The 56104-nt window shown below is 73.7% G+C and carries 54 protein-coding genes and 3 tRNA genes (1 of these 57 only partly in view); 20 read left to right on the top strand and 37 right to left on the bottom strand.

Annotated elements, in window-relative coordinates; all coding sequences use genetic code 11:
* The 4 genes from ACGFI9_RS12590 to rsmD form a co-directional block, all read right to left on the bottom strand.
* Nucleotides 1-271 carry the start of a YceD family protein gene (locus tag ACGFI9_RS12590; RefSeq protein WP_393178078.1) on the bottom strand. 293 nt of this gene lie to the left of the window's left edge, so the window shows 271 of its 564 coding nt (coding positions 1-271); the start codon lies at nucleotides 269-271; the stop codon falls past the left edge of the window.
* Between the two features lie 132 nt (nucleotides 272-403).
* Nucleotides 404-901 (bottom strand): hypothetical protein, encoded by a 498-nt coding sequence (locus tag ACGFI9_RS12585; RefSeq protein WP_073832495.1) that lies wholly within the window; start codon nucleotides 899-901, stop codon nucleotides 404-406.
* A 263-nt stretch (nucleotides 902-1164) separates the two neighbouring features.
* Nucleotides 1165-1653, bottom strand: coding sequence for a pantetheine-phosphate adenylyltransferase (coaD, locus tag ACGFI9_RS12580; protein ID WP_393178077.1), 489 nt, complete (start codon nucleotides 1651-1653; stop codon nucleotides 1165-1167).
* Nucleotides 1650-2213 carry a 16S rRNA (guanine(966)-N(2))-methyltransferase RsmD gene (gene rsmD / locus ACGFI9_RS12575; RefSeq protein WP_393178461.1) on the bottom strand — a complete coding sequence of 188 codons (564 nt, stop codon included), beginning with the start codon at nucleotides 2211-2213 and terminating at the stop codon, nucleotides 1650-1652. Before rsmD ends, coaD begins: the two co-directional genes overlap by 4 nt.
* Nucleotides 2214-2470: 257 nt before the next feature.
* Between rsmD and ACGFI9_RS12570 the strand changes: the two genes are divergently transcribed.
* Entirely contained in the window at nucleotides 2471-3409 is a 939-nt protein-coding gene (locus ACGFI9_RS12570; RefSeq protein WP_393178076.1) for a cell wall anchor protein, read from the top strand.
* 199 nt (nucleotides 3410-3608) lie between these two features.
* Here ACGFI9_RS12570 and recG read toward each other — a convergent pair whose 3' ends face one another.
* Together recG and ACGFI9_RS12560 are read right to left on the bottom strand one after the other, a co-directional pair.
* A complete protein-coding gene (gene recG, locus ACGFI9_RS12565; RefSeq protein ID WP_393178075.1) occupies nucleotides 3609-5810 on the bottom strand; it encodes an ATP-dependent DNA helicase RecG in 2202 nt (733 codons plus the stop codon).
* The gene (locus ACGFI9_RS12560) at nucleotides 5807-7414 is read right to left on the bottom strand and encodes a DAK2 domain-containing protein (protein WP_393178074.1); all 1608 of its coding nucleotides are present in this window, start codon (nucleotides 7412-7414) and stop codon (nucleotides 5807-5809) included. The genes recG and ACGFI9_RS12560 overlap by 4 nt, the downstream gene beginning before the upstream one ends.
* 262 nt (nucleotides 7415-7676) lie before the next feature.
* Between ACGFI9_RS12560 and rpmB the strand changes: the two genes are divergently transcribed.
* On the top strand, nucleotides 7677-7868 hold the full coding sequence (rpmB, locus tag ACGFI9_RS12555; protein WP_013284551.1) for a 50S ribosomal protein L28: 192 nt from the start codon (nucleotides 7677-7679) through the stop codon (nucleotides 7866-7868).
* Nucleotides 7869-8117: 249 nt separating this feature from the next.
* On the opposite strand, the gene ACGFI9_RS12550 is transcribed toward rpmB, so the two are convergent.
* Nucleotides 8118-8585 carry a GNAT family N-acetyltransferase gene (locus ACGFI9_RS12550; protein ID WP_393178073.1) on the bottom strand — a complete coding sequence of 156 codons (468 nt, stop codon included), beginning with the start codon at nucleotides 8583-8585 and terminating at the stop codon, nucleotides 8118-8120.
* Nucleotides 8586-8648: 63 nt separating this feature from the next.
* Nucleotides 8649-9596 carry a thiamine-phosphate kinase gene (locus tag ACGFI9_RS12545; protein ID WP_393178072.1) on the bottom strand — a complete coding sequence of 316 codons (948 nt, stop codon included), beginning with the start codon at nucleotides 9594-9596 and terminating at the stop codon, nucleotides 8649-8651.
* A gap of 162 nt (nucleotides 9597-9758) precedes the next feature.
* On the opposite strand from ACGFI9_RS12545, the gene ACGFI9_RS12540 reads away from it, so the two are divergent.
* Nucleotides 9759-9992: an Lrp/AsnC ligand binding domain-containing protein gene (locus ACGFI9_RS12540; RefSeq protein WP_018786298.1), complete on the top strand. Its 234-nt coding sequence runs from the start codon at nucleotides 9759-9761 to the stop codon at nucleotides 9990-9992.
* Nucleotides 9993-10613, top strand: a complete 621-nt coding sequence (locus ACGFI9_RS12535) for a DUF3515 family protein (protein ID WP_393178071.1) — start codon at nucleotides 9993-9995, stop codon at nucleotides 10611-10613.
* A gap of 127 nt (nucleotides 10614-10740) precedes the next feature.
* On the opposite strand, the gene ACGFI9_RS12530 is transcribed toward ACGFI9_RS12535, so the two are convergent.
* Complete coding sequence (locus ACGFI9_RS12530) at nucleotides 10741-11835, bottom strand: D-alanine--D-alanine ligase family protein (protein ID WP_393178070.1); 1095 nt, start codon at nucleotides 11833-11835, stop codon at nucleotides 10741-10743.
* Between the two features lie 198 nt (nucleotides 11836-12033).
* Between ACGFI9_RS12530 and ACGFI9_RS12525 the strand changes: the two genes are divergently transcribed.
* A complete protein-coding gene (locus tag ACGFI9_RS12525; RefSeq protein ID WP_393178069.1) occupies nucleotides 12034-13338 on the top strand; it encodes an AAA family ATPase in 1305 nt (434 codons plus the stop codon).
* A gap of 78 nt (nucleotides 13339-13416) precedes the next feature.
* On the opposite strand, the gene ACGFI9_RS12520 is transcribed toward ACGFI9_RS12525, so the two are convergent.
* Nucleotides 13417-13647, bottom strand: a complete 231-nt coding sequence (locus ACGFI9_RS12520; RefSeq protein ID WP_393178068.1) for a hypothetical protein — start codon at nucleotides 13645-13647, stop codon at nucleotides 13417-13419.
* A gap of 291 nt (nucleotides 13648-13938) precedes the next feature.
* On the opposite strand from ACGFI9_RS12520, the gene ACGFI9_RS12515 reads away from it, so the two are divergent.
* Complete coding sequence (locus tag ACGFI9_RS12515; protein WP_393178067.1) at nucleotides 13939-14784, top strand: helix-turn-helix domain-containing protein; 846 nt, start codon at nucleotides 13939-13941, stop codon at nucleotides 14782-14784.
* Between the two features lie 5 nt (nucleotides 14785-14789).
* Complete coding sequence (locus ACGFI9_RS12510) at nucleotides 14790-14990, top strand: DUF397 domain-containing protein (RefSeq protein WP_393178066.1); 201 nt, start codon at nucleotides 14790-14792, stop codon at nucleotides 14988-14990.
* A 6-nt stretch (nucleotides 14991-14996) separates the two neighbouring features.
* On the opposite strand, the gene ACGFI9_RS12505 is transcribed toward ACGFI9_RS12510, so the two are convergent.
* From ACGFI9_RS12505 to ACGFI9_RS12485, 5 genes are all read right to left on the bottom strand, one after another.
* Nucleotides 14997-16049: an ROK family protein gene (locus tag ACGFI9_RS12505; protein ID WP_393178064.1), complete on the bottom strand. Its 1053-nt coding sequence runs from the start codon at nucleotides 16047-16049 to the stop codon at nucleotides 14997-14999.
* A gap of 132 nt (nucleotides 16050-16181) precedes the next feature.
* Nucleotides 16182-16967, bottom strand: coding sequence for a putative protein N(5)-glutamine methyltransferase (locus ACGFI9_RS12500; protein ID WP_393178062.1), 786 nt, complete (start codon nucleotides 16965-16967; stop codon nucleotides 16182-16184).
* Nucleotides 16968-17160: 193 nt separating this feature from the next.
* A complete protein-coding gene (locus ACGFI9_RS12495; protein WP_393178060.1) occupies nucleotides 17161-18276 on the bottom strand; it encodes a cystathionine gamma-lyase in 1116 nt (371 codons plus the stop codon).
* A gap of 87 nt (nucleotides 18277-18363) precedes the next feature.
* On the bottom strand, nucleotides 18364-19371 hold the full coding sequence (locus ACGFI9_RS12490) for an NAD(P)H-dependent glycerol-3-phosphate dehydrogenase (protein ID WP_393178058.1): 1008 nt from the start codon (nucleotides 19369-19371) through the stop codon (nucleotides 18364-18366).
* A gap of 76 nt (nucleotides 19372-19447) precedes the next feature.
* Entirely contained in the window at nucleotides 19448-20173 is a 726-nt protein-coding gene (locus tag ACGFI9_RS12485) for a lysophospholipid acyltransferase family protein (protein WP_393178056.1), read from the bottom strand.
* Nucleotides 20174-20288: 115 nt separating this feature from the next.
* On the opposite strand from ACGFI9_RS12485, the gene cofC reads away from it, so the two are divergent.
* Genes cofC through ACGFI9_RS12465 form a run of 4 tightly spaced genes read left to right on the top strand, consistent with a single transcriptional unit; the run spans nucleotide 20289 to nucleotide 24455 of the window.
* Complete coding sequence (gene cofC, locus ACGFI9_RS12480; RefSeq protein WP_393178054.1) at nucleotides 20289-20933, top strand: 2-phospho-L-lactate guanylyltransferase; 645 nt, start codon at nucleotides 20289-20291, stop codon at nucleotides 20931-20933.
* Nucleotides 20934-20986: 53 nt separating this feature from the next.
* Nucleotides 20987-21184 (top strand): cold-shock protein, encoded by a 198-nt coding sequence (locus tag ACGFI9_RS12475; RefSeq protein WP_393178052.1) that lies wholly within the window; start codon nucleotides 20987-20989, stop codon nucleotides 21182-21184.
* Nucleotides 21185-21238: 54 nt separating this feature from the next.
* On the top strand, nucleotides 21239-23533 hold the full coding sequence (locus ACGFI9_RS12470; protein WP_393178050.1) for an RNA degradosome polyphosphate kinase: 2295 nt from the start codon (nucleotides 21239-21241) through the stop codon (nucleotides 23531-23533).
* Between the two features lie 40 nt (nucleotides 23534-23573).
* Nucleotides 23574-24455: an NUDIX domain-containing protein gene (locus tag ACGFI9_RS12465; RefSeq protein WP_393178048.1), complete on the top strand. Its 882-nt coding sequence runs from the start codon at nucleotides 23574-23576 to the stop codon at nucleotides 24453-24455.
* Nucleotides 24456-24577: 122 nt separating this feature from the next.
* Here the strand turns inward: ACGFI9_RS12465 and ACGFI9_RS12460 are convergent, their stop codons facing one another.
* The 3 genes from ACGFI9_RS12460 to leuC all read right to left on the bottom strand — a co-directional run bounded on the left by ACGFI9_RS12460 (nucleotide 24578) and on the right by leuC (nucleotide 27401).
* Complete coding sequence (locus ACGFI9_RS12460) at nucleotides 24578-25195, bottom strand: HU family DNA-binding protein (RefSeq protein ID WP_393178046.1); 618 nt, start codon at nucleotides 25193-25195, stop codon at nucleotides 24578-24580.
* Nucleotides 25196-25355: 160 nt separating this feature from the next.
* Nucleotides 25356-25943 (bottom strand): 3-isopropylmalate dehydratase small subunit, encoded by a 588-nt coding sequence (leuD, locus tag ACGFI9_RS12455; protein ID WP_393178043.1) that lies wholly within the window; start codon nucleotides 25941-25943, stop codon nucleotides 25356-25358.
* A gap of 15 nt (nucleotides 25944-25958) precedes the next feature.
* Nucleotides 25959-27401 carry a 3-isopropylmalate dehydratase large subunit gene (leuC, locus tag ACGFI9_RS12450; protein ID WP_393178041.1) on the bottom strand — a complete coding sequence of 481 codons (1443 nt, stop codon included), beginning with the start codon at nucleotides 27399-27401 and terminating at the stop codon, nucleotides 25959-25961.
* A 49-nt stretch (nucleotides 27402-27450) separates the two neighbouring features.
* Here leuC and ACGFI9_RS12445 point away from each other — a divergent pair, with 49 nt between their 5' ends.
* Nucleotides 27451-28137 carry an IclR family transcriptional regulator gene (locus ACGFI9_RS12445; protein WP_148797851.1) on the top strand — a complete coding sequence of 229 codons (687 nt, stop codon included), beginning with the start codon at nucleotides 27451-27453 and terminating at the stop codon, nucleotides 28135-28137.
* A 280-nt stretch (nucleotides 28138-28417) separates the two neighbouring features.
* Here the strand turns inward: ACGFI9_RS12445 and ACGFI9_RS12440 are convergent.
* The 4 genes from ACGFI9_RS12440 to ACGFI9_RS12425 all read right to left on the bottom strand — a co-directional run bounded on the left by ACGFI9_RS12440 (nucleotide 28418) and on the right by ACGFI9_RS12425 (nucleotide 29877).
* Nucleotides 28418-28493: transfer RNA gene (locus ACGFI9_RS12440), tRNA-Glu, on the bottom strand.
* A gap of 191 nt (nucleotides 28494-28684) precedes the next feature.
* A tRNA-Glu gene (locus ACGFI9_RS12435) sits at nucleotides 28685-28757 on the bottom strand.
* A 138-nt stretch (nucleotides 28758-28895) separates the two neighbouring features.
* Nucleotides 28896-28967, bottom strand: a tRNA-Gln gene (locus ACGFI9_RS12430).
* Nucleotides 28968-29073: 106 nt separating this feature from the next.
* Nucleotides 29074-29877: a fumarylacetoacetate hydrolase family protein gene (locus tag ACGFI9_RS12425; protein WP_154225113.1), complete on the bottom strand. Its 804-nt coding sequence runs from the start codon at nucleotides 29875-29877 to the stop codon at nucleotides 29074-29076.
* Nucleotides 29878-30080: 203 nt separating this feature from the next.
* On the opposite strand from ACGFI9_RS12425, the gene ACGFI9_RS12420 reads away from it, so the two are divergent.
* Both ACGFI9_RS12420 and ACGFI9_RS12415 read left to right on the top strand, forming a co-directional pair.
* On the top strand, nucleotides 30081-31463 hold the full coding sequence (locus ACGFI9_RS12420) for a hypothetical protein (RefSeq protein ID WP_393178038.1): 1383 nt from the start codon (nucleotides 30081-30083) through the stop codon (nucleotides 31461-31463).
* A gap of 34 nt (nucleotides 31464-31497) precedes the next feature.
* A complete protein-coding gene (locus ACGFI9_RS12415; RefSeq protein ID WP_393178036.1) occupies nucleotides 31498-32391 on the top strand; it encodes a 3-methyladenine DNA glycosylase in 894 nt (297 codons plus the stop codon).
* A 207-nt stretch (nucleotides 32392-32598) separates the two neighbouring features.
* Here ACGFI9_RS12415 and ACGFI9_RS12410 read toward each other — a convergent pair whose 3' ends face one another.
* Both ACGFI9_RS12410 and ACGFI9_RS12405 read right to left on the bottom strand, forming a co-directional pair.
* Nucleotides 32599-32736, bottom strand: coding sequence for a cellulose binding domain-containing protein (locus ACGFI9_RS12410; RefSeq protein ID WP_393178034.1), 138 nt, complete (start codon nucleotides 32734-32736; stop codon nucleotides 32599-32601).
* A 69-nt stretch (nucleotides 32737-32805) separates the two neighbouring features.
* Nucleotides 32806-33381 (bottom strand): GNAT family N-acetyltransferase, encoded by a 576-nt coding sequence (locus tag ACGFI9_RS12405; RefSeq protein WP_393178032.1) that lies wholly within the window; start codon nucleotides 33379-33381, stop codon nucleotides 32806-32808.
* Nucleotides 33382-33505: 124 nt separating this feature from the next.
* Here ACGFI9_RS12405 and ACGFI9_RS12400 point away from each other — a divergent pair, with 124 nt between their 5' ends.
* Nucleotides 33506-35935 carry a low temperature requirement protein A gene (locus ACGFI9_RS12400; RefSeq protein ID WP_393178030.1) on the top strand — a complete coding sequence of 810 codons (2430 nt, stop codon included), beginning with the start codon at nucleotides 33506-33508 and terminating at the stop codon, nucleotides 35933-35935.
* Between the two features lie 9 nt (nucleotides 35936-35944).
* On the opposite strand, the gene arfB is transcribed toward ACGFI9_RS12400, so the two are convergent.
* The 7 genes from arfB to ACGFI9_RS12365 all read right to left on the bottom strand — a co-directional run bounded on the left by arfB (nucleotide 35945) and on the right by ACGFI9_RS12365 (nucleotide 41544).
* Nucleotides 35945-36370 (bottom strand): alternative ribosome rescue aminoacyl-tRNA hydrolase ArfB, encoded by a 426-nt coding sequence (gene arfB / locus ACGFI9_RS12395; protein WP_355340437.1) that lies wholly within the window; start codon nucleotides 36368-36370, stop codon nucleotides 35945-35947.
* A gap of 9 nt (nucleotides 36371-36379) precedes the next feature.
* Entirely contained in the window at nucleotides 36380-36688 is a 309-nt protein-coding gene (locus ACGFI9_RS12390; protein WP_393178027.1) for a hypothetical protein, read from the bottom strand.
* Between the two features lie 131 nt (nucleotides 36689-36819).
* Nucleotides 36820-37680: a S1C family serine protease gene (locus ACGFI9_RS12385; RefSeq protein WP_393178025.1), complete on the bottom strand. Its 861-nt coding sequence runs from the start codon at nucleotides 37678-37680 to the stop codon at nucleotides 36820-36822.
* Nucleotides 37681-37729: 49 nt separating this feature from the next.
* The gene (locus ACGFI9_RS12380; protein WP_393178023.1) at nucleotides 37730-38689 is read right to left on the bottom strand and encodes a VWA domain-containing protein; all 960 of its coding nucleotides are present in this window, start codon (nucleotides 38687-38689) and stop codon (nucleotides 37730-37732) included.
* On the bottom strand, nucleotides 38686-39738 hold the full coding sequence (locus ACGFI9_RS12375) for a DUF58 domain-containing protein (protein ID WP_393178021.1): 1053 nt from the start codon (nucleotides 39736-39738) through the stop codon (nucleotides 38686-38688). The genes ACGFI9_RS12380 and ACGFI9_RS12375 overlap by 4 nt, the downstream gene beginning before the upstream one ends.
* Nucleotides 39735-40784, bottom strand: coding sequence for an AAA family ATPase (locus ACGFI9_RS12370; protein ID WP_393178018.1), 1050 nt, complete (start codon nucleotides 40782-40784; stop codon nucleotides 39735-39737). Before ACGFI9_RS12370 ends, ACGFI9_RS12375 begins: the two co-directional genes overlap by 4 nt.
* Nucleotides 40785-40998: 214 nt before the next feature.
* Complete coding sequence (locus ACGFI9_RS12365) at nucleotides 40999-41544, bottom strand: hypothetical protein (RefSeq protein WP_393178016.1); 546 nt, start codon at nucleotides 41542-41544, stop codon at nucleotides 40999-41001.
* A 405-nt stretch (nucleotides 41545-41949) separates the two neighbouring features.
* Here ACGFI9_RS12365 and ACGFI9_RS12360 point away from each other — a divergent pair, with 405 nt between their 5' ends.
* Complete coding sequence (locus ACGFI9_RS12360; RefSeq protein ID WP_393178460.1) at nucleotides 41950-42897, top strand: endonuclease/exonuclease/phosphatase family protein; 948 nt, start codon at nucleotides 41950-41952, stop codon at nucleotides 42895-42897.
* Between the two features lie 27 nt (nucleotides 42898-42924).
* Here ACGFI9_RS12360 and cimA read toward each other — a convergent pair whose 3' ends face one another.
* Nucleotides 42925-44505, bottom strand: a complete 1581-nt coding sequence (gene cimA / locus ACGFI9_RS12355; protein ID WP_393178014.1) for a citramalate synthase — start codon at nucleotides 44503-44505, stop codon at nucleotides 42925-42927.
* A 360-nt stretch (nucleotides 44506-44865) separates the two neighbouring features.
* Between cimA and ACGFI9_RS12350 the strand changes: the two genes are divergently transcribed.
* From ACGFI9_RS12350 to ACGFI9_RS12335, 4 genes are all read left to right on the top strand, one after another.
* On the top strand, nucleotides 44866-45426 hold the full coding sequence (locus tag ACGFI9_RS12350) for a peroxiredoxin (protein WP_393178012.1): 561 nt from the start codon (nucleotides 44866-44868) through the stop codon (nucleotides 45424-45426).
* Nucleotides 45427-45428: 2 nt separating this feature from the next.
* Entirely contained in the window at nucleotides 45429-45959 is a 531-nt protein-coding gene (locus ACGFI9_RS12345; protein ID WP_393178010.1) for a carboxymuconolactone decarboxylase family protein, read from the top strand.
* 87 nt (nucleotides 45960-46046) lie between these two features.
* Nucleotides 46047-46505 (top strand): PRC-barrel domain-containing protein, encoded by a 459-nt coding sequence (locus tag ACGFI9_RS12340; RefSeq protein ID WP_393178008.1) that lies wholly within the window; start codon nucleotides 46047-46049, stop codon nucleotides 46503-46505.
* 65 nt (nucleotides 46506-46570) lie between these two features.
* Nucleotides 46571-47311, top strand: coding sequence for a tyrosine-protein phosphatase (locus ACGFI9_RS12335; protein WP_393178006.1), 741 nt, complete (start codon nucleotides 46571-46573; stop codon nucleotides 47309-47311).
* Nucleotides 47312-47350: 39 nt separating this feature from the next.
* Here ACGFI9_RS12335 and ACGFI9_RS12330 read toward each other — a convergent pair whose 3' ends face one another.
* The 5 genes from ACGFI9_RS12330 to ACGFI9_RS12310 form a co-directional block, all read right to left on the bottom strand.
* Nucleotides 47351-48193, bottom strand: coding sequence for an alpha/beta fold hydrolase (locus ACGFI9_RS12330; protein ID WP_393178004.1), 843 nt, complete (start codon nucleotides 48191-48193; stop codon nucleotides 47351-47353).
* A gap of 4 nt (nucleotides 48194-48197) precedes the next feature.
* Nucleotides 48198-48815: a dihydrofolate reductase family protein gene (locus ACGFI9_RS12325; RefSeq protein WP_393178002.1), complete on the bottom strand. Its 618-nt coding sequence runs from the start codon at nucleotides 48813-48815 to the stop codon at nucleotides 48198-48200.
* Between the two features lie 37 nt (nucleotides 48816-48852).
* Nucleotides 48853-50337 carry a hypothetical protein gene (locus ACGFI9_RS12320; protein ID WP_393178000.1) on the bottom strand — a complete coding sequence of 495 codons (1485 nt, stop codon included), beginning with the start codon at nucleotides 50335-50337 and terminating at the stop codon, nucleotides 48853-48855.
* A 4-nt stretch (nucleotides 50338-50341) separates the two neighbouring features.
* Nucleotides 50342-50785 (bottom strand): hypothetical protein, encoded by a 444-nt coding sequence (locus tag ACGFI9_RS12315; RefSeq protein WP_393177998.1) that lies wholly within the window; start codon nucleotides 50783-50785, stop codon nucleotides 50342-50344.
* A 61-nt stretch (nucleotides 50786-50846) separates the two neighbouring features.
* Nucleotides 50847-56081, bottom strand: a complete 5235-nt coding sequence (locus ACGFI9_RS12310) for an RHS repeat-associated core domain-containing protein (RefSeq protein ID WP_393177996.1) — start codon at nucleotides 56079-56081, stop codon at nucleotides 50847-50849.
* Nucleotides 56082-56104 lie beyond the last annotated feature (23 nt).

Genomic DNA, 56104 nt, shown 5'->3' with positions numbered 1-56104 from the left:
CGTCGATCTCGCGCAGGCAACGGCCGCACTCGCCCTTGACGGGACCGGTGACGGTCCCGGAGACGAGCACGCCCTCGGACACCGACTCCAACCTCAGGTCGAGGTCGAGGTCCGCGCCCTCCGGCACGCCGATCAACTCCACGCCGAGGTCCACCGGTGCCGGCACGACCCGTTTGACCGTACGCAACGCGCCAGGCCGACGCGGCAGGTCCCTCGTGTCGAGGACCAGCGGCGACCTGGGGTCGAGTGGGCTTGGCGAGTGTTTGGGCATAGTCAGACTCCGGCCGGTGAGAGGCCGACAAAAAAGGTTACCTGGGCGACCGGCGGACCGTCGAACCGGGGGCGTCGCCCCTGGCCCGGCGGCTGCCGACTGTCGGCTGTCGGCCGCCGGCCCGCCTGCCGCTCAGAAGGGTAGCGGGCGATCCGCCTCGTCCCCAGCGAACGTGCCGATCTCGCGCAGCGCGTGCATCTTGTCCCGGCCCCGCTCTATCGAGGCCAGCGCCCGGGTCAGGAACTGCTCGAAGTTGGCCAGGGCGGTGTCGACGTAGTCGTCCACCTCGTCGCGGAGGCGCTGCGCCTCGGCGCGGGCCTCGGCGATGATCCGGGCGCCCTCGTGCTCGGCGGAGACGGTGATCTCGTTCACCGAGACCAGGCGGGCGTGTTCCGCCTCACCCTCGCTGATGATCCGGTCGGCCTCGCGCTTGCCGGCCTCCATGATCTTGTCGCGCTCCTCCAGCAGCGCGGCGGCCCGGCGCAGGTCGGCCGGGAGCTCCGCGCGCAGCTCGTCGAGGGCGGCGATCATCTCGCCCCGGTCGACCATGCAGTTGTTCCGCGACATCGGCACGGAGCGGGCCTGCTCCACCATGGCGATCAGTTCGTCGATGCGATCGAGCGGGTCCACCGGTACCTCACTCCTGTCCTCGTCGGCCGACCTTCATGATGCGGCCTGCGCCCGGTTTCGGCGCTGCACCCATCATGTCGCGCCCCCTCCACCCGCGCCGCTCCACCCCTACCCGGCGCGTCGCCCGCCCCGGGACCGCTCCCCGGCTCGCCGATCTTGCACTTTCGGCCCCGGCATTCCGCCCGTATCCGGGTGAATCCCCAACCGCAAGTGCAAGATCGCGGCAGGGAGAGGGGCGGGGCGGGGGTGGGTGGGGGCCAGGGTCAGGGGCGGGGTTCGGGGTGGAGGCGGGCCACGAGCTGCTCGCGGACGACGTCGGGGACGTGGGCGGAGATGTCGCCACCCCACTTGGCCACGTCCTTGACCAGGCTGGAGGAGAGGAAGGAGTAGAGCGGGTTGGTCGGCATGAAGAGCGTCTCCACGCCGGCCAGCCCGATGTTCATCTGCGCCATCTGCAGCTCGTAGTCGAAGTCGCTGACCGCCCGCAGGCCCTTGATCAGCACGCTCGCCTGCTGGGCCCGGCAGAAGTCCACCAGCAGCCCCCGGAACGACTCGACCCGCACGTTGTCGTACGAGGCCGTCACCTCGCGGAGCATCTTGATCCGCTCCTCGACGGTGAACAGCCCCTGCTTCGACTGGTTGACCAGCACACCGACGATCACCTCGTCGAACAGCCGGCTGGCCCGGCCGATGATGTCGAGGTGTCCGTTGGTGACCGGGTCGAAGGAGCCCGGACAGACCGCACGTCTCATGATCGGCGACCGTACCAAAGGGTGGTCTCGCCGTAACGGCGACTGCGCTCCGCAGTGACGCCTTCCACCCAGGTGACCGGACCGGTACGGCTGGACCGCTCCACGACCACCAGGGCGGCCGGGGCCAGCCAGTCCCCGTCGACCAGCGCGGCCAGCAGCGCGGTGACCTCCTCGTCCGGCACCGCGTACGGCGGGTCGGCGAAGACCACGTCGTAGGGCCCGCCGTCGGGGCCGGCCGCCAGCACGGTGGCCACCTTGCCGGTGACCAGGCGGGCGGCCGGGGCGGCACGCAGCGCGGCGATGTTCTCCCGGATCACCCGGGCCGCCCGGGCGTCGGACTCGACGAGCAGGACGTGCGCCGCGCCCCGGGACAGCGCCTCCAGGCCGACCGCCCCGGAACCGGCGTAGAGGTCGGCGAAGCGGGCCCCGGCCAGGTCCAGTTCGGCCTGCACCGCACTGAACAGGGCCTCCCGCACCCGGTCGGAGGTGGGTCGGGTGCCGGCGCCGGGGGGCGCGGCGATCCGCCGCCCGCCGTACGCCCCGGCCACGATCCGGGTCACCGTCTGCTCCTGCACATGACCCAGACGCTACGCGACGACCCGAAGCCGCCCGGCTGACACCGTGCGCACCGGAACAGACATCGATTGATCACTTACGGTGCATCAATGATCTCGAATTCATAACATACCTGTTTCCGGGCACCGATCGGTGTAACGCATTCCGCATCGATCTCGCTAGGGTCTGCCCGGTTGTGAGCGGACGTGAGGCTCCGGTCCGTCCGCCGCACTCTCCGATCTTCCCCTCATCAGGAGTAGACGTGAACCGTCTCCACCTCCGGCGTGCCGCGGCCCTCACGGCCGGCGCGCTGATCGGCCTCGCCGGCATCGCCACCGTCGCCACCCCGGCCATGGCCCACCACCCCATCCCGTCGGGCACGTACTGCGCGGCCAAGGACGGCAAGGTCACCGTCAACTGGTCGGTCCTCAACAGCGAGACCGACATCACCGGCACCATCACCAAGCTCGAGTCCACCGTGCCCGGTGACATCACCGGCGGGCTGGCGCTGAACGCGACCCTGCCGAAGCAGGGCGACGGCCCGCTGACCGGCACCCAGACCCACACCTTCGAGGGCGCCCTGCCCGAGCTGAAGCTCACCGTCGAGGCACGGTGGGAGCGCGGCGACCGGATCATCACCGAGGAACGCAGCGTCGTCGCGCAGCCCACTCAGGACTGCGGCCCGGGCGAGTCCCCGTCGCCGTCGCCCACGTCGCCGTCGCCGAGCGCCACCCCGACGCCGACCAGGTCGCCGGAGACCAGCCCGTCGCCCTCCAGCCCGGCCAGCCCGTCCGCGACGCCGTCCGTCCCGGCCGAGCCGGAGGAGCCGGTGTTCCGGCTGGAGCAGACCTGCGACAAGATGACCTTCATCGTGGAGAACCCGGCGAAGGGCATCCCCTTCACCGCCACGCTCACCACCGAGAAGGGCGTCAGCAAGAAGCTGGTGTCCGAGCCGGGCAAGACCGCCTCGGTCAGCTTCGACGCGTACAAGGGCCTGAAGGTCACCGTCAAGTACGACGTGATCGAGGGCTCCGAGACCATCCCGTACACCCAGCCGAAGGACTGCTCGGGCGAGGGTGGCGGCCTGCCGGTCACCGGTCCGGCCGCCGGCGCGATCGCGGGTGGCGCGGCCGTGCTGCTCGCCGCCGGTGCGGTGCTGTTCGTGGTGGCCCGCCGTCGTCGGGTCCGCTTCACCGCCTGATCCCGCGCGGATCGCCCGAGGGCGCGTCGATCACCCGGTCGGCGCGCCCTCGGCGCGTCCAGAACAGATCGCGCATCCCGCACTGATCGACCGGCGCATTCCGCGCCGGTCGACTCGGCTTGCGGCAGGGCGTGCCCTCGACGCGCCGCGACGCCACGACACGCGGCATCCCGGGTCGATCACCGCGCCGGCAACGGCGTCAGCCCTTCTCCAGGTACTCCGCGCGTTCCTCGTCGACCAGGGCGGCGACCGAGGCGGCCAGGGCGGGGTGCCGGGTCAGCTCGGGGTCCTCCTCGACCAGCGTGATCGCCTCGGCGCGGGCGTCCCGGATCAGGTCGGTGTCCCGCAGCAGCGACAGCAGCCGCAGGTGCGAGCGGCGCCCGGACTGGGTGGCGCCCAGCACGTCGCCCTCCCGGCGCTGCTCCAGATCCAGCTCCGCGAGCTTGAACCCGTCAGTGGTGGAGGCGACCGCGTCGAGGCGTTCCCGGGCGGAGGAGCCCTCCATCGCCTCGGTGACCAGCAGGCAGAGACCCGCAGCGGAACCCCGGCCCACCCGGCCGCGCAGCTGGTGCAGCTGGGAGACGCCGAACCGGTCGGCGTCCAGCACGATCATCACGGTGGCGTTGGGCACGTTCACGCCCACCTCGACCACCGTGGTGGCCACCAGCACGTCCAGGTCGCCGGCGGCGAAGGAGCGCATCACCGCGTCCTTCTCGTCGGCCGGCAGCCGCCCGTGCAGCACCCCGATCCGCAGCCCGTGCAGCGGCCCCTCGGCGAGCAGCGGGGCCACCTCGGTCACCGCCAGCGGCGGCCGCCGGCCGCTGTCGTCCTCCCGGGGCGCCTCCTCGTCGCTCTGCGGGCCTTCTCCGATCCGCGGGCACACCACGTACGCCTGGTGGCCGGCGGCCACCTCCTCGCGCATCCGGCGCCAGGCCCGGTCGAGGAAGGCCGGCTTCTCGGCGGCCGGCACCACGTGCGAGGCGATCGGCGACCGGCCCTGCGGCAGCTGGGAGAGGGTGGAGACCTCCAGGTCGCCGTAGACGGTCATGGCGACCGTACGCGGGATCGGAGTGGCGGTCATCACCAGCACGTGCGGGGGCTGCTCGGCCTTGGCGCGCAGCGCGTCCCGCTGCTCCACGCCGAAGCGGTGCTGCTCGTCGACGACCACCAGGCCCAGGTCGCGGAAGTCGACCCCCTCGTAGAGCAGGGCGTGGGTGCCGAGCACGATGCCGGCCCGCCCCTCGGCCACCTCGGCGAGGGCTCGCCGCCGGGCCGCCGCGCCGAGCGAGCCGGTGACCAGCTCCACCCGGGTGGCGTCGTCGGCGGCGCCCAGCTCGCCGGCCTGGGCGAGCGGGCCGAGCAGGTCGAGGATGCCCCGGTAGTGCTGGGCGGCGAGCACCTCGGTGGGGGCGAGCAGCGCCGCCTGCCCACCGGCGTCGACCACCTGGAGCATGGCCCGCAGCGCCACCACCGTCTTGCCTGAGCCGACCTCGCCCTGGAGCAGCCGGTGCATCGGGTGGGCGGTGGCCAGGTCGGCGGCGATCTCCCGGCCCACGGTCTGCTGGCCGGGGGTCAGCTCGTACGGCAGCCGGGCGTCGAACGCGTCCAGCAGGCCCCCGGCGCGCGGCGGCCGGGCCTGCGCCGGCCAGGCGGCCGCCCGGTGCTTGCGCTGCACCAGGGTGAGCTGCACGGCGAACGCCTCGTCCCACTTGAGCCGGCGCCGGGCCCGGTAGAGCGCCTCCTTGCTGGACGGCCGGTGGATCTCGCGCAGCGCGGTGCCGATGTCGGCCAGGTTGCGGCTGGCCCGGACGGTGGCCGGCAGCGGGTCCTCCGGCGGGGTGAAGGTGTCCAGCACCACCCGGACGCAGCGGGCGATCACCCAGGTCGGCACCGCCGCCGCAGCCGGGTAGACCGGGATCAGCGCTCCGGCGAACTCCTCGACCTCCTCGTTGGCCGCCGCCTCGCCGTCGCCGCCCTCGCCGAGCAGCACGTACTCGGGGCCGTTGAGCTGCCGCTTGCCCCGGAACTCGGTGACCTTGCCGGCGAACAGCCCCCACCGGCCGGGCCGCAGGTCGCGCTCCCGCCAGGCCTGGTTGCCGAAGAAGGTGAGGGTGAGCACGCCGCCCGAGCCGTCGCCGACGGTCACCTCCAGCAGGTTGCCGCGGCGCTGGCGCATCGGTCGCACCGCGGTGCGCTGCACCTGGGCCAGCACGGTGACCTGCTCCCCCACGTCCAGCGAACGGATGTCGGTGTGCTCGCCGCGCTCGTCGTAGCGGCGCGGGAAGTGGTAGATCAGGTCACCCGCGGTGTGCAGGTCGAGGTGGCTCGCCAGGGCCTTGGCGGTGCGCTCCCCGACCAGCTTCTTCAGCGGCGTGTCCACGATGGTCGGCTCGCTCGTCATTCGACCCCCAGCAGAAGCGGGTAGTGCGGCTGGCCGCCCTCGTACGCCTGCACCTCGACGAACGGCCAGGAGCGCTCGACGTGCTCGCGTACCCGGTCGGCGAGCCCCTCCGGGGCGTCCGCCCCGCAGAGCAGGGTGACCAGCTCACCGCCGCCGCCGAGCATCCGGTCGACGACCGCGGTGCAGGTGTCGAACAGGTCGGCGCCGATCAGGTGCACCTCCCCCTCGACCAGGGCCAGGACGTCACCCGGCCGGCACGGCCCGGCCACGGTGAGCGCCTCCTTGCTGGCGTGGCAGACCTCGGCGTACCGGCAGGCGCCGGCCGCCTCGGCCATCGCGATGACGTCGTCCTCGAAGCGCCGCTTGGGGTCGCGGACGGCCAGCGCGGCGAGGGCCTGCACGGGTGACCGGGTGGGCACGACGCTCACCTTGACGCCGAGCCCGTGCGCCTCCCTGGCGGCCGCGCTGGCCACCGACTGGGTGTTCGGGTCGTTGGGGAGCACCACCACCCGGGCCGCCCCGGTGGCGCGGATCGCGTCGAGCAGCTCGCCGGTGGACGGGTTGGCCGGCACCACGGTGGCGCCCTCGGCGCTGAAGAGCTGGGCGATGCCGGCGCCGGTGGCCACCACCACGGCGGCCCGGCCGTCCGCCAGCGGCCCCGGCGCGGACGGGGTCACCTGGTCGGCGAAGCGGGTCACCGTGATCCGGTGCGGGCGGCCGGCCACCACGCCCGCCTCGACCGCCGCGCCGACGTCGTTGACGTGCACGTGCACGTTCCAGGTGTCCTGACCGTCGCCGACGATCACCAGTGAGTCGCCGAGGGCGTCCAGCTCGCCGCGCAGCCGGGCCACCGCCTCGTCGGTGGCGTCGAGCAGGTACTGCACCTCGTAGGCGTACGCCGAGGAGCCGGTCTCCCGGACGGCGGTGGCCGGTGGCCGGGTGGCGGGTGCCGGCTCCCCCGCCGGCCGGGGGCTCTCCCCGGTGACGACCTCGACCAGCGCGTCCAGCAGCAGGCAGAGGCCGCGCCCGCCGGCGTCCACCACGCCGGCCCGGGCCAGCGCGGGCAGCTGCTCCGGGGTACGCGCCAGGGCGCGTGCCGCCCCGCCGGCCGCGGCCCGGGCCACCGCGCGCAGGTCGTCGCTGTCCGCCTGTGCGGCGGCGCGGGCCGCGGCGGCGGCCACGGTGAGCACGGTGCCCTCGACCGGATGGGCGACCGCGGCGTACGCGGCGGTGGCCGCGTCGGCCAGGGCGGTGGCGAGCTGCCGGCCGCGGACCGCCGGGGCGGCGGCGAGCGCGTCGGCGAAGCCGCGCAGGATCTGCGACAGGATCACCCCGGAGTTGCCCCGCGCTCCCAGCAGCGCGCCCCGGGCCATCAGCCGCAGCGCGTGCCCGTGCGGGGTGTGCCCGTCGTCGGGGAGGGTGTCCAGGTCCATCGCGAGGGCCTGGTGGGCGGAGGTGAGGGTGAGCACCAGGTTGGTGCCGGTGTCCCCGTCCGGGACCGGGTAGACGTTGAGGTCGTCGATCTCGCCCTGGTGCCGTTGCAGGGCGGCCAGCCCGCTCGCGCACCAGCGGCGCACCGCGGCGGCGTCGAGGGTGTCCAGCACGTCGGGAAGCCTACTGGCGCGCACCGACACGCGCCCGGCCCGCGTCGGCGTGTCCGGGGGCCGGGGCGCGCCGGCTCGCCTTCCCCGGGCCGGTACGCTGGCCGGGTTCCCATCCGCTCGGCCCGTCCGGCACCGCGCGGCGAGCTGAAGCCGCCGTCCGGGGCCGGTTGGGCGTACCGGCCTGTCATCGGGTAACCTGGCCAGGTTGCCCGGGCAGCGCCTGGCGGCGACCTCATGAACGTTTCAAACCCAGGAGTATCCCGTGGCTAGCGTGTGCGACGTCTGTGGCAAGGGGCCGGGCTTCGGCCACAACGTGTCCCACTCGCACCGGCGGACCAACCGCCGCTGGAACCCGAACATCCAGTCGGTGCGTACCCCGGCCGGTGGCGGCACCACCAAGAAGTTGCAGGTCTGCACCTCGTGCATCAAGGCCGGCAAGGTCACCCGCGCCTGACGCGGTAGCGCCACCCAGCATTCGTCGGTTGCCGGCGGACCGGAAGGGTCCGCCGGCTTCTGTCGTGTCCGCGTCAGGCGTCCCGGCCGGCATCGACCCGCCCCGCCGCCCTGATCGACCGGGGCCGCGGCTCTGATCGACTCAGGCTGCGGCAGGTCGGGGTGCGCGCGGCTGCGGACACCGGCGACCTGCCGCAGGTCGAGTGGATCATGACCGCCCGGCCGGGCCGGGCCGCGCGGCGGGTGGGCGTCAGAGCGGGCGGCCGAACGAGAGGCAGCCGGGCGCGTCCTTGTAGAAGCCGAAGTTCGGGATCCGCTCGTAGCCGGCCGAGGTGTACATCGCGATCGCCTCGGGCTGCTTGTCGCCGCACTCCAGGATCATCCGCTTGCGGCCCTGCTCGCGCGCCGACTCCTGCACCGCCGCCAGCACCGCACGGGCGACGCCCCGGCCCCGGGCGGCCGGCGCGGTGTACATCCGCTTCAGCTCGGCCGTCTCGCCATCGTCACCGTGGCTGCGCCACCCGCCGCAGCCCACCGGCTGCCCGTCCAGGTAGGCGACCACGAAGGCCCCGTCCGGAAGTTCGAACTCCGCCGCGTCGACCGGTGTGTCGTCCCCGCTGCCGCCGTACCGCTCGCCCAGGTCGGCCAGGGCCGACCGGATCAGCGCCTGCGACTCGGGTGCGTCGAAGCGCCGCACCCGGATCTCGATCTCACTCACGGCATGAAGGGTACGGCCGGAGCCGGACCCGGCCGGGCCGATGTCGCCCGCATCGGACGCAGATCACTCCGTCCGGCGGAAGTGGTCCCACCCCGCGGGGCCCGCGTACGCCACCCCGTCCACGGTCACCCCGGTGCCCTCGGTCACCAGGCCGATCGGCCGCCACCCGGACGGCAGCGTCGCCGTCGCCGGGAAGGTCGCCGCCAGGGCGTGGTCGTCGCCCCCGGCCAGGAGCCAGGAGTACGGGTCGACGCCGAGCGCCTGCGCCGCGTCGCGCATCTGCCGGGGCACCTCGAACGCGTCCCGGGTCACGTCGATCGCCACCCCGCTGGCCTTCGCCACGTGCCCCAGGTCGGCCAGCAGCCCGTCCGAGACGTCGATCATGGCGGTGGCGCCGGCCCGCGCGGCCTCCGGCCCGGCCCGGTACGGCACCTCGGGTCGGCGGAAGGCCTCGACCAGCAGCCGGGGCGTCCGGAAGCCGCGGGACAGCACGGTGTAGCCGGCCGCCGCCCAGCCGGTCCGCCCCGCCAGCGCCACCACGTCCCCGGGACGGGCCCCGGAGCGGACCACGGGCGGCCGGTCGGCCAGGTCGCCCAGGGCGGTCACCGCGATGGTCAACGTCGGGCTGGCCGACATGTCCCCGCCGACCACGCTCGCGCCGACCAGGGCCGCCTCGGCGCCGAGCCCGTCGGCCAGCTCCTCGGCCCAGGCGGGGTCCAGCTCGGCCGGCATGCAGAGGGCGACCAGCAGCGCGGTCGGGGTGGCGCCCATGGCGGTGATGTCGGCCAGGTTGGCCGCCGCCGCCCGGTGGCCGACGTCCCGCGCCCCGGACCAGTCCCGCCGGAAGTGCCGCCCCTCGACCAGCACGTCCGTGGAGGCGACCACCCGCCGGTCCGGCGCCGCGACGACCGCCGCGTCGTCACCGGGGCCGAGCAGCACGCCCTCCCCGTACGCCAGCCGGGCGGTCACCCGGTCGATCAGCCCGAACTCCCCCACACCCGCGACCGTCATTCCGTCCCCTCGTCGCGCTCGTCGGTCCCGCACGTCCCGCCACCATCTCCCGCGTGTGCTCGCTCACCGCGTTCAGCCGGCGACCGATAGGGATCACGCCTACTCAGTACGGTAGTTTCACCCTTCGGGCCGCCCCAGGCGGCGACGGACGGAGGTCGAGTCGTGGTACAGGCGTACATCCTCATCCAGACCGAGGTCGGGCGGGCGCGTGACGTGGCCGGTCAGATCGCGGACCTTGCCGGCGTGGTACGGGTCGACGCCGTCACCGGGCCCTACGACGTGGTCGTCCTCACCGAGGCGAACACCGTCGACGAGCTCGGCAAACTCATCGTCAGCAAGGTGCAGATGGTGCCCGGCATCACCCGCACCCTCACGTGTTCGGTGGTGCGCCTGTAAGTGGACGAGATCACTTCCTCCCCCGCTTCCGACGAGACCCGCCCGGCCGGGCCGCGTCGCGACCGGTCGACCCGCGGCGCCGCGCTCTGGGCGACCCTGATCGCGGTGCCGGTCACCGTGGCGGTGGCCGGGTTCACCTTCGCCAAGCTCTCCCCGGAGCAGCCGGCCGCCGCGCCCAGCGCGTCGGCGAGCGCCGCCCGGCCGCAGTCGACCACCCCGGTCGAGATGCCCGCGCCGACCCTGGCGGAGCGTCCCGCGGTGGTGTGCCGCGCCCTGGTGTCCCAGCTGCCGGAGAGCGTCCGGGACCTGAAGCAGCGGCCGGTCACCGCCGGCGCCGAGCAGAACGCCGCGTACGGCGACCCGGCGATCACCGTGGCCTGCGGCGGCACCCCGCCGGTCGTGCCGCCCACCGACGAGGTGTGGTCGGTCAACAAGGTCTGCTGGCACGCGGTGGAGGAGGCGGACGCGACCGTGCTGGCCACCGTCGACCGGGAGACCCCGGTCCGGGTCCGGGTGCCCAAGGCGTACGCGCAGCCCCTGCAGTGGGTCAGCCCGATCTCCGACGCCATCGTGTCCGCCGTCCCGTCGGCGAAGACCGCCCCCTCCGGCTGCGCCGCCTGACCCCCGTCCCCTTCGTGAGGGCGCTGATTCACGGAAAGAGTGGCCATTCCCGCTCGGGAGGCCACTCTTTCCGTGAATCAGGGCGGATCTGATCGTGGGCCTGGCCTGGGCGGCGCCGGCGGGTGGGTCAGCGGCCGGCGCGGCGGAGGGCGGTGCGGATGAGGCGGTGGACCAGCTTCGGGTACTCCAGGCCGCTGGCGGCCCACATCCGGGGGAACATCGACGTGGGCGTGAAGCCGGGCATGGTGTTGATCTCGTTGAGGTAGACGTCCAGCTCCGGCGTGACGAAGAAGTCGACCCGGGCCAGGCCGGAGCAGTCGAGCGCGGTGAAGGCGCGGGCGGCGTACTCCTGCACCCGGCGGGTGACCTGCTCCGGCAGGTTCGCCGGGATGTCGTACTCGCACGCGTCGTCGATGTACTTCGCCTCGAAGTCGTACCAGTCGTGGCCGGAGATCACCCGGACCTCGGCCAGCACCGACGCCTCCGGCGCGCCGCCGGCCTCGCCCTCCAGCACGCCGCACTCGATCTCGCGGCCGACGATCGCGCCCTCGACCAGCACCTTGGTGTCGATCTCGCGGGCCGTGGCGACCGCCGCGTCGAGCTGGGACCACTCGTCCACCTTCGTGATGCCGAAGGAGGAGCCGGCCCGGGACGGCTTGACGAAGACCGGCAGGCCCAGCCGCTCCTTGTCCTCCTCGGACATGGTCATCCCGTTGCGCAGCACCACGTACGGGCCGACCGGGATGCCCTCGGCGGCGCAGAGCTTCTTGGTGAACTCCTTGTCCATGGCGGCCGCGGAGGCGAAGACGTTCGCCCCGACGTACGGGATGTCGGCCATCTCCAGCATCCCCTGGATGGTGCCGTCCTCGCCGTACGCGCCGTGCAGCACCGGGAAGACGACGTCCACGTCGGCGAGAGCCCGGGGGCCCTGCGTCGGGTCGAGCACCATCAGGCCACCGACCGCCGGGTCGGCGCGCAGCACCAGCTCGGCACCGGAACCCGAGGTGATCTCCGGCAGCTTCCGGTCCTGGATGGCGAGCTGGCCCGGGTCGCCGCTGGCCAGCACCCACTGGCCCTGCCGGGTGATCCCGACCGGCACCACCTCGAACTCGTCCGGGTCCAGGGCGCCCAGCACGCTGCCCGCGCTGACGCAGGAGATCCCGTGCTCGGGACTACGGCCGCCGAAGACGATCGCCACGCGGGTCCTGCCTGGGGTGGTCACTGTAGGTCACCTCTTCGTTCGCGACTGCGGCCGGCCGTGCTCGCCCGTGGCGCTCACCCGGTTGACCTTACTGTGCGTGGCGAGCAACGGCAGCCGATACCCGGGGACCGGCAAGGCGGCGCGCATCCGGTCAGCAAACCATATACGGGGAGTAACGGGACGCGAGTTGTCGCGGTGGCCGATTAGGCTCCTCGTCCTGTGAGCTCCGATCCGCTGATCGACAGCCTGACGGCCGCCCTCGACGCCCGCCCCGACGACCTGCCGCTGCGGCTGCACCTGGCCGGGCTGCTGCTCGACGGCGGCCGGGGCGCGGAGGCCATCGCGCACGTCGGGCAGGCACTCGCCCGGGACCCGGGCAACGCGCAGGCCCAGGCGCTGATGCAACGGGCCCTCGGGGCCCCCGTACCGGACCCGTCCCCGCCCTCCGCGCAGCGGCCGGCGCCGGACGGTCCACCGGCGCAGCGGCCGGCGCCGGACGGTCCACCGGCGCAGCGGCCGGCGCCGGACGGGCCTCCCGCGGACGATCCCCTGGCCGCGTACGCGCAGGAGCTGGCCGACGTGGTGCCGCCGCGGTTCGCCCCGGCCGGCGACGAGCCGGAACCGGTCCGCGGCGAGGCCGACCGGGTGTACGACGTGGAGTCCTCCTCGGTGCGGCTGGCCGACGTGGGTGGCATGTCGGCGGTCAAGGAACGCCTGGAGCTGGCCTTCCTGGGCCCGCTGCGCAACCCGGAGCTGCGCCGGATGTACGGCAAGAGCCTGCGCGGCGGGCTGATGCTCTACGGCCCGCCCGGCTGCGGCAAGACCTTCCTGGCCCGGGCGGTGGCCGGCGAGATGGGGGCGAAGTTCCTGTCGCTGTCCATCGTGGACGTGCTGGACATGTGGGTCGGCAACTCCGAGCGGAACCTGCACGAGCTGTTCCAGGCGGCCCGGCGCAACGCGCCCTGCGTGCTCTTCCTCGACGAGATCGACGCCCTGGGCCACAAGCGTTCGCAGGTGTCGTCGAGTTCGATGCGGACGCTGGGCAACCAGCTCCTGGCCGAGCTGGACGGCATGGAGGGCGACAACGAGGGCGTCTTCGTGCTGGCCGCGACGAACACGCCGTGGGACGTCGACCCGGCGCTGCGCCGGCCGGGCCGGTTGGACCGGATGGTGCTGGTGCTGCCGCCGGACGCCGACGCCCGGGCCGCGATCCTGGAGTACCACCTGCGCGAGCGCCCGATCGCCAACATCGACCTGCGGCGGGTGGTCGCCGCGACCGAGGACTTCTCCGGCGCCGACCTGGCCCACCTCTGCGAGACCGCCGCCGAGTTCGCGATGGCCGACTCGGTACGCACCGGCGAGGTCCGGATGATCGAGCAGCGGGACCTGGAGCGGGCGCTGAAGGAGGTCCGCCCGTCGACCCGCCCCTGGCTGTCGACCGCCCGCAACGTCGCCATGTTCGCCAACGAGGGCGGCGTCTACGACGACCTGGTCGGCTACCTGAAGCGGCGCAAGCTGCTCTGAGGCCGGTGCGGCCGGTGGCGGGACCTGCCACCGGCCGCACCGGCACCCCGCCTCCGCCGGGTCCGGAGGCGGGCGGGTTCAGTCCAGGTGCGCCGGGTCCTTGGGGCGGCGTCCGACCGCGATGACCTTCACGCGCTGGCGACCGGCGCGGACCATCCCGAGCGCCATGAAGGCGCCGGCGATCCGGTCCGCCGCCTCGCGGCTGCTCGCCCCGACCACCTGCCGGCGGCGCTCGGGGCTCGTCCGTTCGTTGCGCTCCACCCCCTCCAGGGGGCGGACGTCGGTGAGAACCACGAGGAACCGGGTCATCCCCGCCCACCTCCGTCCGGTGGGCGGCAACCGGTCGCCGTCATGCCACTCCCTCCCCGCTTCTCGCCGGTGGCGTCTCCTCGGGAGGTGAGGGGCACGCGGCGATCGGGTCGTGGGGGAGAAAAACCCGATCACCGCGCGCCCCATCCCCTCCGGTCGCTCACCACCACCGTCGCCACGACAACCGGTGGTGAGGACGCGGTCACAGATTGACAGGTGGACACGCGTGAATGCAACTCTCATCGGATTTCTCTCATGCCAGACCTCCCATTGATGTGCGACCATCGATGCATGGCGCCGAAGACCGCCCGGGCCCGACGGCTCGGCATAGCCCTGCGAACGCACCGGGAAGCCGCCGGCCTGACCCTCGAGGCCGCGGCCGACGAGATCAACAGCACCCGGAGCACCCTGTCCCGGTACGAGAACGCGCAGACGCTGGTCAGCCCGGCCACCGTGCGCGCGCTGCTCACCCTCTACGGGGTCGGCTCCGACGACATCGCCGCGGCGGTGCAGCTGGCCAAGGACGCCCGCAAGCCCGGCTGGTGGGTCTCCTACTCGTACCTGCTGGATCGGCGGACCATCGACTTCATCGCGCTGGAGGCGGAGGCGACCGGGATCGCCAACTTCGAGCCCTCGGTGGTGCCCGGCCTGCTGCAGACCGCCGACTACATCCGGGGGGTGATGCGGGGTGGCCCGCACACCCTCAGCGACGAGCAGGTGGAGCAGCGCGTCCAGGTGCGGCTGGACCGGCAGCAGCGGCTCACGGGTGACGATCCGCCGATCCTCGACGCCATCATCGACGAGGGCGCCCTGCTGCGTCCCGTCGGCGACCGCGCGGTGATGGCGGGCCAGCTCCAGCACCTGCTGAAGATGGCCGAGCTGCCCAACATCACCGTGCAGGTGATACCACTGGCGGCGGGCTACCACCGGGGCACCCGAGGCTCACTGCACATGTTGGAGTTCGCCGACCCGGAGGATCCGATCATCGCGTCGGTGGAGACGGTCGCCGGGCAGATGATCCTGGATCGGCCGGGCGACCTGCGTACCTGCACAAAGATCATGGAGCACCTGCGGACCGTGGCGCTGAGCCCGGCGGCCAGCCGGGACCAGCTCCTCCGCCTGCTGAACGAGAGGTAGACCCGATGAACGGCACGAACAGCCCCCGCCCGCCCGCGACCGGCTGGCGCAAGAGCAGCCACAGCGGCGACGAGGGCGCGTGCGTGGAGATGGCGCTCCTGCCGGAGGCGGTCGCCGTCCGCGACTCCAAGGACCCGGCCGGCCCGGTGCTGGTCTTCTCCCCGGCGGCCTGGGCCGCCTTCGCCGGAGCGCCGCCGCGCCCCTGACCGGGCTCAGCCGGTGACCACCGGGGCGGCGGGCGCGTCGGCCCGGACCGCCTCCAGGGCGGCGATGGCCACCCCGCGCGCCCCGGCCATGTCCCGGTCGGGCACCAGGGCGAAGGTGGCCACCGCGGCCTGCTCGGCCCGGAGCACGGTGTGCTCCCGTACGGTGGCCAGGAACCAGTCGCGGAACTCCGGCGCCGCCTCCACGACCCCGCCCCCGACGAAGTACGCGTGCGGGTCGGTGAAGTTCGCCGCGATCGTGAAGAGCCGCCCCAGGGCCGCCGCCTGCTGGGTGAAGACCTGCCGGGCCAGGGCGTCGCCCCGCTCGCCGTAGCCGCGGACCAGCTTGGCCGCCCGGGCCGGCTCCTCCGCCGCCAGCGGATGCCCCGGGAACCGCCCCAGCCAGTACGGCAGCAGGTTCCGCTCGATCCCGGTCAGCGAGGCGACGCTCTCCGCGTCCCCGCTGAAGCCGCAGGCGCAGGTGGGCACCGGCTGGCCCGCGCCGAGCAGCCCGTCGAGCGGGATGTGCACGTGCCCGAACTCCCCCGCCATCCCGGCCGCGCCGCCGACCACCCGCCCGGCCTCCACCACCCCGCCACCGAGCCCGGTGCCGACGATGGCGGCGACCGAGGACCGGCGCATCGCGTCCGCTCCGAAGTGGACGTGGTGCGCGTAGAGGGCCGCTGCGTTGCCGTCGTTGGCGTAGACCACCGGCAGGCCCAGCCGACGCTCCAGCGCGCTGCGGACGTCGTACCCCCGCCAGGCGGGCTGGGAGAAGTTGGTGGAGCCGCGCGAGGAGATCACCCCGGTGGCGCTGGCCGGACCGGGGGTGTCCAGCCCGACCGCGCGGACCAGCTCGCGGGGCACGCCGGTCAGCGCCAGCACCCCGTCGAGCGCCCGGGCCAGGGCCTCGATCGCCGCCGCCGGCCCGGCCTGCACCTCGCTCGGGATCTCCACCAGCCCGTCCACCAGGAACCGACCGTCGACGGTCAGGACGGTGGCGTTGTTGCTGTTCCCGCCGTTGTCGAGCCCCACCACCACCGGCACACCCGCGCTGCCCACGGCCACCCCTCCCACCGAGCCTGACCTGAGGCTAGTGCGGTGGTCAGCGGCCCGCCATGCGCCGGACGGGCACCCCGCCCGCCGGCCCTTTCCCGGCGTCCGCGCCGGCGGGAGCCGAACGAGCGACCGCGTTCAGGCGGGGCGGCGGGCGGTCACCGCGGTGGCGTCCAGGTCCTCGTCGTGCACCACCGTCGGCACCAGGCCGGCCCCGGCCAGCACGGCGCAGAGCGCCTCGGCCTGACCGGCGCTGGCCTCCACCGCGAGGTGCCCGCCCGGGGCGAGCCACTCGGCCGCGCCGGCCGCCACCCGGCGCAGCACGGCCAGCCCGTCCACCCCGCCGTCCAGGGCCACCAGCGCCTCGTGCAGCCGCGCCTCGGCCGGCATCAGCGCCACCGCCCCGCTCGGCACGTACGGCGCGTTCGCCACCACCAGGTCCAGCCGCCCCCGCCACTGCTCGGGCACCGCCGCGAACAGGTCGCCCTGGTAGACCGGCACGCCGAGCGGGGCCAGGTTGCGCCGGGCGCAGGCCACGGCCACCGGGTCGATGTCGGCGGCGGCCAGCCAACGCGGCGCGAGCCGGCCGTGCAGCACCAGCGCGGCGGCGCCGGACCCGCAGCAGAGGTCCAGCACGGCCGGCGCCGGACCGGCCACGGCCGCCGCGGCGGCGACCAGGAGGGCGGTACGCCCGCGGGGCACGAACACCCCCGGGTCGACGGCGACCCGCAGGCCGCAGAACTCGGCCCAGCCGAGCAGGTGCTCCAGCGGCTGGCCGGCGACCCGGCGGTCGACCAGGTCGGTGAGGGCCGCGGCCGAGTCGGCGGCGGCGATCAGCAGATCCGCCTCGTCCTCGGCATAGACGCAGCCGGCGGCGCGCAGCCGCTGCACGAGGGCGGGACGGTCGGAGTGCGACAGTGCCATGGGGATGCCTTTCGGGAACGCTCGTCGGCGCTCCCGACGTCGCCTAACCCCTCGGCGACGCGGACTCGGAGGGAGCGCCGGTCCTTCGCTGGTGGATCGGTCTCACCTCCTCCGGTCGGGCCCGTACGGGCCGTGGCTGACGGTCACCTTAGCGGAGCCGTTCCCGCCCGGCCGCCCCGGTGTCGGCGCGGCGTCAGCCGGCGCTGGCGTCCAGCGCGGCGGTCACGTCGGCCACCAGGTCGGCGGGGTCCTCGATGCCGCAGGAGAGCCGGACGAAGCCGGGCGCGGTGTCGTCGCCCCACTGGGCCCGCCGGTCCGCGGTGGTGTGCAGGCCGCCGAACGAGGTGGCGGCGGCGACCAGCCGGGAGGCGTCGAGGAACCGGGCCACCCGGGCGGCGTCCCCCAGGTCGAAGGAGAGCACCCCCGGCATCCGACGCATCTGCGCCGAGGCGACCGGGTACGCCGGATCCTCCGGCCGCCCCGGCCAGCGCAGCCCGGTCACGTCGGCGCGGCCGGCGAGCAGCCGGGCGAGCGCCTCGGCGTTGGCGGTCTGCCGGGCCAGCCGCAGGTCCATGGTGGCCAGCGAGCGGTGGGCCAGCCAGCAGTCGAACGCCCCGGGCACCCCGCCGGTGGTGGTCCGCCAGGCGGTCACCGGGTCGAGCAGCTCGGCGGAGCGGGTCGCCACGTACCCGAGCAGCAGGTCGGAGTGGCCGGTGAGCGCCTTGGTGCCGGAGGCGACCACCACGTCGGCGCCCAACTCCAGCGGGCGCTGGCCGAGCGGGGTGGCGGTGGTGTTGTCCACCGCGACGAGCGCCCCGGCGGCGTGCGCCGCGGCGGTGAGCGCCGGCAGGTCGGCCACGTCCAGGCCCGGGTTCGCCGGGGTCTCCAGCAGCACCAGCCGTACGCCGTCGAACGACGGGTACGGGCCGGCGGTCGGGACGAAGCCGACGCGTACCCCGATGCCCTCCAGGGTGGCGGTGGCGAAGGCGCGCACCGGGAAGTACCCGTCGGCGGGCAGCAGCACGGTGTCCCCGGGGCGCAGCAGCGCCAGCAGCAGCCCGGTGATGGCCGCCTGGCCGGTGGCGAAGACCCGGCAGTCCCCGCCCTCCAGCTCGCCGATGGCGGCCTCCAGCAGCCGCCGGGTGGGGTTGTCCGGCCGGCCGTACCCGTTGGGCGTCGCGGCCGGCCCCTGCCACGGGTCCAGGTGGTAGGGCGCGGCGAAGACCGGGCCGGGCAGGAACGGCTGTCCCGGCTCGGGCGTGGGAAGCCCCGCGTGCACGCTGCGGGTGCCGTCACCCCAGTCGCTCATGCAGCCGCCTCGCTCCGCTCGGCGGCCGCATGAGGCTCGACCGCACAGTGCCCGATGATTCGCTCGCTCCGCTCGCTCATGGCCGCCTCACTCGTACGACTCGGGCTTCGCGGTCCGGCTCATCAGCGCGTCCACGGCGAGCCGCGGGTCCATCCCCTCGTGGCAGATCCGCTCGATCTGCTCGGTGATCGGCATCTCCACGCCGTGCGCCCGGGCCAGGTCCCGGATGGCCAGGCAGCTCTTCACGCCCTCGGCGGTCTGCCGGGTGGCCGCCTGGGCCTGTTCCAGGGTCTCCCCCCGGCCCAGGTGCTCGCCGAAGGTGCGGTTGCGGGCCAGCGGCGAGGAGCAGGAGGCGACCAGGTCGCCCATGCCGGCCAGCCCGGCGAAGGTGATCGGGTCGGCGCCGAGCGCCACGCCCAGCCGGGCGGTCTCGGCGAGGCCCCGGGTCATCAGCATCGCCCGGGTGTTGTCGCCGAAACCCATCGCGGTGGCGATGCCGTACGCCAGGGCGATCACGTTCTTCACCGCCCCGCCCAGCTCGCAGCCGATCACGTCGTCGTTGGTGTACGGGCGGAAGTACGGCGTCCGGATCGACGACTGGACCAGGGCGGTGCGGCGGCTGTCGGTGCCGGCGACCACGGTCGCGGCGGGCTGCTCGGCGGCGATCTCCGGGGCCAGGTTCGGGCCGGAGACGACCACCACCCGGTCGGCGGGCACCCCGGCGGTCTCCGTGATCACCTGGCTCATCCGCTTGGTGGTGCCGAGTTCGATGCCCTTCATCAGGGACACCAGCGTGGCGTCCGGGTCCAGGTACGGCGTCCACCCGGCGAGGTTGGCCCGCAGCGTCTGCGACGGCACCGAGAGCACCACCACCTCGGCCCCGGCGATCGCCTCCTCCGCGTCCCCGGTCGCGGTGACCCGGTCGGGCAGCCGCACGTCCGGCAGGTAGTCCGGGTTGTGGCGCCCGGTCCGGATCGCCTCGGCCAGCGGGCGCCGCCGGGCCAGGATGGTCACGTCCCGGCCGGCGTCGGCGAGGATCTTGGCGAACGCGGTCCCCCAGGAACCCGCGCCGAGCACGGCGACGTGGCCGCTCATGCCGCCGCCTCCCTTCGGTCGGCGACGCCCTGCGGCACCGACGCACTGAGCTGGCCGGTTCGCTCGCCGCGCTCGCTCATTCACTCACCTCGGGCGTACGCGTGCGGGCGGGACGCGCCCAGAGCGGGGGTGGGGTGCCGCCGCGGATCTCGGCGACGAGGTCACGGATCCGCAGCATGATCGTGTCGGTCATCTCCTCGAGGATCACCCGGGACGGGGTGGCGCCCGCCCAGCGGCTCAGGTCGACCGGCGGCCCGGCGACCACGGTCACCGGGGTCCGGGGGCGCAGCCGCAAACGGGAGGTCTTCGGGTCGAACATCCGCTCCGGCCCCACCATGGCGACCGGGATCACCGGCGCGCCGGTGGCGAGCGCCAACCGGGCGGCGCCGGTCTTGCCCTTCATCGGCCACAGGTCCGGTTCGCGGGTGATCGTCCCCTCCGGGTAGATCACCACCGCGCCGCCCTCGTTCAACGCCTCGACCAGCCGGTCCAGCGACTTGACCGCGTCAACGGTGCCGCGCTCCACCGGGATCTGCCGGCACCGGTGCAGGATCCAGCCGATCACCGGCACCCGGAACACGCTGGCCTTGCCGAGGAACTGCGGCCAGCGCCCCGAGTCGTAGATGAAGTGCGCGCAGACCAGCGGGTCCGCGTGCGAGATGTGGTTGGGCACGATGATGATGCCGCCGTCGCGGCGCAGGTGCTCCATGCCCCGCCAGGTGCGCCGGGTCCAGACCGTCAGCACCGGCTTGACCAGCACCACGGCCAGCCGTGGCCAGAATCCCACCTTCCGCCGCGCCACCCGCGTCCCCCTCCTCGTGCCCCGACCACGCGCCCACGTCCCGCGACGAAATCATGCCTGCTCGCCCCGGGTCCGGCCAGTGAGGGTACCGCCGCCCGACTGGCAGGATGGGAACGTGCCCGAGCCGAGCTGGACCGTGGTGGTGCCGGTGAAGCGCCTCGGGGCGGCGAAGAGCCGCCTGCGGGGCGCGCTGCCCGGCGTACCCCACGAGGAGTTGGCGCTGGCCCTGGCGGCCGACACGGTCCGCGCGGTGCGGGGCTGCCCGGCGGTGGCCGAGGTGCTGGTCGTGACCGACGACCCCCGGGTGGCGGCGGAGGTCACCGCGGCCGGCGCCCGGGTGGTGCCGGACCCGGCGGGCGGGCTGAACGCGGCCTTCCGGCACGGCGCGGCGGTGGCCGGCCCGCGCGCCGCGGTGGTCGGCCTCACCGCCGACCTGCCGGCGCTGCAGCCGGCCGAGCTGGCCGCGGCGCTGCGGGCCGTCCCCACCGGCCCGCCGGGGGTACGCGGGTTCGTGGCCGACGCCCCGGGCACCGGCACCGTGCTGCTCGCCGCGCCGGTCGGGGTGGCGCTGGAACCCCGCTTCGGGGTGGGCTCCGCCGGGGCGCACGCGGCCGGCGGGGCGCTGCCGCTGCGCGGCGACTGGCCCACCCTGCGCCGGGACGTGGACACCGCCGCCGACCTGGCCGCGGCGGCCCGGCTCGGCCTCGGTCCGCGCACCGCCGCGCTGCTCGGCGCCCGCGCGGCCACCGCCCCCGGCTGACCGGTCCCCGGCGGCCGACACCGGGCGGCCGCGGGATCCGCTACGGTGCTGGCATGCAGGGCACGGTGGCGACCTACGACGCGTCGACCCGCAGCGGGGTGCTGCTCCTCGACGACGGCACCGAACTGCCCTTCCCGACCCGCGCCTTCGACGCCTCCGGGCTGCGGCTGCTCCGGCTCGGGCAGCGGGTCCGGATCGAGCGGGACGCCGCCGGCGAGGTCGTCCGGGTGACTTTGCCGACGATGCCCTGATCGACCTGCCCGGAGTTCATTTTCTGTTCACCGTTATCGGGGAATCATGAGGTGGTGAGCACCCCTCGCGAGCAGCCCGAGCGCGCCTCCCACCTCCTGGACCCGGCCGCGCCCCGCAACGGCGCCCGGCCCCGCGGCACCGACGGCCGCTTCCGCGCGCTGCGCGCGCCGGAGGAGGACCTCAGCGGCGAGCCGGCCGGCGCCGACTCCGCCGGCCTGGAGGAGTCGCTCGACCCGGTCGAGGGCCCGGGCCTCGGGCCGGACGCCGCGCCGCCCGCCGCGCAGCCGCTGCCCGAGGACCGCTTCCTCAACCGCGAGCTCTCCTGGCTCGACTTCAACGCCCGGGTGCTGGCGCTCGCCGAGGACCCCCGCACCCCGCTGCTCGAGCGGGCCAAGTTCCTGGCCATCTTCGCCAGCAACCTCGACGAGTTCTACATGGTCCGGGTGGCCGGGCTGAAGCGCCGGCTCTCCGCCGGCCTGCCGGTCCGCGGTGGCGACCGGCTGCCGCTGCGTACCCAGCTGGAGCTGATCGCGGAGAAGACCGCCGACCTGGTGGCCCGGCACGCCGCCTGCTTCGTCGACGACGTGCTGCCCAGGCTGGCCGAGGAGGACATCCGGATCCTGCGCTGGAGCGACCTGGACGACGCCGAGCGGGAGCGGCTGCGGACCTGGTTCCGGGAGCACATCTTCCCGGTGCTCACGCCGCTCGCGGTGGACCCGGCGCACCCGTTCCCGTACATCTCCGGGCGGTCGCTGAACCTGGCGGTGTCGGTCCGCGACCCCGACGGCGGTCCGGAGCTGTTCGCCCGGGTCAAGGTGCCCAACAACGTGCCCCGGTTCGTCCGGGTGGCCCGCGACCAGCCGGGGGTGCGGTTCCTGCCGCTGGAGGACCTCATCTCGGTGCACCTCGGGCAGCTCTTCTCCGGCATGCAGGTGGTGGAGTGCCACCTGTTCCGGGTGACCCGAAACGCCGAGGTGGAGGTGGACGAGGACCGCGACGAGGACCTGCTCCAGGCCCTCGAGCGGGAGCTGGCCCGCCGCCGGTTCGGCCCGCCGGTCCGGCTGGAGGTGGCCGCCTCCATCTCCGACCACATGCTGGAGCTGCTCGTCCGCGAGCTGGACATGGACGGCCACGACGTGCTCCGGGTGCGGGGCCTGCTCGACCTCTCCGCGCTGTGGCAGGTGTACGGCGAGACCGACCGCGCCGACCTGAAGGACCCGCCGTTCGTGCCGGCCACCCACCCGCGCCTCACCGAGGGCGAGGTGCCGCGCAGCGTCTTCGCCACCCTGCGGGACGGCGACGTGCTGGTGCACCACCCGTACCACTCGTTCGCGACCAGCGTGCAGCGCTTCGTCGAGCAGGCCGCCGCCGACCCGAACGTGCTGGCCATCAAGCAGACCCTCTACCGCACCAGCGGGGACTCGCCGATCGTCGACGCCCTGGTCGACGCGGCCGCCGCCGGCAAGCAGGTGGTGGTGCTGGTGGAGCTGAAGGCGCGCTTCGACGAGGTGGCGAACATCGGCTGGGCACGCACCCTGGAACGCGCCGGCTGCCACGTGGTCTACGGCCTGGTGGGGCTGAAGACGCACTGCAAGACCGCGCTGGTGGTACGCCAGGAGGGCAACCAGATCCGCCGCTACTGCCACATCGGCACCGGCAACTACCACCCGAAGACCGCCCGGCTCTACGAGGACTTCGGCATGCTCACCGCCGACCCGGAGATCGGCGCCGACCTGACCGACCTGTTCAACGTGCTGACCGGCTACAGCCGGCAGACCGCGTACCGGCGGCTGCTGGTGGCCCCGCAGGGCATCCGGCGCGGCCTGATCGAGCGGATCGAGCGGGAGATCGAGCACGTCCGGCTCGGCATGCCGGGGCTGGTGCAGTTCAAGGTGAACGCGCTGGTCGACGAAGAGATCACCGACGCGCTCTACCGGGCGTCCCGCGCCGGCGTCCACGTCGACCTGCTGATCCGGGGCATGTGCACGTTGCGGCCCGGGGTGCCGGGGCTGTCGGAGAACATCCGGGTCCGCTCGATCCTCGGCCGGTTCCTGGAGCACTCCCGGATCTTCCGGTTCGGCAACAACGGCGACGGCGAGTTCTGGATGGGCTCGGCGGACCTGATGCACCGCAACCTGGACCGCCGGGTGGAGGCGCTGGTGCAGGTGAGCGACCCGGTGGCCCGGGCCGAGCTGGACCACGTGCTCTCCGCCGCCTTCAGCCCCGAGGTGGACGCGTTCGAGCTGGCCGGGGACGGCACCTGGCACCGGCGTACCGGGACCGACGACACGCCGCTGACCGACCTCCAGGAGCTGCTCCTGCACCGGGTCGGCGGGACGGCGGGCTGACCGGACCACGATGCGCGGCGGCCGGCCGTACGGTGAGCGGATGAGCGACGACGAGCCGGCGCAGATCCGGGCGGCGGGCGGGGTGGCCTGGCGTCCGGGGGCCACCGGCGTCGAGGTCTGCCTCGTGCACCGTCCCCGGTACGGCGACTGGTCGCTGCCGAAGGGCAAGTTGGATCGGGGCGAGCATCCGTTGCGCGCCGCCGTCCGCGAGATGGCCGAGGAGACCGACGTCCGGGCGGTGCCGCAGGTTCGCCTGCCCACGGTCCGCTACCGCAGCGAGGGCCGGCCGAAGGCGGTCGACTACTGGTCGATGCGGGCCGTGGCGGCCGGCGGCTTCCAGCCCGACACCGAGGTGGACGAGGTCCGCTGGCTCCCCGTCGACGCCGCGGTACGCCTGGTCAGCTACCCGCACGACGCCGACGTGCTCGCCGCGTTCGCGGCGCTGCCGGCGGTCACCGGCACCGTGCTGCTGGTCCGGCACGCGCACGCCGGCAAGCGGGGCACCTGGACCGGCCCGGACACCGGCCGGCCGCTGGACGCGGAGGGCTGGGCGCAGGCCCAGGCCCTGGCCGCGCTGGTGGCCCTGGTCCGCCCGGTACGCCTGCTCTCCGCGTCGGCCCGCCGCTGCGTGCAGACCCTCGACCCGGCCGCCGCCCTGCTGGACCTGCCCATCGAGGTGGCCGGCGAGCTGGACGAGCCGAGGCCCGGCCAGCAGCTCGAGGAGTGCGTGCTGGCGGGGGCGGCCCTGCTGGCCCGGCTGGCCGCCGCCGGTGACCCGGTGGCGGTGTGCGGCCAGGGCAAGCTGATCCCGGGCATGCTGGAGCTGTTGACCGGCCGCGCCGACGACTTCACCACCCCGAAGGGCGGCGGCTGGCTGCTCGCCTTCGCCGGCGACCGGCTGCTCGCCACCGACCGGCTGTAGGAAAGGGCCCTTCCTGCCGCCTCGGGTGGCGCAGCGGCCCGCGCGACGGCCGGTCAACGCGTACGCACGAGAAAGGGCGCCCACCGCGAGCGGTGAGCGCCCTTTCCAGGCCGTACGGTCGGTCAGCGCCGGGTGGCGGCCTTCTTGGCCGGAGCCTTCTTCGCGGGCGCCTTCTTGGCGGCCGTCGTCTTCTTGGCCGTGGTGGTCTTCTTGGCCGCCGTGGTCTTCTTGGCGGCCGCGGTCTTCTTCGCCGCGGCGGTCTTGGTCGCGGCGGCCTTCTTCGCCGGCGCGGCCTTCTTGGTCGCGGCGGCCTTCTTGGTCGCGGCGGCCTTGGTGGCCTTCGCCGCCGTGGTCTTCTTGGCGGCGCCGGCCGCGGTGGTCTTCTTCGCGGCGGCCGCCTTGGCCCCGGTGGCCTTGGCGGCGGCCGTGGTGGTCTTCTTCGCGGCGGCGGGGGCCTTCGGCACCTTGCCGCTGGCCACCATCTCCTTGAAACCGGCGCCCGGACGGAACGTCGGGACGGAGGTCTTCTTGACCTTCACCGCCTCGCCGGTCCGCGGATTGCGCGCTGTTCGGGCGCCTCGGACGCGCTTTTCGAACGCTCCGAACCCGGTGATCGCCACCTTGTCGCCCTTGGTGACCGCCGCCTGGACCTCAGCGAGAACCGCGTCGAGCGCGGCCGTCGCCGTCTTCCGGTCCCCCAGGCGAACGGCGAGCGCCTCGATGAGCTCGGCCTTGTTCACGACTTCCTCCCGATTGTGCAACTGACTCGACGCGAGCCATTCTGCGCGCACGGTATGCCCTGTGCTGCCTGGACACAAACATTCGGTGGAAAAAAGCCCTTGTGTCGTAACGGATTCGCCCCCACCGGCTGGGCCGGTGGGGGCGAAAAGCTATCTGTGGTTAGGCGACCGAGGGCAGGAACGACGGCCGGGACGACTCGTAGGCACTGATCTCGGCCTCGTGCCGAAGGGTGAGTCCAATGTCATCCAAGCCCTCCATCAGCCGCCAGCGGCTGTGGTCGTCCAGCGGGAAGACCCAGGTGGCGTCCCCGGCGTGGACCTCGCGGGCGGTGAGGTCGACCGTGATCGGGGTGGTGGGGTCGGATTCCACCAGATCCCAGAGTTCTTCCACGGCTTTCAATTCCAGCTCCACCGGAAGGAGACCTTCCTTCAGCGCGTTGCCGCGGAAGATGTCACCGAAGCGGGGAGCGATCACGGCCCGGAAGCCCCAGTCCCGCAGCGCCCAGACGGCGTGCTCGCGGGAGGAGCCGGTACCGAACTCGGGGCCGGCGATGAGAATCGACGCACCCGAATGGGCGGGATCGTTGAGAACGAATGACGGGTCCTCCCGCCACGCGTTGAAGAGCCCGTCGGCGAAACCGGTCCGGGTCACCCGCTTGAGGTACACGGCGGGGATGATCTGGTCGGTGTCCACGTTGGACCGGCGCAGCGGCACGGCGGTGCCGGTGTGGGTGGTGAACTTGTCCATCTCTCGGCTGCCCTTCTACAGGTCGGCGGGGGCGGCCAGCCGGCCGACCACGGCGGTGGCGGCGGCGACCGGCGGGGACACCAGGTGGGTACGCCCGCCCCGGCCCTGGCGCCCCTCGAAGTTGCGGTTGGAGGTCGAGGCCGAGCGCTGGCCCGGCTGCAGCGTGTCCGGGTTCATGCCGAGACACATGGAGCAGCCGGCGAAGCGCCACTCGGCGCCGGCGTCGGTGAAGACCTTGTCCAGGCCCTCCGCCTCGGCGGCCTCGCGCACCGCGGCCGAGCCGGGGACCACCAGCATGCGTACGCCGTCGGCGACCTTGTGCCCGCGCAGCACGTCGGCGGCGGCCCGCAGGTCCTCCAGCCGGCCGTTGGTGCAGGAACCGACGAAGACCACGTCCACGGCGAGGTCGCGCAGCGGCGTGCCGGGCTCGAGGTCCATGTACTCCAGGGCCCGGCGGGCGGCCACCCGCTCCGGCTCGGTGACGAACTCCTCCGGGTCCGGCACGGCCGCGCCCAGCGGCACGCCCTGACCGGGGTTCGTGCCCCAGGTGACGAACGGGGTGATCCGGCTGGCGTCCAGGGTGACCTCGGTGTCGAAGGTCGCGCCCTCGTCGGTGGGCAGGGTCCGCCAGTACGCCACCGCCGCGTCCCAGTCGGCCCCCTGCGGCGCGTTCGGCCGCCCCTTCAGGTACGCGAACGTGGTCTCGTCCGGCGCGATCATGCCGGCCTTGGCGCCCCACTCGATGGACATGTTGGCGATGGTCATCCGGCCCTCCATGGAGAGGTTCCGGATCGCCTCGCCCCGGTACTCCACGATGTGGCCGCGTCCGCCGCCGGTGCCCACCTGGGCGATCAGGGCGAGGACCAGGTCCTTGGCGGTGACGCCCGGGACGAGCTGGCCGGTGACGTTCACCGCCATGGTCTTCGGCCGGGCCTGCGGCAGCGTCTGGGTGGCCAGCACGTGCTCGACCTCACTCGTGCCGATGCCGAAGGCGAGGGCGCCGAACGCGCCGTGGGTGGCGGTGTGCGAGTCGCCGCAGACGATCGTCATGCCCGGCTGGGTGAGCCCGAGCTGCGGGCCGATCACGTGCACGATGCCCTGGTTCTCGTCGCCCAGCGGGTGCAGCCGTACGCCGAACTCGGCGCAGTTGCGGCGCAGCGTCTCGATCTGGGTGCGGGAGGTGGGGTCCGCGATGGTGAGCAGGTCGCCGCGCCGGGACCGGAACGCCGGGTCGTCGTACCCGGTCGGGGTGTTGTGGTCCTCGGTCGCGATCGTCAGGTCGGTACGGCGCACCCGGCGGCCGGCCAGGCGCAGCCCGTCGAACGCCTGGGGGCTGGTGACCTCGTGGAGCAGGTGCAGGTCGATGAAGAGCAGATCCGGCTCGCCGTCGGCGGAGCGGACGACGTGCGCGTCCCAGACCTTCTCGGCCAGGGTCCTCGGTTGAGTGACTCCCACCATCTGGACATCCTAAATTCTGGGAGGTAAATTTCGGCTTGTGGGACACAGTATGAGCGGTGTCGGCGTTCTCGACAAGGCGGTGGTCATCCTGGCCGCCTGTGTCGACGGCGCCAGCCTGGCCGAACTCGTTGAACGCACCAAGCTGCCCCGGGCCACCGCGCACCGGCTCGCACAGGCGCTGGAGATCCACCGGATGCTGGTCCGGGACACCCAGGGCCGCTGGCGCCCTGGCCCCCGGCTCGGCGAGCTGGCCAATGCCGCGCCGGACGTGCTGCTGACCGCGGCCGAGCCGCTGCTCAGCGCGCTGCGGGACGCCACCGGGGAAAGCGCCCAGCTCTACCTGCGCCGGGCCGACGAGCGGATCTGCGTGGCCGCGGCCGAGCGGGCCAGCGGCCTGCGGGACACCGTGCCGGTCGGCTCGGTGCTGCCGATGACGGCCGGCTCCGCGGCGCAGATCCTGCTGGCCTGGGAACCGCCCGAGGCGGTCATGCCGCTGCTCCCCCGCTCGAAGTTCACCGGCCGCACCCTCGCCGAGGTACGTCGCCGCGGCTGGGCGCAGAGCGTGGCCGAACGGGAGGCCGGTGTGGCGAGCGTCTCCGCCCCGATCCGGGACCGGACCGGACGGGTCATCGCCGCGATCAGCATCTCCGGCCCGATCGAACGCCTCGGCCGCCGCCCCGGCGAACGCCACGCGATGGCCGTCGTCCGCGCCGGCCAACGCCTCTCCGGCCTCTGACGCACCCGCCGCCCCTCCCCCGCGCCCCGGCGCGTCGAGCAAGAGCTTTGCGTCACGGATCCCGCGTTCCGGGACGCAACCTCTCGATCGTCTTCGGACCGGCGTGAGCGGGCGCGGCGCGCGGACGCGAATGGAACGGAGGTCAAACGGGGCTTTTGACCCGCATGGCGTTCCATCGACGGGTGGGCGGCGGGCCTTTGGGTGCGTTCGTGGTCGCGGCTGGCAGGGTGCCGGAAAGGCGAACGGCCCGTCTCGCGGGAGCGAGACGGGCCGTTCGGTGTGGTAGCCCCGACCGGATTCGAACCGGCGCTACCGCCTTGAGAGGGCGGCGTCCTGGGCCGCTAGACGACGGGGCCAGGCACTTTTCCTGCTTCACCGCCCTGACGAGCGGTGCGGCAGTAGTCTATCGGCACCGCGTCCGGGCCCGACGAGGGGGGTCACCTGCCGGCGCCCGGCGTGGGGAACAGCCACGACGAAACCGCCCGCGTGGAAGAGCCACGCAAACCGAAACAGCCCGCCCCACGGGTGGGACGGGCTGTCAACGCTGTAGCCCCGACCGGATTCGAACCGGCGCTACCGCCTTGAGAGGGCGGCGTCCTGGGCCGCTAGACGACGGGGCCAGAACTTCCTGCTCCCCCGCCCGCCCGGGGCGAGGAAGCTGCACTCTAGCAGAGATCATCTGCCGCCCCTCTCACGAGGAGCGGGAGCGGAACTCCGCAGAATCCAGCGTCCGGGATTCTCGCGAATCCACGGCTGCGCTGGGGTACCAGGACTCGAACCTAGACTAACTGAACCAGAATCAGTCGGGCTGCCAATTACCCCATACCCCATTGGCCCCTTGCGGCGCCGGGAATGAACTTTACCCTCCCGGTGCCGACAGGCCAAATCCAACCCCCCGAACCGCACCTGACCTGCGAAAACGAGGCGTCGGACGGATCAGGCGACGGGCACCACCGGGTTGGTGAGTTCGCCGATCCCCTCGATCCGCACGGTGACCGTATCCCCGTCCGTGAGCGGGCTAACCCCCGCCGGAGTGCCGGTCAGCACCACGTCACCGGGGAGCAACGTCATCACGTGGGAGATGTACGACACCAGGGCCGGAACATCGAAGACCATGTCCTTGGTCCGGCCGAGCTGGCGTACCTCCATCTCCTCAGGGTTGCGCCCCACCTCACAGCGGACCTCCAGGTCGGAGACGTCCAGCCCGGTGGTGATCCACGGCCCGATCGGGCAGAACGAGTCGAAGCCCTTGGCCCGGGTCCACTGGCCGTCCGAGCGCTGGAGGTCCCGGGCGGTGACGTCGTTGGCGCAGGTGTAGCCGAAGATGGCCCGCTCGGCGGCGGCCCGGTCGGCCCGGCGCGCGCCGGGGGCGCCGATGACCACGGCCAGCTCCGCCTCGTGCTCGACCTGCTTGGAGAAGATCGGCAGGCGGATCGCGTCCCGCGGGCCGATCACCGAGGTGGAGGGCTTGAGGAAGAGCAGCGGCTCCTTGGGCACCTCGCTGCCGTGCTCGGCGGCGTGCTCGGCGTAGTTGCGGCCGACACAGACCACCTTGCTGGGCAGGATCGGCGAGAGCAGCCGGACGTCGGAGAGCGCCCAGCGGGCACCGGAGAACTGGATCTGGCCGAACGGGTGTCCCTCGATCTCGGCGATGGTCAGGCCCTGCGGCCCGGCCTCCGGCTCGCCCTCGACGACCCCGAACGACATTCCCTTGGCATGAGCGAAACGAGCGATACGCACCCGGCCAATCTATCCCCGGCCGCCGGCCCGGCCACGCCGGACGCGGCCGCGTCCCACGCGGCCGCCGCCACCGGCGACGCGGCCCCGCCCGGCTCCGGGCGCGCACAGGGTACGCCGGCCCCCGCCGGCCGGGGCGGGAATGCGGACTTCGTACCCGCCCGGCGGGCCGGGGCCCATAGCTTCGGGTCCGGAGGTTCGTTCGTATGCCTGCATCGAGACGACACCACAGGGCCCTGGCCGTGCTCGTGAACTGCCTGGGCGTCCTCGCCGCCGTACCGGCGCTGCCCGCGACGGCACCCCGGGCGGCGGCCGCACCCGCGCACCCGGCACCCGCGGCGCCCGCCGCGCCGGCGCAGCGCGCCACCCCGATCCCGACCGGTGTGCCGGCGGCCCCGCCCGCGGTGGCCCCGACCAGAGCGGCGCCGATCGAGATGTCGACGCCCCCGGTCACCGTCGCGGTGACCGCGGCGAGCACCCCGGCGCCCGGGTACCGGATCGAGGTGCGCAACGGCGGGGACCGCATGGTCGAGACGACCGTGCGGCAGGAGCTGCCGGCCGGGTCGCGGGCGACCACGGTGACCGGCGGCGGCCGGGCCAGCATCCCGATCGGGTCGACCGGGGTGAACGAGGTGAGCTGGCGACTCCGGCTGCCGGCGCGGAGCACCACCACCCTGCACACCGCGTTCAGCACGACCGCTTCCGGCCGGTCCGTGACCGCGCCCGCCTGCGCGTACGGGACCGACGGCACCCGGGCGTACGACTGCGCCACGGCGACCTGGACGGGGCCGGTCGCGGCCCCGGCCGCGAAGGTGACGGCGGCGCCCGCCTGGCGACGCCCGCCGGTGCTGCTGGCCGCGCTGGTCGCGGCGCTGGTGGTGGTCGGTGGCGGGCTCTGGTGGTGGTGGCAGCGCCGCCGGCAGCGCCCGGGCGTGGCGCCGGGCGGCCCGGCGGGCGCCCGCACCCCGGCGGTCGCGGGCGGGCCGGGCGGCCCGGCGGACCGCGGGGCGATCTACCCGCGCCCGGCCATGCCGGCGGTGACGGGACGGCGACGCACCCCGCCGATCTGGATGGTGGTCGGGGTCGCGGCCGCGGTGCTGGCCGGCGTGGTGGGCGCGGCGGCCTGGACGGCCACCCAACGGGTCGCCGCGATCGACACCGCCAAACAGCCGACCAGCGGCGCGTGGACGGGCAAGACCGTCTCGGGGACGGTCGGCACCCCGCTGCGCGAGGCCGCGTTCGAGTTCACCGTCTACCGGATGGCCTGCGGCACGTCGGACCTGCCGGTGCTGAAGCCGGGCGGCCGGCAGTGCCTGGCCACGGTCGGGGTGCGCAACCTCACCTCGGAGGAGCAGACCTGGCACGGCCAGTTGCAGCGGGCGTACCTGGCGGGGGGCAACTGGGTGGCCGCCGACGAGGACGCCACCCGGGTGGCCAACCTCGGGCGGGACGTCTTCGCCAAACCGGTGGCCGCGGGCAGCCGGGTGATCCTGCCGCTGGTCTTCCCCATGCACGGCACCGATCCGCCGAAGCAGTTGGAGCTGCGCAGCGGGGTGTTCTCCGCCGGGGTCCGGGTGGACGTGGCCTGACCGGGGGCCGGGGGGCGGTCGTACCCTGGGGTCCGTGACCGCCGCCCTCGCCCCCGCCGCCGCCCTCGACGCGGCCGACTGGCAGGCCCGGCGCCGGGCCCACGAGGAGCGGGTCGACGCCTGGCTGGCGCCGCACCTGGCCCGCCGGCGTGCCGGGGTGAAGCACCCGGTGGAGGACTTCCTCTTCACCTACTACTCGCACCGCCCCGCCCAGCTGCGCCGCTGGCACCCCGGGGCGGGGGTCGTGCTGCGCGACGCCGACCCGGCCGAGTTCGGCGCGGACTACCGCGCCACCGCCGCCGGGCTCACCCTCGACACCGACCGGGTACGCGGCCGCCGCTCCGAGTCGGTCGCCTGGATCCGTACGCTGCTCGCGGCCACCGCCGGCCGCCCGGCCCACTTCGGCTGCTTCGGCATGCACGAGTGGGCGATGGTCTACCGGCAGACCCAGGACGAGGTGCGCCACAACGCCTGGCCGCTGCGGCTGAGCCCGGCGGCCACTGCCGCGGTGGTCGAGGAGCGTGGCGTACGGTGCAGCCACTTCGACGCGTTCCGGTTCTTCACCGCGCCGGCCCGGCCGCTGAACCTGCTGACCCCCACCAGGGAGAGCCAGCACGCGCTGGAGCAGACGGGCTGCCTGCACGCCAACATGGATCTCTACAAGTGGGCGTACAAGCTCTCCCCGCTGGTGCCGTCCGAGCTGGTGGCGGAGTGCTTCGCGCTGGCCCGGGAGATCCGCACCCTGGACATGCGGGCCAGCCCGTACGACCTGGCCGACCTGGGCTACCCGCCGGTGCGGGTGGAAACCCCGGAGGGCCGGGCCGAGTACGCCGCCGCCCAGCGCGGCTTCGCCGAGCGGGCCGCCACGCTGCGGGCCCGGCTGCTCGCCGCCCTGGACCGCTCCGCACCGCTCGGCGGCACCGCCTGACCGGGCCGGCGCGGCACGCCGACCGGGCCGAGTCGAGTGCGCCGACCGGCTGGGCCCGGCTCGGCATGATCGACTCGGCTCGCGCCGAAGCGTGCCTTCCGCGCGCCACGACACCCCGCTTCCCCGCAAGCCGAGCGGGTCACCGGGCGGGCCGGGCACACCGGGCGCGCGTGCCCGCCGGACGCGCCGGCGGGCACGGTCCGGGGGTCAGCCGGGGGCGCAGGTCAGCGGGACCAGGACGGGATTGCCGCTGGCCAGGAAGCCCCACGTGGTCTGGGCGGTCGGGGCGAGCCCCCCGTTCCAGCTCACGTTCCGGGCGGTCACAGAGGTCCCGCTCTGCGTCACGTCCGCGCCCCACGCCTGGGTGATCCGCTGGCCGTCGGCCAGCGTGAACCGGACGGTCGGGTCGCGGACTCAGCCCGCCGGATGACCCCGGTGCCGCGTCCACTCCGGCGCGAGGATCGACATGATCGTGGCGTCCACCCAGTCGTCACCGTCGCGGAGCACCTGCCGCTCGGTGCCCTCGGCGACGAACCCGATCTTCTCGTAGACCCGGCGGGCGCGCGGGTTGAAGTCGAACACGTGCAGCCCGATCCGGTGCAGGCCGAGCTGCTCGAAGCCGTACCCGACGACGAGCCGGGCCGCCTCGGTGCCCAGCCCCCGGTTCCGGCCGGCCGGGCCGATCAGGGTGCGGAAGGTGCAATTGGCGTTGTGCCGGTCCCACTCGTAGAGGACCACCTCGCCGACGCACTCGCCGGTCGTCCGGTCCACCACCGCCAGGTCGAGCCGGTCGGTCTGGCTGCTGCGGCTGCCGTACCAGTCCCGCAGCCGGTCCAGGTCGAACCGTTCCTGCGGCGGGCTGCCGGTGAGCCGGATCACCTCCGGGTCGGACAGGATCGCCTCGAAGGCGACGGCGTCGTCGGCGGTGAGCGGACGCAGCAGGACCCGGTCGCCGGTCAGGGTGGGCTTGACGGAGAAGTCGGTCGGCACGCGGCGAATTGTGGGTACCGTCCCGGCCGGTCTCCAACCGCTTTTCCGGCGCTGTGCCGGCGCGGCCGACGCCGATTGGGCCGGTTCCCCGTCGGCCGCCATGCCGGGTTGGCAGAGTGAGGTGGTGGGCGGCGTCGGTCGGATCCAGCTGGCCGGCGCCGAGAGCGGCGTCAGCCGACTCGAACTCTTCCTGGACCTGATCTTCGTCTTCACCTTCCTCAACGTCACCGGGGTGACGGCTGAGCAGCTCAACCCGGCCGGCCTGCCGCGTGGCCTGCTGCTGCTGGTGCTGCTCTGGCGGTGCTGGGCGCCCTTCGCCTGGCTCGGCAACATCGTCCGCCTGGACCGGGGGGTCATGCCGGTCGTCATGTTCGGGCTGAGCGCGACCCTGTTCGTGATGGGCCTGACCGTGCGGGAGGCGTTCCTCGACCGCCCCGGCGGGCTGTCGGGGCCGGTCGTCTTCGCGCTCTGCTACCTGGTCGTCCGGACCACCGTGCTCGCGGTCGCCACGCTGGCCGGCGAGGAGGATCACCGCCGCCGGCTCCGCCCGGCGTGGCCGTCGATGCTGGCCGGCGCCCTGTTCCTGCTCGCCGCCGCGGTGGTGCCCGACTCGATCGAGGACCCGGTGGCCCGGGAGTGGGTCCGCTTCGCGCTGATCGCCGGCACGGTCGTCGTCGAGTACGGCGGGGCGATGCTGCTCGGGTCGGAACGGTGGCGGATCGGGTCGATCCAGTACTGGGCGGAGCGGCACAGCCTCATCCTCCTGATCGGGTTCGGTGAGACGATCATCTCGGTGGGGCTGAGCCAGGGCGTGGCCGTGGCCCAGCCGTTGACCCCGGCGGTGCTGGTCGGGGTCCTGCTCGGGGTGGGGCTGGCCGGGGCGCTGTGGTGGACGTACTTCGATGTGGCCCGGTTCGCCGCCGAGCAGGCGCTGGAGCGGGTCGCCGGGGAGCGCCGCACCCGGCTCGGCCGGGACGCGTACAGCCTGCTGCACCTGCCGATGATGGCCGGGCTGATCCTGGTGGCGCTCGGGCTGAAGAAGGCGCTCGGCGATCTGCGGGTGCCCGCCGACAGCGAGACCACCGCCCCGGGTTTCGAGCTGCTGGTGCTCTACGGCGGGGTGGCGCTCTACCTGCTCGGGCTGATCCTCTTCGAGATCCGTACGCTGCGCTTCCTGGGTCGTTCCCCGGTGCTGGGCATCGTGCTGGTGGTGGCGTTCGCGCCGGTGGCTCCGCACCTGCCGGTGCTGGCGCAGCTGGCCCTGCTCGCCGGGGCGGCGGGCGCGATGGCGCTGGCCGACGCGACCGTCTTCGGGAGGCGGCACCGGCGGCTGCACGCGCAGATCGCCCACGCACACGAACAGGTCGGGGTGACCCCGAAGGAACTCTTCTTCGACCTGGTCTTCGTGTACGCGTTCCTCCAGGTGGCCGCGCTGATGTCCGACGATCCGTCGTGGACCGGCCTGGCCCGGGGACTGCTCGTGCTCACCGTTCTCTGGCTGGCCTGGGCCGGGTACTCGTGGCTGGCCGTCATGGTCCGCTCGGAGCATCCGGCGGTGCGGCTCGTCATGGTCCTGGTGGTCGCACTGACCACGCTGATCACCCTGGCCAGCCCGCAGGCGTTCACCGACGCGCTCGGCGGGCTCGAGGGTCCGCTGGTCTTCGTGGCCTGCTACGCGGTCATCCGCCTGCTGCGCCTGGTCTCGCTCCGGATGGTGGGCCGGCGGGTCCCGGCGGCACCGATGCCGCAGCTCCGGGACGCCGCACCGACGCTGCTCGCGCTTGCCCTGCTGGTCGCCGCCGCGCTCGTGCCCCAGCCGTCCGGCGACATCCGCCAGCTCGCCCCGGTACGCGCCGCGCTCTGGCTGCTGGCGATCGCGGTCGACGTCGTCGGCAACGCCCGGATCGGCCTGCGCAACCTGTGGGTCGGCTCGGCCGAGCACTGGGCCGACCGGTACGGCCTGATCATCATCATCGGGCTCGGCGAGGCGGTGATCTCGATGGGTTCGGCGGTGGTCTATACGCCGATCTCGGCCCGGATCGTGGTGGCGGTGTTCCTGGGCACCGCCCTGCTGGCCAGTCTGTGGTGGGTCTACTTCGGCTGGGACAGTGCCGAGGGCGAACGGATCCTGGTGGCGGCCCAGGGGCGCCGCCGGACCCGGCTGGCCCGCGACGCGTACGCCTGGCTGCACCTGCCGATGGTGGCCGGGATCGTGCTGGTCTCGCTGGGGCTGCGCAAGACCATGTCGGTGCTGGGCAGCCGCGGATTCTTCGAGTTCGGGGCGCCGCCCTACCTGGTGGGCCACGTGGCGCTCTTCGGCGGCGTGCTGCTCTATCTGGTCGGCGACCTGGCGTTCCGCTGGCGGTTGGCGAAGCGGGTGCGGCCGGCCCGGATCGCCCAGGCCCTGGTGGTCGCGGCGCTCCTGCCGCTGACCACGTCGTTGGCGGCGCTCCTCGCGCTGGGCGTGCTCGCGGCGGCCTGCCTGAGCTTCACCGCGTTCGAGGTGGCCCGCGGCCACAAGCGGGCCGGCGTCTCCCCGGTGACGTCCCGCTGAGGCGCCCCGTCAGTCGCCGTCCACCCGGCGGTCGCGCTTGCGCTGGGACTGGCGCTTCTTCTCGGCCAGGCGGCGTTCCTTCGCGGCCCGGGACGGTCGGGTCGGGCGACGCGGCTTCGGGGGCGGGGCGACCGCCTCCCGCAGCAGGGCGGCCATCCGCTCGCGGGCCGCCTCCCGGTTGGCCAGCTGCGCCCGGTGCTCGCTGGCCGCGACGGTCAGCACGCCGTCGACCAGCCGGCCGGCGAGCCGGTCGAGGGCCCGGGCGCGCAGCGGCTCGGGCACGCTCGGCGACCCGGCCAGGTCGAAGCTGAGCTCCACCCGGGAGTCGGTGGTGTTGACCCCCTGCCCGCCCGGCCCGGACGAGCGGGAGAACCGCTCCCGCAGCTCGGCGTCGGGGACCACCAGCCGGTCGGTCACCCGCAGTCCGTCGTCCACGCCCCGAGGCTAACGCCCCGATCGTGGGCTCGGGGTGGGGGTCACGGTCCCCGTCGGGCTGGGCCTCGGATCGGCCCGCTCGTGGTCGCCGCCGGCCGCCGCGTACGCGGCCGCGCCGACCAGCAACAGGGCGATCACCCCGAGCTTGGTGACGACGGCGCGGATCGCCAGCCAGGCGGCGCGCCGGGCGCCCGGGACGACGTTCTTCGCCGCCTTGTAGTCCGTCCAGCCACGCTTCGCGCGGGCGTACGCCGCACCGACGCCGGTGCCGATGGCCAGGCCCACCAGGAGGAGGGCCGCGATGACAGCTTGCTCCACCCACGCCAGTATCCATACTCAGCGTAATATTTCCATGGCCCGATGGTCCCACGCCGGATATCCGACAGTTGGCCGGTTCCAGCCGGATCTTCCGGTATGGACGCCGCGGGTCGGGGGCCGCCCCGGGGCGCTCAGCCGCCCCGGCCGATGATGGTGTCGGCGGTCTGCTGGACCTGGTCGATCGGGATGGCGAAGCCGATGCCGATCGAGCCGCTGCCGTCGATGGTGGCGATGGCCGTGTTCACTCCGACCACCTCACCCCGCGCGTTGACCAGCGGACCACCCGAGTTGCCCGGGTTGATGGAGGCGTCGGTCTGCACCGCGGTGTGCCGGCCGTTGCCGATGCGTACCTGCCGGTTGAGCGCGCTGACGATACCGGCGGTGACCGTGCCGGCCAGGCCGAGCGGCGAGCCGACCGCCAGCACCGGCTCCCCCACCCGGGTGGCGTTCGGCTTGGCGAGCGGCAGCGGCGGGAGCCCGGCCGACGCCGGCACCTTGAGCACCGCCAGGTCGCTGCTCGGCTCCCGTCCCACCACCTCGGCGGGGAACCGGCGGCCGTCCGCGGTCTCCACCGTCACCGGTCCGGAGCCGCCCCGGGCCAGGATGTGGTCGTTGGTGACGATGTGCTGCTCGTGGTCGATCGCGAAGCCGGAGCCGGTGGCCGAGGCGCCCGAGGCGCCGCCGACCATCACCGAGACCACCCCGGGCACGGTCTTCTCGGCCGCGGTGGTCAGCTCCGCCGGCACGGGCGCGGCCGACGCCGCCGCCGGCCCGGGCGCGTCCCGGCCGGCCACCCAGCTGCCGGCCGCCGCGCCGGAGACGGTGGAGAGGGCCACCACCGCCAGCGCGGTCAGCAGCCGGCCGTGCCAGCCCCGCCCGCCCGGGCCCCGCGCCGATCCGGGGACGTCCCAGCGTCCGCGCCCGTCCGGGTCCAGCTCGGGCGAGACGAACCACGGGCCGCGCGGCTCGCCGAGTCCGGTCTGCACTGCCATACCTGACTCCTCACGTGTCGTGCCGTCCTGCCGTTGCCGGTGCCGGGGTTCAGGGCAGCCGGGAGAACCACCGCAGCGATCCGGCGGCCGCGCCCATGGCGAAGACCAGACCCAGGCCGATGAAGCGGGCGGAGATGTCCTGCTTTTCCTTGCGGTAGCCGACCGACGTGCCGATGTCCTCGTAGACGGCGCGCAGCTCGGCGGTGCTGGTCGCCTCGTGGAAGCCGCCCCCGGTCTCCTCGGCCACCGCCTTGAGGGTCTGTCCGTCGACCGGCACCTGGATCGCCCGGCCGCCCCGATCGACGAAGCCCGACGGCGTGCCGAACGAGATGGCGTGCACGGGGACCTTGGCCGCCACGGCCTGGGCGGCGGCCTCCATCGGGTCCATGCCGGAAGTGTTCGCCCCGTCGGAGAGGATGATGATCCGGGCCGGCGGCGGATCCTTGACGGCCTTGGCGTCCAGGCTCTTCACCGCGCCGAGAGAGGTGCTGATCGCCTCGCCGATGGCGGTGCCCTGGACGCCGGTGACCCCTTCGGCGAGCCGCTCGATCCCCTCGTGCAGCGCGTCCCGGTCGGTGCCGGGCGGCACCAGCACCGCCGCGCTGCCGGCGAAGGCGACCAGCCCGACGTTGAACTCGTCCGGCAGGCCGTCGACGAACCGGCGGGCGGCCTCCTTCGCGGCGGTCAGCCGGTCGGGGTCCACGTCGCTGGCGAGCATCGAGGTGGAGACGTCCACCGCCACCATCACGGTGGCCCGTTCCCGGGGCACCCGTACCTCGGCGCTGGGCCGGGCGAAGCCGACCACCAGCAGCGCGAGCATGGCCAGGAAGAGCCCCGCCGGAACGTGCCGGCGCCAGGCCGGCCGCTGCGGCGCGACCCGGTCCAGCAGGCGCAGGTTGGTGAAGCGGACCGCGTACCGGCTCTGCCGGCGCTGCATCATCAGGTACCCGACGACCAGCGCGGCCACGCCGAGCAGCAGCCAGAGCCGGGCGGGCGACTGCCAGGTCACGCGGCACCTCCCCGGGTCGCGGCCGGGGCGGCGGCCAGCCGGCGTTGGGCGTGCACGTGCCGCACGATGTCGGCGCTCCAGTCCCGGTCGGTACGCAGCGCCAGGTGGGTGGCGCCGGACCGACGCAGCGCCTGGCGTACCTGGTCGCGCTGGGCGGCGGCGGCCGCCGCGTACCGCTCGCGCAGGGCCCGGTCGCCGGTCCACACCTCGCGGCGCCGGCCGGTCTCCGGGTCGACCAGGGTGACCAGGCCGACGTCCGGCAGTTCGAGCTCGCGCGGGTCGGTCACCTCGACGGCGAGCACCTGGTGCCGGACGGCGAGCCGGCGCAGCACCGGCTCCCAGGGCGGGGCGGCGTCCGGGTCGTCGGGCAGCCCGTCGAGGAAGTCGGAGACGACCACCACCAGGCCCCGCCGGGTGGCCATCCGCTGCACGCCGGCCAGCCCGTCGAGGAGCGTGGGCGGCGCGGCGGGTTCGTGCTCGTACCCCCCGGCCGACGGCTCCGGGTCGCGGCGCGGGGCCGGACGCGCCGCGCGCGAGTCGTCGTGACGCGGCGCGGTGAGCAGGGCGCGCAGCAGGCCGAGCAGGTGGGTACGCCCGCCCCGGGCCGGAAACCGGCGTACGCCGTCCGGGGCGAGCACCTGCGCGCCGAGGCGGTTGCCGACGCCGGCGGTGAGGAACCCGACCGCCGCCACTGCGGCCACCGCCAGCTCGCGTTTGTCCAACGTGGCCGTGCCGTACTCCATGCTGGGGCTGGCGTCGACCAGCAGCCAGGTGGTCAGCTCCCGGTCGGCGTCGACCTCGCGGACGTGCGGGACGGTGGTCCGGGCGGTGACCGCCCAGTCCATCCGGCGTACCTCGTCCTCGCCGGGCCGGTACTCCCGGCTGCCGGCGGCCTCGCTGCCCGGTCCCGGCAGCAGGCCCCGGTACTGGCCGTGCAGCAGCCCGTCGAGCCGGCGGGTGACGGTCAACTCCAGCCGGCGCAACCGCTGGTCCGGGGCGAGGTCAGCGAGGCCGGGGTCGGGCAGGGTGGGTGCCGCCCGGCGTCTCATGCCGCCGCCAGGTCGGGCGCCGCCTCGGGGTGGTTGGCGACGACCCGGGGTGGCGGCACCGCCTCGATCAACCGGTGGACCACCGTCTCGGCGGAGACGCCGTCGGCCACCGCGTCGAAGGAGAGCACCAGCCGGTGGGCGAGCACGTCGACCGCGAGGTCGCGGACGTCCTCCGGCAGCACGTACTCCCGGCCGCGGATGAGCGCCTGGGCGCGGGCGGCGGCGACCAGGCCGAGGGTGGCCCGCGGGCTCGCCCCGTACGCCAGCAGCGGCGCGAGCTCGGGCAGCCCGAACCGGCCCGGGTCGCGGGTGGCGAGGATGAGCCGGACGACGTACTCGGCGAGCGCGTGGTGGACGAAGACCTGGCCGGCCTGGCGCTGGAGGTTCCGCAGGCGCGCCGGGTCGAGCACCTGCCGGGGCGTCGGCCGCTCGGTGCTCATCCGGTAGAGGATCGCCAGTTCGTCGGCGTCGCTCGGGTAGTCGACCACGATCTTCATGAGGAACCGGTCGCGCTGCGCCTCGGGGAGCTGGTAGACGCCCTCGGACTCGATCGGGTTCTGGGTGGCCAGCACCAGGAACGGGTCGGGCACGGGCCAGCTCCGGCCGCCGATCGAGACCTGCCGCTCGGCCATCGCCTCCAGCAGCGCCGACTGCACCTTCGCCGGCGCGCGGTTGATCTCGTCGGCGAGCACCAGGTTCGCCATGACCGGGCCCAGCTCGACGTCGAAGCTCTCGGTCGAGGCCCGGTAGATCCGGGTGCCGACGATGTCCGACGGGACCAGGTCGGGGGTGAACTGGATGCGGGAGAAGGTGCCGCCGACGACGGTGGCGAGGGTCTGCGCCGCGAGGGTCTTCGCCACTCCCGGCACGCCCTCCAGCAGGCAGTGCCCGTCGGCGACGAGGGCGGTGAGCAGGCGTTCGACAAGGCGATCCTGCCCCACGATCACGCGTTTGACCTCGAAGAGGGTCTGTTCCAGCTCGACGCCGCTCGCGTCGGCATCGACCGGGCTGGGCACGCTGGCCAGGGTGTCCGAGATGTCCGTCACGGTGCTTGCTTCCCGTACCGGTGGTCGGACAAACGTCGGATTATCGGGGCCTCGGCGGTCGATGCGGGACCGGACGGGGACGAGTTCTCCGGGCGGGTCGCAACGGTACGAGCGGGGGCGGTCGGCGCAGGTACGCCCAGACCGGATGGACGGCGGGCGGCGCCCGGCACGGAGCCGGCCCCCGTCGGGGCGGGGGCCGGCTCGGCGCAGCGGGTCAGTTGGCGATGAGGACGTGGAACGGCCGGTCCGCGAAGCCCCCGGAGGAGCTGCGGGTCTGGACGAAGACGGCGTTCGGGATCAGGTAACGGGGCGCGACCGACACCTCGCCGCCCGGCGGGACGTTCGCCGGGTCGTTCGTGCCGATCGTCGCGTTGAACGCCTTGAGGTGGACGTCGTAGTCGAGCGTCACCTGGTACTGCCCGGCGTACTGCCCCGGCAGGTTGCTGGCGAACTTCGTGGCGGCGATGACGTTGCCCGAGTGCTGGAGCAGGGTGCCGTTGCTGCTGACGACGGCCCAGGCGACGGTGCCGGGAGCGGGCGGGGCGAGGGTGGCCCGCATCGCGGCCTTCGCCGCCCGGGACTCGGCGGCGGTCACCGCGGGCTGGTGGCGCGGGCCGGGCTGGCGGACGCCGGACTGCGCGACCTCGGCTCGCGCCTGCGCCGCCGGGTGGGCGGCGGCCGCGATGCCCCCGCCGGCCAGGGTGAGGGTCAGGACGCCGAGTGCCACCATCGCCGCCTTGCGTCTGAGAAATGTGGCCATGACAGGTCTCCCTTTGTGACCGTGATGATCCGGCCGACCCGCGATCAGCGGGCCGGATGACTACCGAATTGAGCCGGACCGGGAAACAGCGGACCCATCGGGGAGGCCCGCCTTTCCTGCACGCACCGTCAGGGCTTACGCTCCTGCTTTTGGCCCGGCTGGGCTGGTCTAACTACGCGGAGTTGCGACGCCTCAACCACGTGGAAGGTAGCACCATAAAAAGCAGGCAGTCAATAGACTGCATTTGTCTCGCGCCATTGGAAAGGCGTACGGATAATTGTGAGAAGTGAATGGGCGATCATTCGTGAAATGGCGTCGGGCACCGCGACCGGCCGCCGGGACGGTACGGTGACTGCCGTGCTCACGACGACCGACGCGGGGCGGGCCGACGTCCGGAGGCGCCGGATCGCGACGGTAGGTTGCTGGCTGGCCGTCACGCCCGGAGCCGCCTGGGGCGTGCTCCGGCTGGCCGGGCTGGAGCGGGGGCCGCTGGTGCAGGCCGTCGCCTTCACCCCGTACGTCGCCGCCGGGTCGCTGGTGCCGCTGGCGCTGGCGCTCGCCCTGCGCCGCCGGGCCGCGGCGGCGGTCGCGGGGGTCGCCGCGCTGGCGCTGCTGGCCGTGGTCGCGCCCCGGGCGGTCGCCTCCGGGCAGCCGGCGGTCGGCGGTCCCACGCTGCGCCTGCTCACCGCCAACCTGCTCTTCGGCCGCGCCGATCCGGCGACGCTGGTCGACCTGGTCCGCACCGGCCGGGTCGACGTGCTCGCCGTGCAGGAGTTCACCCCGCAGGCCGCCGCCGACCTGGACCGGCTCGGGCTGGCCACCCTGCTGCCCTACCGCGCGCTGCACCCCGAGCCCGGCGCCACCGGCTCGGGGCTGTACGCGCGTTACCCGCTCAGCGAGGTCGGGGTCCGGCGCAACCAGGGCTTCGCCTTCCTCCAGGCGTACGGGACCGTGGCGGTGCCGGGCGCGCCACCGCTGCGGGTGGAGTCGGCGCACCCCGCCTCGCCGTACGCCGTCGAGGTGGTGCCGGACTGGTGGACCGACCTGCGGGGGCAGCCGGCCGCCACCCCGGACGGGCGGCTCAGCGTGCTGGCCGGGGACTTCAACGCCACCCTCGACCACGCGCCGCTGCGCGACCTGATCGCCACCGGCTACGTGGACGCGGCGGACGCGGCCGGCGCGGGGCTCGCCGGGACCTGGGGCCCGTACGACGGCGACCGGATCCCGCCGGTCACCATCGACCACGTGCTGGCCGACCGGCGCATCGCGGTCCGGGCGGTCGAGGTGCACCCCCTCCGGGGCAGCGACCATCGGGCCGTCCTCGCCGAGCTGCGCCTGCCGGCTGCGGGCTGACCCGCATACGGCGGCCCGGGGCGGTGCTCAGACCCGGGTCCGGTCCAGGCCGTAGGTGAGCGCGTCGACGAGGGCGTGCCAGGACGCCTCGACCACGTTCGGGTGCACGCCGACGGTGGTCCAGTCCCGGCCGGCGCCGGCGGTCTCCACCAGCACCCGGGTCACCGCGCCGGTGCCGTGGCTGCCCTCCAGGATGCGGACCTTGTAGTCGGCCAGCTCGAAGTCGCGCAGCTCGGGGTAGTGCCGGGCCAGGCCGGTCCGCAGCGCCTCGTCCAGGGCGTTGACCGGGCCGTTCCCCTCGGCGGTGGCGATCACCCGCTCGCCGCGTACCCGGATCTTCACGGTGGCCTCGGAGACCACCGCGCCGTCCTCCCGGTGCTCGACCAGCACCCGGTACGACTCCAGGGTGAACGGGCGGGGCGCGGCGCGGCCGGGCAGCTCGGCCCGGACCAGCAGCTCGAACGAGGCGTCGGCGGCCTCGAACGACCAGCCGCCGGCCTCCAGCTCCTTGACCCGCTTGGTGACCGTGGCGAGCGCCTCCGGATGGCCGGCCAGGTCCAGACCGAGCTCGCGGCTCTTGAGCTCGATGCTGGCCCGGCCGGCCATCTCGGTCACCAGGATCCGCATGTCGTTGCCCACCACCGACGGGTCCACGTGGTTGTAGAGCAACGGGTCGACCTTGATCGCGCTCGCGTGCAGCCCCGCCTTGTGGGCGAAGGCCGCGGCCCCGACGTACGCCTGGTGGGTGTCGGGGGCGATGTTGGCGATCTCGGCGATGGCGTGCGAGACCCGCACCATCTGTTCCAGGCAGCCCTCCGGCAGGACGGGCAGCCCGAGCTTGAGCTGGAGGTTGGCGACGACCGCGAAGATGTCGGCGTTGCCGGGGCGCTCGCCGTACCCGTTGGCGGTGCCCTGGAAGTGCCGGACGCCGGCCTCGACGGCGGCGATGGTGTTGGCGACCGCGCAGCCGGTGTCGTTCTGGCAGTGGATGCCGAGCAGCTCCGGCGCCACGCCGGTACGCGCGGTGACGTCGGCGATGACGGCGGTGACCTGGGACGGCAGCATCCCGCCGTTGGTGTCGCAGAGCACGAACCGCTCCGCCCCGGCGGCGAGCGCCGCCTCCAGCACGGCGGCGGTGTACGCCGGGTCGTACCGGTAGCCGTCGAAGAAGTGCTCCCCGTCGACGAAGACCCGCCGCCCCTGCCCGACCAGGTAGGTCACGGTGTCGCGGATCATCGCCAGGTTCTCCTCGGCGGTGGTCCGCAGCGCCCGCTCGACGTGCCGGAGGTCCGCCTTGGCGACCAGCGCCACGGCCGGGGTCTCCGCGTCCAGCAGCCCACGCACCTGCGGGTCGGCCTCGACCGCCACCCCGGCCTTGCGGGTCGCGCCGAAGGCGACCAGGATCGCGTGCTTCAGCTCCAGTTCGGTGCGGGCCCGCCGGAAGAACTCGGTGTCCTTCGGCACCGCGCCCGGCCAGCCGCCCTCGATGAAGCCGACCCCGAGGTCGTCGAGCAGGCGGGCCACCGCCAGCTTGTCGACCACCGAGTAGCTGAGCCCCTCGCGCTGGGCGCCGTCGCGCAGCGTCGTGTCGTACACCTGGAAGGTCATGGGAGTCCTCTTCTCGAACCTGCGGGGAGCAACAAAAAGACCCCCCGCGGATGCGGGAGGTCTGCGCGCTCGGCGAGAGGGATGCCGGCGCGCTAGCTGCCAATAATCAGGACGGAGCTGGTCACGATGCGTACTCTGCCATCCCGGTCCTGGTTTTGGGAGGGAGAATCCACATGCCGGGACGGTGACGGAGGGTGGGCATACCCGATCGGGGGACGGATCCGCGGCGGAACGCGCCGCTGGTGATCAGCTTCACAACTCATCCGGCCGTCGACGAGCGGAAACCCGGCTGCGGCAGTATCTGGAACCGATCCAGTTAGCGGCCTCGCGCCGCCGACAAGCCGTTGTCAAGGAGGACCTGTGCTCACTGTCGGTGACCGCTTCCCCGAGTACGAACTCACCGCCTGCGTGTCGCTGGACGCCGACAAGGCGTTCGAGACGATCAACCACAAGTCCTACGAGGGCAAGTGGCGCGTGGTCTTCTTCTGGCCGAAGGACTTCACCTTCATCTGCCCGACCGAGATCGCCGAGTTCGGCCGGCTCAACGGCGAGTTCGCCGACCGGGACGCCCAGGTCCTCGGCGTGTCCGTCGACAACGAGTTCGTCCACTACGCCTGGCGCAAGGACCACCCGGACCTGCGCGAGCTGCCCTTCCCGATGCTCAGCGACATCAAGCGCGAGCTGACCGCCGCCTGCGGCGTGCTCGGCGAGGACGGCGTCGCCCAGCGGGCCACCTTCATCGTCGACCCGAACAACGAGATCCAGTTCGTCATGGTCACCGCCGGTTCGGTCGGCCGGAACGTCTCCGAGGTGCTGCGGGTGCTGGACGCGCTGCAGACCGACGAGCTCTGCCCGTGCAACTGGAACAAGGGCGGCGCCACCCTGGACGCCAACGCGCTGCTCGCGGGCGCCGGGGCCTGACCATGGGGCTGGACGCGGTCAAGGCGGCTCTGCCCGAGTACGCCAAGGACATCAAGCTCAACCTCGGCTCCACCGTCGGCACCTCGACGCTGAAGCCGGAGCAGGCCTGGGGCACCGCCCTGGCCTGCGCGGTCGCCGCGCGCAACCCGGTGGTGCTGCGGGAGGTCGCCGCCGAGGCGGCCGAGCACCTCACCCCGGAGGCGGTCGAGGCGGCCAAGGGCGCGGCCACGATCATGGCGATGAACAACATCTACTACCGGGCCAAGCACCTGATCGGTGACGAGCAGTACGCCTCGATGCCGGCCCGGCTGCGGATGCAGATCATCGCCCGGCCGGGCGTGGAGAAGGGCGACTTCGAGCTCTGGTGCCTCGCCGTCTCGGCGATCACCGGGTGCGGTGTCTGCCTGGAGTCGCACGAGAAGACCCTGCGGGCCGCGGGCTTCACCCGGGAGCAGGTGCACGAGGGGCTGCGCATCGCGGCCGTCGTGCACGCCGCGGCGGTCGCGCTCGACGTGGAGGCCGCGCTGGCCTGAGCCGCGGGTGTATCGATCTCCGCACCGGGGTAGCAAGGGATCCGACAGGCACATCCCCCGAGAAAGTCGAGAAAGGGAGTGGACGCTGTGGAGCGGCTCGACCCTCGAACGACCCACGGGACGCCGGACCCGCTGACCCAGGGTGGTCAGGGCGCCTTCGCGGGCGGCGCGCCCGCCGGGCGCTTCGATCCGTGGAGCTACCGGGACGAGGCCGGGGTGACCGGCATCGACCTGGTCGGCTACAAGGTGGAGGCGAGTGACGGCGGTATCGGCAAGGTGGACCGGGCCAGCCACGAGGTGAACTCCAGTTACCTGGTGGTGGACACCGGTCCGTGGATCTTCGGCAAGAAGGTCATGCTGCCGGCCGGCACCGTCAACCACGTCGACCACGACGAGCGGAAGGTCTACGTCGACCGGAGCAAGGACCAGATCAAGGCCGCGCCCGAGTACGACGAGGCTACCGACACGGATCCGGCGTACCGGGACAAGCTCGGCGGGTACTACGACGACACCTACTCGTCGATCCCGCCGGGTACCGCCCGGTAACGGAGAACCTGCGCAGGCGGCCGGCGGGGCACACCGGTGCCCCGCCGGCCGTTACCGTGTCAGGGATGGACGCGACCGACACACCCAGCCGGAACCGGTTCCCCGCTCTGTTCAACTTCCGCGACGTCGGCGGCCTGACCGGACACGGCGGGCGCCGGGTCCGCCGGGGCCGGCTCTACCGCTCCGACTCCCTGCACCGGATCGACGAGACCGACCGGGCGGCGTTCGCCGCCCTCGGCATCCGCACCGTCATCGACCTGCGCCGCCCCACCGAGGTGGCCCGCGACGGCCGGGTGCCGGCGTACGACGGGCTCAGCTACCGGCACATCCACCCGGAGCACGAGGACTGGGCCGAGCAGCAGTACGAGCCGGGCAGCGACCTGGCCCGCTACCTCGCCGACCGGTACGCCGACCTGGCCCGGACCGGCACCGCCGGGCTGGCCGAGGCGGTCGGCCTGATCGCCGACAGCGCCAACGCGCCGGTGGTGGTGCACTGCGTCGCCGGCAAGGACCGCACCGGCATCGTCTGCGGGCTCACCCTCGCGGTGCTCGGTGTCGCCGACGAGGACATCGCCGCCGACTACGCGCTGAGCACCGAGGCGTCCGAGCGGTTCCACGCCTGGGTCGTCTCCACCATGCCGGACGCTCCGGAGCTGCCGGCGCCGTACCTCGCCTCCCCGGTCGGGGCGATGAGGACCTTCCTCGCCGAACTGCGCGAGGGGTACGGCTCGGTGGAGGGCTACCTGCGGCACGCCGGGGTGACCGACGCGCAACTGGCGGCGCTCCGCGCCCACCTGCTCGACTAGTACTCCAGCCGTAGATCGTGACCTTGCTGGTGGGGCCTTCTATCCGAGCGTGAGCATCGCCTCGGTGACCTCGCCGACCGCCGCGTCGGGGATCGCAGTGGCAGCCTCCTCGAGGACGAGCAGCCGCGCCCCGGGGATCTCGCGCGCGAGCGCCTCGCCGTTCCCGACGGGGAAGAACCGGTCGCGGCGGCCGTGGACGACGAGCGTGGGCACCCCGATCTCGGGCAGCCGCTCACGCCAGCGTGGTGTGCAGTCGAGCCTGGAGAACACCATGCCCAGCTGGTTGGCCATCTGGACCGCTGGTGCCGTGCCGGGCGTGCGGTCCCAGATGCGCGCAGCGATTGCGCGCGCGGCGACGGGGTCGTCGCCGCGGATCTCCGCGCCGGCGGCGGCGAACTCCGCAACCGCCTCGCGGTCGCTCCAGTCGGGCATCGGACGCGCGAACAGCCGGCTCATCGTCGCCTGGTCATGGTCGGGGAGGTCATCGTCGGGCGGGCCAGGGGCAACCGCGCGGGTGCCGACCAGGGTGAGCGCCGAGAACGCGCCCGGATGATCCAGCACGGCCACCTGGGCGACCATCCCGCCGACGCCGATCCCCGCGAGGTGCGCAGGCCCCCCGCCGAGCGCGTCAGCAAGAGCCGCCGCGTCGGCGGCGAGGCCGCGCAGGGTGTAGGCGGGCGCCTCCGGATCCGTCGTTGTCGACTCCCCGCTGTCGCGCAGGTCGTAGCGCACCACCCGGCGCCCGCCGACGGCAAGGCGCTCACACAGCGCGTCGGGCCAGGAGAGCATTGTCGTCCCGCCCGCGAGCAGGACGAGTGGTGCGTCGTCGTCACCGAACGACTCAATGCCCACGGCGATCTCATTGACGTTGACAGTGGTCATCGGATCACCGGGAGACGTCGTAGGTCAGGTGCGTCGCGGTCGATGTCGAGATCACGCTGCGCTGCACCAGCGTGCGGGGCGGTCCGCCGGTGAACAGTGGTGTCCCGGCGCCCAGCACGATGGGCGCGAGGTGCAGCGTCAGCGCGTCGACCAGCCCGGCGTCGAACGCCGAACGGATCACGGCGCCGCCACCCATGATGATGACGTCGAGGTCCTTGCCGCTGTCCGACGACGCCGCCTCGGCTCGCTCGCGCGCGGCGGTGACGGCGTCGGGCAGACCGGTGGTGATGAACGTCCAGTCGAGGTTGGTGGTGCGCACCGACTCTGGCGGCGAGCTCGTCACGACCACGAACGCGGGCTTGCCGACCTCGCCGGCGCCGTAGCCGGACGTGTCGTCCCAGCCTTTCGGCCCGTCGACCACGTCGAAGAGGTGGCGGCCGAGGACGACGGCGCCCGAGCGGACGGTCGCCTCGCGCAGGACCCGGCGGTCGTCGGGGTCGTCGGAAAACGCCCACGTGTGCAGGGCCTCGCCGCCGGTTCCCAGACCGTTGTCCGGGCTGGGGTCGGGCCCGGTGACGAAGCCGTCGAGAGAGACCGAGATGTCAGCGATGATTCGAGTCATGCCAGGGCAGACCCGATCCGCCGCCCAAACTCATCGCTCAGGCCAGCTCGACCAGCGGGAAGGCCCGGTGCCGCCGGGGCGGCACCAGGAAGTTCTGCCGCCGGGTGCAGGTCAGGAAGCGTTCCAGACCGTTGTCCTGCTCGGCCACCCGGTGCTTGCGGGCCAGGTCCACCGCGGCCTGGCTGCGCCGCATCCGGGCGAAGAAGTCCGCGGTCGGCACGAAGATGCTGAAGTGCAGCTTCGGCTGGCTGCTGCCGTCCGGCACGTCCAGCGGGTCGAAGCCCGGGCCGTCCACGCGCAGGTGCATCGGGGTGCCGTCCGGGGCGCGGGAGCTGCGCTGGAGGGTGGAGAGGTGGCCCATCCGCCGCTCGCCCCGGGGCAGGCCGACGCCCCGCGCGGTCCGCTCCGCGTAGTCCGGCCCGCGGTTCTCCGCCGGCAGGAAGGACGGCCCGCCACCGTCGGTGAGCTGGTCGGCGTTGCCGGGATGCACCGGCGGCGCGTGGAACATGTACTGCACCCGCTTGGTGAAGTTGCCGTTCTCGCTGGGCGGGGTGTCCGCCGAGGCCATGTCGTAGAACTGGAGCATGTCGAGGATGACGTGCGACAGGTGCTGGATGCCGCCGTTGTCCAGGTAGTCGCCGGGACGGGCGGTGGTGAGCCGGGCCGAGGCGTTGCCGGCGAAGGTGCAGATCGCCGGCGGTCCCGAGGCGTTGGCCTGCTGGTCGGAGAAGCCCATCCACATCGGGGAGTCGGGCTGGATGAACCGGGCGTACGGCAGGTGGTTCTGCTCGGCCACCGACCGGGGTAGGCCGACCTGGGTGAACATGTGCCGGCTGGAGGTGACGGTGAGCAGCCCGGCGAAGGCCGGGGACGGCGTCGGCCGGCCGGCCAGCGTGCCGCTGCCGTCGAACCAGGCCAGCACCTCCTGGATCACCGCCGCCCGGTCGCTGCGGAAGGTGAAGAGCAGGTCGTTCTGCTCGATCCGGACCGGCACGGTGAACCGCTTCTTGGTGACCCCCGGGTTGTCCGGGTGGACGTCGGTCGGGGCCGGCTCGGCCTCCTCCAGCACCGATCGGGACGGGTCGGCCAGCAGCTTCGGCAGGTGCGCGCCGACCAGGTCGCCGGTGAGCCCGCCGGGCAGCCGGCGGAAGTACGGCAGCCCGTACGACACGAAGGTCATCAGGCCGGCCGCGCCGAACGGGTACCGGGACTCCAGCGCGGCCAGCACCCTCGCCAGCTCGCGCTGGTCGTCGCGGTTCGGCGCGCGGCCCAGCGCGGCGGTCAGGTAGACCGTGTGCACCGGCGGCATGACGAACGGACCGCCGGTCGGTGAGGTCTGCTCCGGCGCGCTGAACCGGGCGACGTCGAACTGGATGTCGGGCAGCTCCGCTCCCCCGTCCGCCGCCGCGGGGCGGGCCGGGGTGCGGGCGTTCGCCGAGCAGGCGGCCAGTGCCGAGGCGGCCATGGCCAGGGCGCCACCGGCCAGCATGGTGCGCCGGCTGAGGCGGGGTTCGCCGTCCATCGCCTCAGCTCGACCGGCCGAGCGCGGCGCGCAGCGCCACGCCCAGCTCCTCGTCGCCCGGGGCGGTCAACCGCGCCGTCTGGCCGGTGTCGCCGACGAAGCCCTCCCGCGCGCCGCCGTTGCGGGTCGGGGTGACCAGCACGTCGTCGCCGTCCTGCTCGACGTCGACGTGCAGGGTGCCCTTGGCGTACGTGGCCCAGGAGCGCAGACCCAACGCGGCGAGGATCGGGGCGAACGGCGACGGCCCGTTCCGCAGGTCCGGGGTGGGGACCCCACTGCGCGAGGCGTCCAGCATGCGGCGCACCGCCGCCCCCAGCTCCTTGTCCCCGGCGTCGGCGTCGAGGAGGTCGAAGGCGCCGTTGGCGATCCACATGCCGTCGGTGGTGAGCGAGGAGGAGTGCGCGACGTACCGACCTCTGCGCAGGTCGAGTGCGGCGGTTCTGGTCATGGGTGTCCTCTGTCGACCGGGGGACGTCCCAGCGTACCCGTGGGACGTCCCCCCGGGCTGGCTACATCACGATGACCCGGACGGTCACGCCCTTCTGGGCGCCGTACTGGATTATCTGGTTCAGCGCGTTCTGTTGGGCCGCGGTGGCCCCGCGCGGGACCACGATCTCCAGTTCTCTCGCCGCGACCTGGCCCGGCCTGATGGTGACGCCGTCGAAGCTGACCGGGTTGCTCTTGGCGAAGCCCGCCGCCTTGTCCACGTAGCCCTTGAGCCGGCTGGTCAGCTTCGCCGCGGACTGGTACGTCTTGGCCCCCAGGTCGACGCTCTTGATGCTGGTCGCGGTGCCGTTGGCGAACCGGTCGATGGTCGGGAAGCTGCGCGGCAGGTTGCCGCCGAGCTTCGCCTCGATGGCCAGGCCCCGCTCGAACTGGCCGAGTTTCCACACCGAGCTGCCGGCCTTGAGCCACGCCCCGGCCCCGCCGGTGAGGCCGCCGATCGCGGCGCCGATGGCGAAGTCCTTGAGCGCGTCGCCCCAGCTGTACTTGCGCCCGGTCAGCGCCGAGATGCCGGCCCCGATGCCGACGGACGTGGCGCCGCCGACCAGGGCCCCGATGACGATGGCCACGCAGATCGGGCAGTCGCCGTTGGGGTCGGAGAGGTTGACCGGGTCGTTGAGGGCGTAGCCGTAGAGGTTGGCGCTGCCGCCGCCGAAGCCGGCCGGATCCTGGCTGAGGAAGCGGCCCGTCTCGGGGCTGTACCAGCGGGCCCGGTTGTAGAGCAGGCCGGTGTCCGGGTCCCGCTCGCGGCCGGTGAACTGCTGGGTGTTGCCGCTGGCCGCGCCGCTGGCGGTGACCGCGCCGAACGGGTCGTAGGCGTACTGGGTGGTGAGCGTGCCGGCGGAGTCGGCCAGGCCGAGCACGCTGCCCAGCGCGTCGGTGATCGGCACCCGGGCACCGGCGCCGTCGGTGCGGACCAGGGTCTGGTCGAGCCCGGCGGTGAGCCGGTCGGCGACGCTCGCGCCGACCTGCTCCCGGATCAGGTTCGGTCCGTCGTAGAGGAACCCGGTGGTGACGCCGCCGACGGTACGGCTGGCCAGCCGCCCGGCCGCGTCGTAGCCGTAGGTCGCGCTCAGCCCCGGCCCGGTCACCCCGGCCAGCTCGCCGCGGGCGTTCCAGGTGTAGCCGAGCACCCCGTCGCCGGTGAGGTTGCCCTCGTCGTCGTAGCTGAACGTCCGGTCGCCCCGGGCGGTCAGCCGGTTCGCGGCGTCGTAGCTGGCCGGCGGGCCGGTGCTGGGGATGGTGACGTGGGCGAGGCTGCCGGTCAGGTCCGCCACCCGCCCGGCCGCGTCGTACGCGTAGCCGAGGTTGCCGATCGGCACCCCGCCGGCGCTCTCGTACGACATCCCGGTGAGCTGCGAGGCCGCGTCGTACGCGTACCGGGTGACCACGCCGGCCTGCTCGACGCGGTCGGTACGGCCGGCCGCGTCCCGGTGCCAGGTGGCGGTTGTGCCGCCCTGGGTGATCCGCTCGACCAGGCCGGTGGCGTCGTAGCCGTACTCGATGGCGGGCTGCCCCGGCACCGTCATCCCGGATCGCCGACCCGCGGCGTCGTAGGAGTAGCCGACCGTGCCGGCCGGGCTGGTCACGCTGGTCACCTGGTCGAGATCGTTCCAGGCGAGGCTGATCACCCCGCCGGCCGAGTCGTCGATCGTGGTCAGCCGGTCCAGCGTGTCGTAGCCGAACCGCTTGGTGCTCTCGTAGTTCGGGCCGGCCGTGGCGCCGTACCCGATGAAGGTGGTCCGGCCGAGCGCGTCGTACTCGGTGACCGTGGTCTTCCCCCGCCGGTCGGTGGCGGAGACCACCCGGCCCAGCAGGTCGTACGCCTGGGTGGCCTGCTTGCCCAGCGGATCGGTGACGGTGACCGGCCGGTCCGCGCTGTCGTACGCGACGGTGGTGCTGTTGCCGCGCGGGTCGGTGACCTTCGTCAGGTTGCCGTTGCCGTCGTACTCGAAGGTGGTGCTGCGGCCCAGGCCGTCGGTGCTGCTGACGATCTGGTTGTCCGGGTCGTAGCGGACCTGCTCCAGCACGCCCTGCGCGTCGGTCACCGCCACCGGCCGGCCGACCGCGTCGACGAAGCTGCGGGTGGTGCGGCCGAGCGGGTCGGTCACCGCGACCAGGTCGCCCTGCTCGTAGGTGTAGCGGGTGGTGTTGCCGAGCGGGTCGGTGGACGAGGTGACCTGGCCGGCGCCGTTGTAGGTGTACCGCCGGGTCCGGCCGGCCGCGTCGGTCGCGGCCACCAGGTTGCCGGCGTCGTCGTACTCCATCCGGGTGGTCCGGCCCTGGTCGTCGGTGACCGAGGTGAGCTGCCGGTACGACCCGCCGGAGGTGACCGTGGCGGACTGCGCGGCGGCCGTGCCGGCGAGCGCGGTGACCGAGTTCAGGTCGCCGTTCGGGCCGTATCCGAGGCTGGTGCGCCGGCCGTACGGGTCGACCAGCGCGGTCGGCAGGTGGGTGGCCGGGTCGCGGGTGGTGGTGGAGGTGCGCTCGTGGGCGGTGCCGGCCGCCGTGGTCTCCGCGACCACCCGGCGGTCGCCGTCGAAGCTGGTCTCCCGGACGCTGCCGTCCGGCTCGGTGACCGCGGTCCTCACCACCTTGCCGGCCGCGTCGGTGGTGTACGCGAACCCGTAGGTGACCCCGCCGGGCATGCTCTGGCTGGCCACCCGCCCGTTGGCGTCGTAGGTGTTGGTCAGGTACGTGATGCCCCGGGCGTCGGTGACCGTGGTCATCCGGTGCGCGCTGTCGTAGGTGTAGGTGGTGGTCCGGCCGCCGGGCGAGGTGACCGAGGTCAGCCGGCCGGAGCTGTCGTAGCCGTACTGGACGACGCGGCCGGCGTTGTCCTCCGCGCGGGTGACCCGGCCGCTGGTGTAGGCGAGCTTGATCCAGCGGCCGTTCGGCGAGGTGATCTGCGTGATGTCGCCGGACTGCCCGCCGCTGGAGCGGGTCAGGGTGATCTGGTTGCCGTGCCGGTCCCGGATCGCCTGCAACGGCGCGTTCTCGCCGAAGACGTAGGTCATCCCGTCGGTGCGGACCAGGTCCCAGCCGTCTCCGTTCCAGCTCATCACCGCGTCCCGGAACGGTCCGGTGGTGTTCACCGCCTTGAAGACGGCGTCCGTCCAGCCGGTGCCGGGGCTGATCCGGTCGAAGTGGACCTTCCCGCTGTCCGGCAGCACCAGGTCGGCCTGGACGTACTGCTGCTCGGAGTAGATGAAGATGCCGTACTCGAAGTTGGCGCCGATGCCGAACTCGCGGGAGATGGTGTCGTTCTGCCGGTAGGTGCGGGTGATCGAGATGGGCAGCACGTCGTTGACCACGAGGTCGGTGTGCTCGTCGACGAAGAGCCCGCTGGCCAGGTCGACCGGGTCGCCGCCGGAGTCGCCGTCCTCGCCGGGGCCGGACCCGGCCGGGCGCTTGCCGCTGCCGTTGAACATGGCCCCGGTGAACTCCCAGACCCGCACGTCCGGGTCGGGCACGATCTGCCGGCCGTCCGGGCTGACCGTGCCGTGGCCGTAGATGTACCAGCCGGCCTCCGCGCCGGTCACCGCGCAGACCGCGGGCGCCCGCACCGCCTTGGTGGGCTTCTTCGGGTACGACTTCACCGGCGCCTTGGTGCACGGCACCCGGCCCGGGTCGTAGTCCCAGAAGTCCAGCCGGCTGCCCGGCGCCAGGCCCTGGGTGTTCGGGTAGATGATCTGCGCGCCCTCCGGCAGGATCACCGAGCCGCCGGGCTGCACGGTGAAGTAGACCGGGGTGCGGACCCCGACCGGCAGCGGGAACGGCGGCTGGTCCACCGGGATCGCGGTGATGGACAGCTCGGTGACCCGCTTGCCGGCCCGGTCCCGGATCACGCTGCCCTTGGGCAGCCGCACCTCGAAGCCGGGGATCGCCGGGGTGGTGATGACGGTCTGCTGCCGCGTCGGGGACGGGATGCGGACGGCGTGCGCGGTGTCCAACCGGGTCATCCAGATCGGGTACGACAGCTCGACCGTCTCGCCGGCCCGCAGGTCCACCCCGGTCTCGAAGCGGCCGAAGGCGCGGCCCGGGCTGCTCGCGGTCGCCCCGTCGATGACCAGCACCTGGTGTCCGGCGGTGAGCCCGGTGAGCAGGAACCGGCCGGTGGCGTCGGTGCGGGTGGCATGGCGGCCGACGGAGAGGGTGACCCCCGGCAGCGGCTTGCCGTTGAGCAGCAGCGCCTGACCGGCGAGGGCGGTGACCCCCGGCTCGGCCCGCAGTGCCGGCTGGACCTCGGCGTACGCGCCGGTGCGGTGGGCCGCCCAGTCCTCGCCGGACAGGTTGAACCGGTCCGGGACCCACGTCTCGGTGACGTCGGCCGGAGCGGTCTTCGGGCTCGTCCCCGTGCTGCTGGCGGTGAGCGCGGCGGGCAGCCGCACCTCGGCGGTGATGCTGCCGACGTACGTCGTCTCGCCGTTGACCAGGATGGTGTAGGTGCCGGCCACCGGCAGGGTGAGCGAGCTGAAGGTGCAGCTGTCGCCGCAGTACGTGTTGCTGCTCAGCGACGAGCCGTCCGGCTTGCGGACCAGCGCCCGCGCGTTGTAGTGACCGTAGGTGCCGGCCGTCATGGCGACGGTGACCACCTGCCCGGCGCCGGCCGGGAAGGAGATCACGGCGTTCTGCCCAGGCACGGTGGTGGTGACGGTGACCGGGCCGCCCCCGGGAGTGGTGCTCGCGGTGGCGTCGGCCGGCACGTCGTGCACCTTGACGGTGAGGGCGCCGACCACCGCCACCTCGGGGTCGACCAGCACCGTGTAGGTGCCGGCCACCGGCAGGCTGGTCACGTCGAAGAAGCAGGACGCCCCGCACGAGCCGTTCGAGGCGACCGTGGTGCCGTCCGGCTTGCGCAGCACCACCGTCGCGTCGTACGTCCCGTACGTGCCGCCGCTCAGCTGCAGCGACACGCGCTGCCCGGCGGTGGCCGGGAAGGACACCACGCCGTTCTGCCCCGGCACGGTGGTGGTGACGGTGACCGCCGCGCCGCCCGGCGTGGTGCTGCCGGTCACGTCGGCCGGGACGTCGTTCACCTTGACCGTCAGGGCGCCGGTGACCGCGACCTCCGGATTCACCAGCACGGTGTACGTCCCCGCGACGGCGAGGGTGGTGGCGTCGAAGAAGCAGGACGCCCCGCACGAGCCGTTCGAGGCGACCGTCGTGCCGTCCGGCTTGCGCAGCACCACCGTCGCGTCGTACGTCCCGTACGTGCCGCCGCTCAGCTGCAGCGACACGCGCTGCCCGGCGGTGGCCGGGA

Origin of the sequence: Micromonospora sp. NPDC048930 (genome assembly GCF_043197935.1) — a bacterium.
Lineage (GTDB): Bacteria > Actinomycetota > Actinomycetes > Mycobacteriales > Micromonosporaceae > Micromonospora.
This window is presented reverse-complemented; position numbering and strand designations above follow the sequence as displayed.

Excerpts from the sequence above, each read along its gene's own strand:
- coaD (WP_393178077.1), bottom strand. The coding sequence starts at position 1,653 with ATGAGACGTGCGGTCTGTCCGGGCTCCTTCGACCCGGTCACCAACGGA.
- recG (WP_393178075.1), bottom strand. The coding sequence starts at position 5,810 with ATGACGAGCGAGCCGACCATCGTGGACACGCCGCTGAAGAAGCTGGTC.
- ACGFI9_RS12545 (WP_393178072.1), bottom strand. The coding sequence starts at position 9,596 with ATGACGGTCGCGGGTGTGGGGGAGTTCGGGCTGATCGACCGGGTGACC.
- ACGFI9_RS12520 (WP_393178068.1), bottom strand. The coding sequence starts at position 13,647 with ATGACCCGGTTCCTCGTGGTTCTCACCGACGTCCGCCCCCTGGAGGGG.
- ACGFI9_RS12515 (WP_393178067.1), top strand. The coding sequence starts at position 13,939 with ATGGCGCCGAAGACCGCCCGGGCCCGACGGCTCGGCATAGCCCTGCGA.
- ACGFI9_RS12510 (WP_393178066.1), top strand. The coding sequence starts at position 14,790 with ATGAACGGCACGAACAGCCCCCGCCCGCCCGCGACCGGCTGGCGCAAG.
- ACGFI9_RS12500 (WP_393178062.1), bottom strand. The coding sequence starts at position 16,967 with ATGGCACTGTCGCACTCCGACCGTCCCGCCCTCGTGCAGCGGCTGCGC.
- ACGFI9_RS12495 (WP_393178060.1), bottom strand. The coding sequence starts at position 18,276 with ATGAGCGACTGGGGTGACGGCACCCGCAGCGTGCACGCGGGGCTTCCC.
- ACGFI9_RS12490 (WP_393178058.1), bottom strand. The coding sequence starts at position 19,371 with ATGAGCGGCCACGTCGCCGTGCTCGGCGCGGGTTCCTGGGGGACCGCG.
- ACGFI9_RS12475 (WP_393178052.1), top strand. The coding sequence starts at position 20,987 with ATGCAGGGCACGGTGGCGACCTACGACGCGTCGACCCGCAGCGGGGTG.
- ACGFI9_RS12465 (WP_393178048.1), top strand. The coding sequence starts at position 23,574 with ATGAGCGACGACGAGCCGGCGCAGATCCGGGCGGCGGGCGGGGTGGCC.
- leuD (WP_393178043.1), bottom strand. The coding sequence starts at position 25,943 with ATGGACAAGTTCACCACCCACACCGGCACCGCCGTGCCGCTGCGCCGG.
- leuC (WP_393178041.1), bottom strand. The coding sequence starts at position 27,401 with ATGGTGGGAGTCACTCAACCGAGGACCCTGGCCGAGAAGGTCTGGGAC.
- ACGFI9_RS12445 (WP_148797851.1), top strand. The coding sequence starts at position 27,451 with ATGAGCGGTGTCGGCGTTCTCGACAAGGCGGTGGTCATCCTGGCCGCC.
- ACGFI9_RS12420 (WP_393178038.1), top strand. The coding sequence starts at position 30,081 with ATGCCTGCATCGAGACGACACCACAGGGCCCTGGCCGTGCTCGTGAAC.
- ACGFI9_RS12385 (WP_393178025.1), bottom strand. The coding sequence starts at position 37,680 with ATGGCAGTGCAGACCGGACTCGGCGAGCCGCGCGGCCCGTGGTTCGTC.
- ACGFI9_RS12375 (WP_393178021.1), bottom strand. The coding sequence starts at position 39,738 with ATGAGACGCCGGGCGGCACCCACCCTGCCCGACCCCGGCCTCGCTGAC.
- ACGFI9_RS12365 (WP_393178016.1), bottom strand. The coding sequence starts at position 41,544 with ATGGCCACATTTCTCAGACGCAAGGCGGCGATGGTGGCACTCGGCGTC.
- cimA (WP_393178014.1), bottom strand. The coding sequence starts at position 44,505 with ATGACCTTCCAGGTGTACGACACGACGCTGCGCGACGGCGCCCAGCGC.
- ACGFI9_RS12345 (WP_393178010.1), top strand. The coding sequence starts at position 45,429 with ATGGGGCTGGACGCGGTCAAGGCGGCTCTGCCCGAGTACGCCAAGGAC.
- ACGFI9_RS12335 (WP_393178006.1), top strand. The coding sequence starts at position 46,571 with ATGGACGCGACCGACACACCCAGCCGGAACCGGTTCCCCGCTCTGTTC.
- ACGFI9_RS12330 (WP_393178004.1), bottom strand. The coding sequence starts at position 48,193 with ATGACCACTGTCAACGTCAATGAGATCGCCGTGGGCATTGAGTCGTTC.
- ACGFI9_RS12325 (WP_393178002.1), bottom strand. The coding sequence starts at position 48,815 with ATGACTCGAATCATCGCTGACATCTCGGTCTCTCTCGACGGCTTCGTC.
- ACGFI9_RS12320 (WP_393178000.1), bottom strand. The coding sequence starts at position 50,337 with ATGGACGGCGAACCCCGCCTCAGCCGGCGCACCATGCTGGCCGGTGGC.
- ACGFI9_RS12315 (WP_393177998.1), bottom strand. The coding sequence starts at position 50,785 with ATGACCAGAACCGCCGCACTCGACCTGCGCAGAGGTCGGTACGTCGCG.